42 protein-coding genes, 1 tRNA gene, 4 pseudogenes and 1 riboswitch (1 of these 48 running past the window's edge) are annotated in these 57,671 nt (G+C 70.8%); of the genes and pseudogenes, 22 read left to right on the top strand and 25 right to left on the bottom strand.

Annotated elements, in window-relative coordinates:
• A protein-coding gene (locus AAW13_RS30885; RefSeq protein ID WP_079179034.1) for a cytochrome P450 crosses the window boundary here: on the top strand, positions 1-396 show its end. It extends 945 nt beyond the left edge of the window; only the last 396 of its 1,341 coding nucleotides appear in the window; its start codon lies off the left edge, out of view; the stop codon is at positions 394-396.
• Between the two features lie 57 nt (positions 397-453).
• On the opposite strand, the gene AAW13_RS30880 is transcribed toward AAW13_RS30885, so the two are convergent.
• From AAW13_RS30880 to AAW13_RS30870, 3 genes are read right to left on the bottom strand one after another with little or no spacing between them, the layout of a single operon-like run.
• On the bottom strand, positions 454-999 hold the full coding sequence (locus tag AAW13_RS30880) for a hypothetical protein (RefSeq protein ID WP_240528786.1): 546 nt from the start codon (positions 997-999) through the stop codon (positions 454-456).
• Positions 996-1,595 carry an RNA polymerase sigma factor gene (locus tag AAW13_RS30875; protein ID WP_071659736.1) on the bottom strand — a complete coding sequence of 200 codons (600 nt, stop codon included), beginning with the start codon at positions 1,593-1,595 and terminating at the stop codon, positions 996-998. Before AAW13_RS30875 ends, AAW13_RS30880 begins: the two co-directional genes overlap by 4 nt.
• A 35-nt stretch (positions 1,596-1,630) precedes the next feature.
• Positions 1,631-3,070 carry a S8/S53 family peptidase gene (locus AAW13_RS30870; RefSeq protein ID WP_046728192.1) on the bottom strand — a complete coding sequence of 480 codons (1,440 nt, stop codon included), beginning with the start codon at positions 3,068-3,070 and terminating at the stop codon, positions 1,631-1,633.
• Between the two features lie 149 nt (positions 3,071-3,219).
• On the opposite strand from AAW13_RS30870, the gene AAW13_RS30865 reads away from it, so the two are divergent.
• Entirely contained in the window at positions 3,220-5,784 is a 2,565-nt protein-coding gene (locus AAW13_RS30865; protein ID WP_046728191.1) for a CHAT domain-containing protein, read from the top strand.
• A gap of 340 nt (positions 5,785-6,124) precedes the next feature.
• Here AAW13_RS30865 and AAW13_RS30860 read toward each other — a convergent pair whose 3' ends face one another.
• Entirely contained in the window at positions 6,125-7,852 is a 1,728-nt protein-coding gene (locus AAW13_RS30860; protein ID WP_046728190.1) for a LuxR family transcriptional regulator AbsR2, read from the bottom strand.
• 94 nt (positions 7,853-7,946) lie between these two features.
• On the opposite strand from AAW13_RS30860, the gene absR1 reads away from it, so the two are divergent.
• Complete coding sequence (gene absR1 / locus AAW13_RS30855; protein ID WP_046728189.1) at positions 7,947-9,026, top strand: beta-glucuronidase AbsR1; 1,080 nt, start codon at positions 7,947-7,949, stop codon at positions 9,024-9,026.
• A 268-nt stretch (positions 9,027-9,294) separates the two neighbouring features.
• Here absR1 and AAW13_RS30850 read toward each other — a convergent pair whose 3' ends face one another.
• On the bottom strand, positions 9,295-10,167 hold the full coding sequence (locus tag AAW13_RS30850; RefSeq protein ID WP_046728188.1) for a sulfurtransferase: 873 nt from the start codon (positions 10,165-10,167) through the stop codon (positions 9,295-9,297).
• A 377-nt stretch (positions 10,168-10,544) separates the two neighbouring features.
• Between AAW13_RS30850 and AAW13_RS30845 the strand changes: the two genes are divergently transcribed.
• The 5 genes from AAW13_RS30845 to AAW13_RS30825 all read left to right on the top strand — a co-directional run bounded on the left by AAW13_RS30845 (position 10,545) and on the right by AAW13_RS30825 (position 15,190).
• Entirely contained in the window at positions 10,545-11,465 is a 921-nt protein-coding gene (locus AAW13_RS30845) for an ABC transporter substrate-binding protein (protein WP_046728187.1), read from the top strand.
• Positions 11,466-11,572: 107 nt separating this feature from the next.
• Complete coding sequence (locus tag AAW13_RS30840; protein ID WP_046728186.1) at positions 11,573-12,610, top strand: ABC transporter substrate-binding protein; 1,038 nt, start codon at positions 11,573-11,575, stop codon at positions 12,608-12,610.
• Complete coding sequence (locus tag AAW13_RS30835) at positions 12,607-13,371, top strand: ABC transporter permease (RefSeq protein WP_046728185.1); 765 nt, start codon at positions 12,607-12,609, stop codon at positions 13,369-13,371. The genes AAW13_RS30840 and AAW13_RS30835 overlap by 4 nt, the downstream gene beginning before the upstream one ends.
• Positions 13,368-14,123 (top strand): ABC transporter ATP-binding protein, encoded by a 756-nt coding sequence (locus tag AAW13_RS30830; protein ID WP_079179033.1) that lies wholly within the window; start codon positions 13,368-13,370, stop codon positions 14,121-14,123. Before AAW13_RS30835 ends, AAW13_RS30830 begins: the two co-directional genes overlap by 4 nt.
• A complete protein-coding gene (locus tag AAW13_RS30825; RefSeq protein ID WP_046728183.1) occupies positions 14,120-15,190 on the top strand; it encodes a phosphotransferase enzyme family protein in 1,071 nt (356 codons plus the stop codon). Before AAW13_RS30830 ends, AAW13_RS30825 begins: the two co-directional genes overlap by 4 nt.
• A gap of 7 nt (positions 15,191-15,197) precedes the next feature.
• On the opposite strand, the gene AAW13_RS30820 is transcribed toward AAW13_RS30825, so the two are convergent.
• The 11 genes from AAW13_RS30820 to AAW13_RS46090 all read right to left on the bottom strand — a co-directional run bounded on the left by AAW13_RS30820 (position 15,198) and on the right by AAW13_RS46090 (position 25,651).
• Positions 15,198-16,325: an LLM class flavin-dependent oxidoreductase gene (locus tag AAW13_RS30820; RefSeq protein WP_046728182.1), complete on the bottom strand. Its 1,128-nt coding sequence runs from the start codon at positions 16,323-16,325 to the stop codon at positions 15,198-15,200.
• Complete coding sequence (locus tag AAW13_RS30815; RefSeq protein WP_046728181.1) at positions 16,318-17,400, bottom strand: LLM class flavin-dependent oxidoreductase; 1,083 nt, start codon at positions 17,398-17,400, stop codon at positions 16,318-16,320. The genes AAW13_RS30820 and AAW13_RS30815 overlap by 8 nt, the downstream gene beginning before the upstream one ends.
• Positions 17,397-18,770, bottom strand: a complete 1,374-nt coding sequence (locus AAW13_RS30810) for an NtaA/DmoA family FMN-dependent monooxygenase (protein ID WP_046728180.1) — start codon at positions 18,768-18,770, stop codon at positions 17,397-17,399. The genes AAW13_RS30815 and AAW13_RS30810 overlap by 4 nt, the downstream gene beginning before the upstream one ends.
• 21 nt (positions 18,771-18,791) lie before the next feature.
• Positions 18,792-20,000, bottom strand: coding sequence for an LLM class flavin-dependent oxidoreductase (locus AAW13_RS30805; RefSeq protein WP_046728179.1), 1,209 nt, complete (start codon positions 19,998-20,000; stop codon positions 18,792-18,794).
• 62 nt (positions 20,001-20,062) lie between these two features.
• Entirely contained in the window at positions 20,063-20,158 is a 96-nt protein-coding gene (locus AAW13_RS47680; RefSeq protein WP_338059067.1) for a putative leader peptide, read from the bottom strand.
• Positions 20,159-20,202: 44 nt separating this feature from the next.
• Complete coding sequence (locus AAW13_RS30800) at positions 20,203-20,949, bottom strand: GNAT family N-acetyltransferase (RefSeq protein WP_046728178.1); 747 nt, start codon at positions 20,947-20,949, stop codon at positions 20,203-20,205.
• A gap of 49 nt (positions 20,950-20,998) precedes the next feature.
• Entirely contained in the window at positions 20,999-22,024 is a 1,026-nt protein-coding gene (locus tag AAW13_RS30795) for a transporter substrate-binding domain-containing protein (protein ID WP_046728177.1), read from the bottom strand.
• 65 nt (positions 22,025-22,089) lie between these two features.
• The gene (locus AAW13_RS30790; protein ID WP_046728176.1) at positions 22,090-22,878 is read right to left on the bottom strand and encodes an amino acid ABC transporter ATP-binding protein; all 789 of its coding nucleotides are present in this window, start codon (positions 22,876-22,878) and stop codon (positions 22,090-22,092) included.
• Positions 22,875-23,855, bottom strand: coding sequence for an amino acid ABC transporter permease (locus AAW13_RS30785; RefSeq protein WP_046728175.1), 981 nt, complete (start codon positions 23,853-23,855; stop codon positions 22,875-22,877). Before AAW13_RS30785 ends, AAW13_RS30790 begins: the two co-directional genes overlap by 4 nt.
• A gap of 384 nt (positions 23,856-24,239) precedes the next feature.
• Positions 24,240-24,351, bottom strand: a riboswitch (SAM riboswitch).
• 77 nt (positions 24,352-24,428) lie between these two features.
• Positions 24,429-25,292 (bottom strand): glutathione S-transferase C-terminal domain-containing protein, encoded by an 864-nt coding sequence (locus AAW13_RS30780; RefSeq protein ID WP_046728174.1) that lies wholly within the window; start codon positions 25,290-25,292, stop codon positions 24,429-24,431.
• A gap of 212 nt (positions 25,293-25,504) precedes the next feature.
• On the bottom strand, positions 25,505-25,651 hold the full coding sequence (locus AAW13_RS46090) for a putative leader peptide (protein ID WP_167391747.1): 147 nt from the start codon (positions 25,649-25,651) through the stop codon (positions 25,505-25,507).
• Positions 25,652-25,925: 274 nt separating this feature from the next.
• On the opposite strand from AAW13_RS46090, the gene AAW13_RS30775 reads away from it, so the two are divergent.
• Positions 25,926-26,732, top strand: coding sequence for a hypothetical protein (locus tag AAW13_RS30775; RefSeq protein ID WP_046728173.1), 807 nt, complete (start codon positions 25,926-25,928; stop codon positions 26,730-26,732).
• 32 nt (positions 26,733-26,764) lie between these two features.
• On the opposite strand, the gene AAW13_RS46085 is transcribed toward AAW13_RS30775, so the two are convergent.
• Complete coding sequence (locus tag AAW13_RS46085) at positions 26,765-27,274, bottom strand: hypothetical protein (RefSeq protein WP_052768492.1); 510 nt, start codon at positions 27,272-27,274, stop codon at positions 26,765-26,767.
• Between the two features lie 313 nt (positions 27,275-27,587).
• Between AAW13_RS46085 and AAW13_RS30765 the strand changes: the two genes are divergently transcribed.
• Together AAW13_RS30765 and AAW13_RS30760 are read left to right on the top strand one after the other, a co-directional pair.
• Positions 27,588-28,460: an alpha/beta fold hydrolase gene (locus AAW13_RS30765; RefSeq protein ID WP_046728172.1), complete on the top strand. Its 873-nt coding sequence runs from the start codon at positions 27,588-27,590 to the stop codon at positions 28,458-28,460.
• Positions 28,457-29,490 (top strand): annotated as a pseudogene (locus AAW13_RS30760) (VOC family protein). Before AAW13_RS30765 ends, AAW13_RS30760 begins: the two are co-directional and overlap by 4 nt.
• 18 nt (positions 29,491-29,508) lie before the next feature.
• On the opposite strand, the gene AAW13_RS30755 reads toward AAW13_RS30760, so the two are convergent.
• Positions 29,509-29,889, bottom strand: coding sequence for a winged helix-turn-helix transcriptional regulator (locus AAW13_RS30755; RefSeq protein WP_046728171.1), 381 nt, complete (start codon positions 29,887-29,889; stop codon positions 29,509-29,511).
• A gap of 97 nt (positions 29,890-29,986) precedes the next feature.
• Between AAW13_RS30755 and AAW13_RS30750 the strand changes: the two genes are divergently transcribed.
• The 5 genes and pseudogenes from AAW13_RS30750 (at position 29,987) to AAW13_RS30735 (ending at position 32,730) form a co-directional block, all read left to right on the top strand.
• On the top strand, positions 29,987-30,394 hold the full coding sequence (locus AAW13_RS30750) for a RidA family protein (RefSeq protein WP_046728170.1): 408 nt from the start codon (positions 29,987-29,989) through the stop codon (positions 30,392-30,394).
• A 178-nt stretch (positions 30,395-30,572) separates the two neighbouring features.
• Positions 30,573-30,917 carry an IS110 family transposase gene (locus AAW13_RS47860; protein WP_052768491.1) on the top strand — a complete coding sequence of 115 codons (345 nt, stop codon included), beginning with the start codon at positions 30,573-30,575 and terminating at the stop codon, positions 30,915-30,917.
• A 159-nt stretch (positions 30,918-31,076) separates the two neighbouring features.
• Positions 31,077-31,307: pseudogene (locus AAW13_RS47855) on the top strand (IS110 family transposase); the annotation flags it as partial.
• Between the two features lie 72 nt (positions 31,308-31,379).
• Positions 31,380-31,475: pseudogene (locus AAW13_RS47095) on the top strand (GNAT family N-acetyltransferase); the annotation flags it as partial.
• Positions 31,430-32,730, top strand: a pseudogene (locus AAW13_RS30735) (tyrosine-type recombinase/integrase). The pseudogenes AAW13_RS47095 and AAW13_RS30735, both read left to right, overlap by 46 nt.
• 645 nt (positions 32,731-33,375) lie before the next feature.
• On the opposite strand, the gene AAW13_RS30730 reads toward AAW13_RS30735, so the two are convergent.
• Positions 33,376-40,158 carry a polymorphic toxin-type HINT domain-containing protein gene (locus tag AAW13_RS30730; protein WP_167391748.1) on the bottom strand — a complete coding sequence of 2,261 codons (6,783 nt, stop codon included), beginning with the start codon at positions 40,156-40,158 and terminating at the stop codon, positions 33,376-33,378.
• A gap of 1,014 nt (positions 40,159-41,172) precedes the next feature.
• On the opposite strand from AAW13_RS30730, the gene AAW13_RS47090 reads away from it, so the two are divergent.
• Positions 41,173-47,082: a LamG-like jellyroll fold domain-containing protein gene (locus tag AAW13_RS47090; RefSeq protein ID WP_046728168.1), complete on the top strand. Its 5,910-nt coding sequence runs from the start codon at positions 41,173-41,175 to the stop codon at positions 47,080-47,082.
• A gap of 630 nt (positions 47,083-47,712) precedes the next feature.
• Here the strand turns inward: AAW13_RS47090 and AAW13_RS30720 are convergent.
• A tRNA-Pro gene (locus tag AAW13_RS30720) sits at positions 47,713-47,786 on the bottom strand.
• A 45-nt stretch (positions 47,787-47,831) separates the two neighbouring features.
• Positions 47,832-49,259, bottom strand: a complete 1,428-nt coding sequence (locus AAW13_RS30715) for an MFS transporter (protein ID WP_046728167.1) — start codon at positions 49,257-49,259, stop codon at positions 47,832-47,834.
• Positions 49,260-49,464: 205 nt separating this feature from the next.
• Between AAW13_RS30715 and AAW13_RS30710 the strand changes: the two genes are divergently transcribed.
• The gene (locus AAW13_RS30710) at positions 49,465-50,043 is read left to right on the top strand and encodes a TetR/AcrR family transcriptional regulator (protein ID WP_046728166.1); all 579 of its coding nucleotides are present in this window, start codon (positions 49,465-49,467) and stop codon (positions 50,041-50,043) included.
• Positions 50,044-50,131: 88 nt separating this feature from the next.
• Here the strand turns inward: AAW13_RS30710 and AAW13_RS30705 are convergent, their stop codons facing one another.
• The 3 genes from AAW13_RS30705 to AAW13_RS30695 all read right to left on the bottom strand — a co-directional run bounded on the left by AAW13_RS30705 (position 50,132) and on the right by AAW13_RS30695 (position 52,817).
• Positions 50,132-51,196 carry a maleylacetate reductase gene (locus tag AAW13_RS30705; RefSeq protein ID WP_046728165.1) on the bottom strand — a complete coding sequence of 355 codons (1,065 nt, stop codon included), beginning with the start codon at positions 51,194-51,196 and terminating at the stop codon, positions 50,132-50,134.
• A 167-nt stretch (positions 51,197-51,363) separates the two neighbouring features.
• Positions 51,364-52,221: an intradiol ring-cleavage dioxygenase gene (locus AAW13_RS30700; protein WP_046728163.1), complete on the bottom strand. Its 858-nt coding sequence runs from the start codon at positions 52,219-52,221 to the stop codon at positions 51,364-51,366.
• 83 nt (positions 52,222-52,304) lie between these two features.
• Positions 52,305-52,817: a hypothetical protein gene (locus AAW13_RS30695; RefSeq protein ID WP_046728221.1), complete on the bottom strand. Its 513-nt coding sequence runs from the start codon at positions 52,815-52,817 to the stop codon at positions 52,305-52,307.
• Positions 52,818-53,057: 240 nt separating this feature from the next.
• Here AAW13_RS30695 and AAW13_RS30690 point away from each other — a divergent pair, with 240 nt between their 5' ends.
• Entirely contained in the window at positions 53,058-53,405 is a 348-nt protein-coding gene (locus AAW13_RS30690; protein ID WP_046728162.1) for a cupin domain-containing protein, read from the top strand.
• A 5-nt stretch (positions 53,406-53,410) separates the two neighbouring features.
• Here AAW13_RS30690 and AAW13_RS30685 read toward each other — a convergent pair whose 3' ends face one another.
• Positions 53,411-54,442, bottom strand: a complete 1,032-nt coding sequence (locus AAW13_RS30685; RefSeq protein ID WP_046728161.1) for a LacI family DNA-binding transcriptional regulator — start codon at positions 54,440-54,442, stop codon at positions 53,411-53,413.
• Between the two features lie 146 nt (positions 54,443-54,588).
• On the opposite strand from AAW13_RS30685, the gene AAW13_RS30680 reads away from it, so the two are divergent.
• From AAW13_RS30680 to AAW13_RS30670, 3 genes are all read left to right on the top strand, one after another.
• Positions 54,589-55,755 (top strand): phytanoyl-CoA dioxygenase family protein, encoded by a 1,167-nt coding sequence (locus tag AAW13_RS30680; protein WP_046728160.1) that lies wholly within the window; start codon positions 54,589-54,591, stop codon positions 55,753-55,755.
• A 13-nt stretch (positions 55,756-55,768) separates the two neighbouring features.
• Positions 55,769-56,545 carry an SDR family oxidoreductase gene (locus AAW13_RS30675; RefSeq protein ID WP_046728159.1) on the top strand — a complete coding sequence of 259 codons (777 nt, stop codon included), beginning with the start codon at positions 55,769-55,771 and terminating at the stop codon, positions 56,543-56,545.
• 105 nt (positions 56,546-56,650) lie between these two features.
• Positions 56,651-57,655, top strand: coding sequence for a Gfo/Idh/MocA family protein (locus tag AAW13_RS30670; protein WP_046728158.1), 1,005 nt, complete (start codon positions 56,651-56,653; stop codon positions 57,653-57,655).
• Positions 57,656-57,671 lie beyond the last annotated feature (16 nt).

The following is a 57,671-nucleotide window of genomic DNA, read 5'->3' as shown; positions in this document are numbered from 1 at the left end:
GGACCGGTCCTGGACGAGCTGCTGCGCTGGATCCCGCACCGCAGCACGGTCGGGCTCGCCCGGATCGCCCTGGAGGACATCGAGCTGGGCGACGGCACCCGGATCGCGGCCGGCGACCCGGTGTACGTCTCCTATCTGGCCGCCAACCGCGACCCGGACGTCTTCCCCGACCCGGACCGCATCGTGCCGGACCGTGAGCCCAACCCGCACCTCGCCTTCGGCCACGGCCCGCACTACTGCACGGGCGCGGTCCTCGCCCGGCTCCAGACCGAGCTGCTGGTCGGCACCCTGCTCGACCGGCTGCCGGAGCTGCGGCTCGCGCTGCCGGCCGAGGACGTGCCGTGGCGCCGCCGGACGATGATCCGCGGGCCGCTGGCGCTGCCGGTGGCATGGTGACAGCGCTGTGTCACCGCACACTTGGGGAGGCACGTGACACAGCGCCGCCCGCGGGGTTCAGGCCCGCAGCCACTCCGTGACGATCACCTCGCCGCCGGTCCGCAGCCGCAGCGCGAACGGACCGGCGGGCGGGGTGTCACCGGCGAAGCGGCCCATGCCGTCGGCGGAGAGCGGGCGTACCGCCCCCGGACCGCCGAGCACCTCGATGTGCGCGGGCTGCGGGGGCAGCACCTGGCCGAGCAGTCCGTCGCCGTTCACCTCGACGTCCACGGTGAGCCCGCCCGCCTGGAAGGTCAGCATCCGGGGCGGGTCGTCGACTCCCCTGACCGGGACGGCGTCGACGAGCGAGTCGAAGGTCAGCTCGGCGATCCGGGCGTCCAGGTCGTGCAGCGCGTAGGCGTCCATGGCCAGTTGGAGCAGCCCGGCCGGGAGCGGGTCGAGGACGGCGGCCGTCTGGCGCAGCTCCTCCTCCAGGGCGTCCAGGGCTTCCGCGTCCGCCCCGGCATCGGCATCGGAATCGGTGCCGGACCCAATACCGGACCCGGTGCCGGACCCGGTGTCGTCGAAGCCGTCCTCCGCCGTCGGGAACCCGTCCTCGCTCATGCCGCACCCCTCGCGTCGAGCCGGGCCCGCAGCCGGCGCAGGCAGCGCTGGCGCAGCGGGCCGATGCTGCCCACCGCGATGCCCAGCGCCACCGAAACCTCGACGTAGCTGGGCGGTGGTGAGGCCATCAGGACCCGCAGCAACTGCCTGCACCGGTCGCCGAGTTCCTCCAGCTCCTGCCAGAGCAGGCGGATCCGCTCGGCCTCGGCCGCCTGCTCCTCGGCGTCGATCAGGGACTGCTCGGGCGTGCGGTCCTCGCTGACCCGGTCCAGTACCTGCGGGTCGTCGGTCGGCAGCAGCCGGGTGAGGCCTCTGATCACCTTGAGACACTCGTTGCGGGCCGTACTGGCCAGCCAGGAACCGGCCTTGTCGGGTTCCCGGATGCGGCCCAGGTGCTGGGCGAACCGGAACCACACCGTCTGGTACACCTCGTGCCCGTCGGCGTCGGAGAGCCGGTGCGCGCGCACCACGGACCACACCAGCGGGCTCAGCCCCTCCACGAGCGCTTTCCAGGCCGCCGCGTCGCCGTCGACGGCGGACTGGACCAGCGCGCCGACCTCTGCTCGGTCCACGGTCCCACCCCTCGTGTACGGCAAGTCATCGTACGCCGTGGAGGGGAGTGTTCCGGAACTCAGGCCGTGCCGGCCAGTTGGACGACCGGAACCGGCTGCCAGGTGGCCGGGCGGAGCGCCGGGACGGGTGTCCCGCGCACCTCGGCGTACTCCGTGCCGCTCGCCAGCAGCCGGGTCCGCGCGGCGCGCGGGTCGGGCTCCTGATGGGTGGTCATCCAGTCGGCGACGAGTCCGGCGACGATGGGGGTGGCGAACGATGTTCCACTCCACTGTGCGAATCCTTCGAACATCACTTGGTCGGGTTTGCCGGGGCCGGGCGCCCCGGTGTCGGTCAGCACGCCGGTGTGGCGCGGGTACTGGCAGGTGCAGGCGTAGGTGAAGCCGAACCGGCAGGCGTCGTAGGTGGTGTGCTGGTACACGTACGGCACGGGTGTGTCGAAGCCCGCCAGCGGGCCGGTGAGCTGCTCGCCGGGGGCGTAGACCTTGACCCAGCCGCCGTGGTTGGTGAAGCAGGCGCCGTACTCGCCGTCGCTGCGCAGCGCGCCCACCGAGAGGACGGTGTCCTCGTAGCCGGAGACGTCGGCGCAGGCGGCGGGCCAGAAGGAGGTGGCGCTGCCGTTGTTGCCCGCGGCGGCGACGAGCAGGGTGGGCTGGTCGCGCAGGGCCTGCATGAAGGCCTCGACACCGAGCAGTCCGTCGGCGCTGCCGTTCGACGTGCCGGCGGAGAGGCTGATGATGTCCGGCCAGCCGTGCCGGTCGACCGCCTCGAAGAGCTTGCCGCCGAACTCGGACTCCAGGATGGCACCCACGTCGTTCATGGTGTTGGTGACGGTGATGTCCGTGTTGGGGGCGAGCGCGGCGATGAGGCCGGCGATGAACGTGCCGTGGCCGACGTACTGCTGGAGCACTCCCGCCGCGTCGGTCTCGGCGATCTGCGGGTCGCCCTGGGCGTGGGCGAGCAGCGGGTAGGAGCGGTAGTCGTGCACCAGGCCGGTGTCGATCACCATGACGCGGACCGCGGTGTCGGGGTCGTGACCTCCCTGTGCGGCCTGCGGGTTGGGCGTCTGCGCGAGCAGGGCCGGCAGCGGCTCGCAGGGGTTGCAGGAGTTGGCGTTCGTGGTGGCGACCACGTGGTTGCGGCTGACCAGCCGGCGTCCGGTGCGGCCCTCCGCCTCCCGCAGGGCGCGCAGCGCGTGGCCGACCGCGTGGTCCCGGGTGTGGTCGCCGTGGGCCGGGTCGCCGACCCGGATGCGGGTGACCCCGGTGCGGTTGCTCTCGGGACCCGTCCTGCCGACGTGGTCGGGCACCAGTCCGGCGGTCGCGGTGAAGTGGGCGCGCACGGTGTCCTCGACGACCCGGGCCTCCTCCCCGTCGCGGGCCAGCACGACCCCCCTCTCGTACAGGAACTCGGCGGAGTCGTCGGGCCCCATCGCCAGTGGAACGTCCGGCATGGAGCGCTGGATGTGATCGAACTGCTCCTGGAATCGCTGAGGTGCCATGGCCTGTCCTCCCCCGGAAACGGCGTTCTTCAGTCAGAGTCGCCGTGCCGCCGCTTGATACAGCGTCAAACCTGTGGGGCATGTCTGCCCAGGCCACTACCATCCGAGAGGTGACTGCGCGAAGCGATTCGGTTACGGAATTGCTGCCCATGGTGTTCGCCGCCCCGGGCGAGGCCCTGGCGCGGGCCGAACGCGTGCTCCGGTCCGGTCCGCCGCCGTTCGACGCGTCCGTCGCGCACCAGGTCATCGGCATCTGGCAACGGGACTTCGGGGATCTGGGCGTGGCCCTCGACCATCTGCGGCGCGCCCGGGACTTCGCGGCCCGCGCGGACTCGGCGGAGCGGGAGGCGGACGTCCTCGGTACCCTCGGGGTCGCGTTGGTGCACGCGGGGCGCACTCGGCAGGGGCTGGCCGCGATCGAGCGCGGGGTGGCCCGGAGCAACGGGCACACCCGGGCGCGGGTGCTGTACCGGCGGGCGTACGCGTGCTGGGTGCTCGGCCGGCACAAGGAGGCCCTGGAGGACGTACGGCGGGCGATACCGGCACTGCGGCAGGCCGGCGACGTCATCTGGACCGCGCGGGCGCTGAGCGTGCGCGCCACGGTGCACCTGGCCCTGGGGGCGGTGGACCGGGCGGACGCGGACTTCACGGCGGCCGAGCTGCTGTGGGAGACGACGGGCCAGGAGCACGACAAGGCGGTCGCGGTGGAGAGCCGGGGCCTGGCCGCGTTCCGCTCCGGGGACGTCCCGGCGGCGCTGCGGCTGCTCGCCGAGGCCGAGCAGCGGTACACCGAACTCGGCACTCCGCCGTTCATGCTGTACATCGCGCGCTGCGAGGTGCTGATGGCGGCCGGTCTCGCGCCCGAGGCGCTGGCCGAGGCGGACGCGGCGATCGCGACCCTGGACCGGCTCGGCGGGCAGTCCACCCGCAAGGCCGAGCTGCTGCTGGCCGCCGCCCGGGCCGCCCGCTCGGCGGGGGACGCGGGGACCGCGACCGCCCGTGCGGCCGTCGCGGTGCGGCTGTTCTCGGGGCAGCGGCGGAGCTGGTGGGAGACGCATGCCCGGCTGGAGCTGATCGAGGCCCGGGTGGCGGGCGGGGCCGCCTCGGGGCGGCTGGTGCAGGAGGCGGCCGGGGTGGCGGACCGGCTGGCGTCCTTCGGTGCCCCGGCGGCGCCGGAGGCCTCGTTGCTCGCGGGGCGGATCGCGCTGGAGCTGGGCTGGACGGCGGACGCGGAGCGGCATCTCGCGGTGGCCGCGCGCAGCAGGCACGGCGGCCCGCCGCTGGCCCGGATGACCGGCTGGGCGGCCCAGGCGCTGAGCGCCCGCGCGGCGGGTTCACGGCGGGGCGTGCTGGAGGCGTGCCGGCGCGGCCTCGACGTCCTCGACGACCACCGGATGACACTGGGCGCCTCGGAGCTGCGGGCCCGGGCCACCGCGCAGGGCGCCGAACTGGCGGCGCTGGCGCAGCAGGCGAGCCTCGCGCACGGCGGTCCGCGCCGGCTGCTGGAGTGGAGCGAGCGCTGGCGGGCCACGGTCCTGTCCGCTCCCCCGACCCGGCCGCCCGCCGACCCTGCGCTGCTCTCCTCGCTCACCGCGTTCCGGGAGATCGCCTCCCGCGCCGAGCGGGCCCGCCGGGACCGCCGTCCGGTGCCCGCGCTGGAGCGTGAACAGCGGCGCCTGGAACGGGAGATCCGCTCCCGCACCCATCACATCCGCGGTGCGGCACCCGGCGAGGGCGCCCGGTTCGATCCGGCCCGGCTGCTCGACCGGCTCGGCGCCGCCCGGCTGGTCGAACTCGCCGTTCTGGACGGCCGGGTGCAGGTGCTGCTGTGCGGCCGCGGCCGGGTACGGCGCTTCGCGGGGGGCCTGCTGGCGGAGGCGGTCGCCGAGGCGGAGCACGTCCAGGCGGGGCTGCGACGGCTGGCGCATCCGGGGGCGGAGGGGCGGCTGGCGATGGTCGAGGCGTCCGGTCGGCGTCTTCAGGAACTGCTGCTGGGCGCGGCGGCGGACCAGCTCGGCTCCGGTCCCGTGGTGGTCGTCCCGCCGGGCGCCCTGCACCGGGTGCCGTGGGCGCTGCTGCCCGCCCTGCGGGAACGGGTGCTCAGTGTGTCGCCGTCGGCGGGGAGCTGGCTGCGGGCCCGGGAGACCGAGCCGCCGCCGGGTGGCCGGCATGTGCTGGTGCGCGGGCCGGAGCTGGCGACCGGGGGCGCGGAGGTGCCCGAGGTGGCGGGCCGGTACCCGTCGGCTACGGTCCTGGAACACGATGACGCCCAGGTGCCGCGCGTTCTGGCGGAGCTGGACGGGGCCGCGCTCGCGCACATCGCGGCGCACGGCACCTTCCGGGCGGACAGCCCGCTGTTCTCGTCGCTGCTGATGGCCGACGGTCCGCTGATCGTGCACGACTTCGAGCGGCTCCGCCGCAGCCCCTACCGGATCATCCTCTCCAGCTGTGACACGGCCCGGCTCGCCTCGGTCGGCGCCGACGAACTCCTGGGCCTGGTCACGGCGTTGCTGCCGCTCGGCACGGCCGGGGTGGTGGCGAGCAGCGCGCCCGTCAACGACTCGGCGGTGGTGCCCCTGATGCTGGCCCTGCACAAGGGCCTGGGCGCCGGCCTGTCGCTGGCGGAGGCACTGCGGGACGCCCGGGCGGCCCTGCCGTCCGACGCGGTCCACCAGGCGACGGGCTGGGCCTTCGCGGCGTTCGGAGCGGCCTGAGCGGCCCGAGGGGCCTGAGGGGCCTGAAGGGCCTGAAGGGCCTGAAGGGCCTGAAGGGCCTGAGGGGCCTGAGGGGCCTGAGGGGCCTGAGGGGCCTGAGGGGCCTGAAGGGCCTGAGGGGCCTGAGCGGGACCGGCTCGGGGAGGGCCCGCGGGAAACGGCCCGCCACATGACCTTGGCCGCCCGCGACCGCCGGCGACCGCCCAGGACGGCCCGGGACGGCCCGGGACCGCCCGCGACTGCCCCGGACCGCCCGGGACGGCCCGACGATTCGCTCACGCCGATCACCCGTCTTGCCGCTCCGGCGGCCACGGCGGGGCCGCAGGCGCCGGGGATCCGCTCACGCCGACTGGGCGTCCGGCTGCTCCAGGAGCCAGGGCAGGTCCGTGCGGTCGGTGGCACCGAGGCGGGTGTACGCGCTGTAGAGGTGGTTGCCCACCGTCCTTACGGACAGGGCCAGTTGCTCGGCGATCTGCCGGTTGCTGAGGCCGGTGGCGGCAAGGGTGACGATCTGCCGCTGGCGGGCGGTGAGTTCGCCGAGGAACAGGCCGGACAGGGCCGGCGTGCGGGCGCCCTGGCAGCGGCGGGCGAGGGCGACCGCGCGGGCGCGTGACGTCCGCGCGGCGCGCGGGTCGCGGTGGGCGCGCACGGCCTGCGCGTGCGCCTCCGCGGCGAACAGCAGCAGGCCGCGCTCCGCCAGCGCCGCGGCGGCCCGGTCGAGGCCGGGTCCGTCACCGCGGGCGAGGGCGTCGGCGTGCAGCCCGAGCACGCCCGCCGGCCGCCCCGCGGCCCGCTCGGGCTCCCCCAGCCGTACGGCGCCGTAGTGCGCGAGACCCCCGTCCCCGCGCACTACGGCAGCTTCTCCCGACTCGGCGGTGGCGCGGGCGAGTTCGGTACGGCAGGAGGCGTCGCCCGGCGCCCCGCGCAGCCCCTCCCTCGCCCACGCCGCCGCCTCTCGCAGCTCCCCCCGAAGCCACGAGTACCGGGCACGCGCCGCCGCGTACCCGGCCGGTACGGGCCGGTCTCCCGACGCCGGCCACTCCCCCACCGGGGCCGGCACCTCCCGTACGTCCAACTGCTCGATGCGTTCCTCCAGTCGGTCCTGTTCGGCCCTGAGGGCGGGTCCGCCCAGGCCGGCGGTACGGGCCAGCCGCCGGACCCGCAGCCGGCCCGCCGAAGCGCGCAGCGCGGGACCGTACAGCGGGTGGGCGAGACGGATCGCGCCTTGCTCGTCGACCTGCACCAGGCCGTCGGCTTCCAGGCGTTCGAGGATCGTGAGGTCGAGACCCTCGTCGAGGTGCGGCGGCAGGGGCTCGGCGAACGCGAGGCGTTCCAGGGTGTCGCGCTCGCCGTGGCCGCGCCGCTCCAGCAGGGGCCTGATCCGGTCCCGGACGGTGGCGGTGAGCGGCAGCGGGCCGCGCCAGGCCAGCTCAGCGGTGTCCGGCACCGGGGTCAGCGACCCGGACTCGCGCAGCGCGCCCAGCAGTTCGCGCAGCAGCCGCAGATCTCCCCGGCACACCCGGTGCAGCCGGCGCACGGTGAGCGGCTCCAGACGGCTCCCGGCGAGCAGTTGGGCGGTCTCGTCGTACGGTAGCGGTTCCAGGACGACGTGGGTGAGGAGTTCCCCGGTCCACAGCCGGGAGACCGCGTCGCGGACCGGAGCCGGGTCGGCGGCGGCCACCAGCAGCCGGGTACGGCCGTGCACGGCGAGCTGGTGCACCAGGGCGGCCGAGGCCTCGTCGAGGAGGTGGGCGTCGTCGACGACCAGCAGCCGCACCTCGTTCAGCCGGCGCACCGCGCCCGGCAGCGAGACCCGGTCGGGGAGCAGGTGCGCGAACGCGGCGAACGGGAGGGCGCTGGTCTCGGGGGTGCCGGTCACCCGGGTGCAGTCGGTGCCCCGTACCGCCTCGGTGATCAGCCGGGTCTTGCCGACGCCGGCCGGGCCGGTCACCACGACACCCCGCCGGCCGGCCGGCGACGACCGCCTGACCAGCTCCAGTTCACCGTCCCGGCCGGTGAACGGCCAGGGCAGTTCGAGGGTGCGCGCGCCCTGTTCGTAAGTCGTCACACGAGTATGAGTCGCGTTACTCAGCTCTGATACAGGGAGACTTGAGTAGCTGCCGACTCAGGCGTCCGGCGGGACGGCACGGCACTCTGGGCGCATGACCCGACGCTACTGCTCGCTACCGCGGCAGCCGGTCCCGGCGTTCGCCCCGGGACTGGCCGCCGAACGGCTCGGCGCGCTCGTCGGCGGGCGGCCGATGTGGGTCAACGGCACGGTTCTGCACTACTGCTTCTTCGACGCCGACACCGACGCCTCGGTGATCCCGGTCCCCGGGACCGGGGAGACCCGCCGGGTGCCCTGGGCCGGTGCGGAGGACCAGCGGGACGTGGTGCGCGAGTGCTTCCGGCAGTGGCAGGGCCTCGGCATCGGGTTGACGTTCGCCGAGGTCCGGGACCGGTGCGAGGCCGAGCTGCGGATCGGCTTCCAGCGGGGTGACGGCTCCTGGTCGGCGATCGGCCGGGACGCGCTGTCGGTCGGTCTGGGCGAGCGCACCATGAACCTGGGCTGGGACCTGACGGAGCCGGACGGCCACTGGACGGCCCTGCACACGATCGGGCACGCGCTCGGGATGCGGCACGAGCACCAGAGCCCGTTCGCGGGTGTCCACTGGGACGACGAGGCGGTCTACGCCGACCTCGCCGGACCGCCGAACCACTGGAGCCGGGACCGCACGGACGCCAACATCCTGCGCAGGCTGGACGCGGCCGAGGCGAACGGCTCGGTGTGGGATCCGCAGTCGGTGATGCAGTACCCCTTCGGCCCGGGGCTGATCCTGGAGCCGGAGCAGTACCACCGCGGGCTGTACCCGCCCGGCTCGCTGTCCCCGGCGGACAAGGAGTTCGCGCTCCGCTGGTACCCGCCCGCGGCGGCCCCGGCCCCGCTGGTGCCGTTCCGCTCGGCACCCCTGGGTCTCGGGCCGGGCGGGCAGGCCGACTTCGCCGTGGAGCCGCCGGAGACCCGCGTCTACACCGTGGGCACCTTCGGGGAGAGCGACTCCGTCGTCGTGGTGTTCGAGGAGCGCGACGGGGAACCGCGCTACCTGGCCGGCCACGACGACGGGGGCACCCCGGGCAACGCGAGGATCAGGGTCCGGCTCGTCAAGGGCCGGCGCTACGCCGTCCGTGTCCGTCTCCATTCCACGTGGGGGTCGGGGGAGACAGCCGTCATGTGCTGGTGACACCGGCACCGGGCGGCGACACTGAGCCCGGACCACGGTCCGGCGCCGGGGGGAAGCGGTCGAGGCACGTAGCCTTCGGGGGAGGGATACGTGCCTCGACCGGTCACCGACGGGGGCGCAGTCGGCCGAGGGGCGGCGCGAGGAACCGCGCGACCGGCCCCCGCGCACGCGCACCCGGTGACGCGCCGCCTCGCCCCACCCCTCACCCGGTGACGCGTCGACCCACCCTTGCCCTCACCCGCACCCGGTGGACGCGCCGCCCCACCCCTCACCCGTCGGACTCCAGCGGCCGTTCCGGGTCCTTGGACCACTCCTCCAGCGACCCGTCGTACACCGAGACGTCCGTCCGGCCGAGCACGGTCAGCGCGAGTGCCGCCCCCGCCGCCGAGATCCCCCCGCCACAGTAGAGAACAACAGGTGAGGCGCCCGCCAGCACCCTTACCCGGTCGGCGAGTTCGCTCGTCGGCCGCATCCGCCCCGTGGCGTCCAGCAACCCCCGCCCGGGAACGCTGACGCTCCCCGGAATGTGCCCCCGACGGCTGTACCGCGTCGGCACGGAGCCGTCGTAGCCGCCCGTCGGCAGCGCGCACACCAGCACCCCCGGCCGCTCGCCCCGGACGATCGCCGCCACCTCCTCGATGCCCGTCCAGAGCTCGGGCCGGGGCACCGGCGTCACCGGTACCGCGGCGGGCTCCGCCTCGGTGTCGCCGGTGGCCAGCGGCCGGCCGGCCGCCTCCCACACCGCCAGTCCCCCGTCCAACACCGCTGCCGGTATCGAGACCGCCCGCAGCATCCACCACAGCCGGGCCGCCCAGATACCGCCCCCGGTGTCGTAGACGACGACTTCGCTGCCCTCCCCCACACCCAGCCGGGCCAGCGCCGCGGCCAGCGCCCGGGGTGCCGGAACGGCGAAGTGGTAGGGCGCGTCGGGGTCGGAGAGGTCCCCGGTCAGGTCGGCGTGGTGCGAGCCGGGGACATGACGCTCGGCCCAGCCGGCACGCCCGCCGGCCGAGCGGTGGTCGCCGTCGTGGCGGGGCGAGGGCAGCAGCGCGGTGGCGTCGAGGACGACCAGCCGGGGGTCGTCCAGGTGGGCGGCGAGCCAGGCGTCGTCGACCAGAGGGCCGGGCAGCAGGGAGGTCATGGCGCCCGATCGTACGCTCGTGACCTGGGCGTCTCAGTTCCCGGTCAGTCACGTCCCATATTCCGGACGCGGCTTGCACAGCATCCGGGAGTTGCGGTTATGGTTTCGGCCATCTACGCGGGAGCCCCTCCCCGACCGGGCTGAGAGGGCGTCTGGGATCCGTCCGCCACGTCGCGGACGCGGTCCCCATGGGGACGCCGACCGCACCAGCAGCGCTTTGCGCCCCGCGTAGGAGTTCACGTGTCCGCAGCAGTCGAGCCGCAGCCCCCGGTGCCCAACCGAGCTGCCCGCTCCTGTTGTTGTCGCCTCGCGCACTGACACGGCCGCCTCCCTTCCGCCTCCCTCGCACTCTCGTGCGCCGCTCACGGAGTACCCCCATGCCACACATACGGGTCATGCTCGACTATTTCCATCCTTGGCCGAATTCGGCCGGTCTGTATCTCTCTCGTGCCCGTGGGTGGTTCGACGCGGCCGGACTCGACGTCGAACTGGTGGTGCAGGATCCGGGGCGGGGCGACACGCTGGAGTACCTGGCCCGCGGCGAGGTGGACTTCGGGATCTTCCCGCCGAACCGGCTGCTCGCCCGGCGGGCGCTGCACGGCCAGCCGCTGATCGCCGTCGCCGCGGTCAACCACCGGGGGCTGGAGGCGGTGCAGACCACGAGGACCACGGGCATCACGAGGCCGCGTGACCTCAGCGGCCGGCGGCTCGCCTACAACCCGACCCCACGCGGGCGGGCCATGGTCCGTCACCTGGTCGCGGCCGACGGCGGCGATCCGGACGCGGTGATCACCGTCGACGCCGGCACCCGGGAACTCACCGTGGACGACATCGAGGCGGGCGAGGCGGACGCGACCTTCGGCAACTACTGGTCCTGGGACGCCCTACGCGGCGACCTGCCGGAGGACCTGCGGGTGACCTGGCCGGTGGACGAGATCGGCGCGCCCCGGTACCACAGCTACCTGCTCGGCACGAGTGAGCGGATGCTGGACGAACACCCTGCCCTGGTACGGGACTTCCTGACCGCCACCGCCCGTGGCTACCGTTCCGCCGCCGAGGAGCCCGAGGGGACGCTGGAGTTGCTGGAGCGGGTCATCCCGTACTTCCCGCGGCCGCTCATCGCCCGCTCGCTCGCTCTGGTCGCCCCCACCTGGACGGACGTCCAGGGCCGCTGGGGCGTGATCGACGCGGACCGGATGGGTCCGTACGCGCACTGGCTCGCCGAGCACGGCGCCATCGCGCACGGCCACGACTGGGACCGGTCCTTCACCAACGGCCTGCTGGCCGTGCCGGCATGACCCTGCTCACCCGGCGGCTCGCCGTGGACTTCAAACGGGTGGCGAGCGCGCTGTGTCGGGCCTGACCGCCCCGCAGCCCGACTCCCCTCCGTACGAAGGACCTCCGCATGCTCCGCCGCACCGCGCTGCCGGCCCTGGCCGCCACCACCCTCCTCGCCGTCACCACCGGCTGCTCGGCCGGGGCCGAGTCCACGGCCGCCGCCAAGGACGGCACCACCACCGTCACCCTGGCCCTGGACTGGACCCCGAACACCAACCACACCGGCATCTACGTCGCCCAGGCCAAGGGCTGGTTCAAGGACGCCGGCATCGACCTGAAGATCGTCCCGTACGGTTCGACCGCGCCCGAGACCCTGATCGCCGCCCACAAGGCCGACTTCGGCATCTCCTACCAGGAGGGCGTCACCACCGCCCGCGCCGCCGGCCAGGACATCACCTCCGTGTACGCGGTCACCCAGAAGACCGACGTGACCGTCTCCGTGCGCGCCGACCGCACCGACATCACCTCGCCCAAGGACCTGGACGGCAGAACGTACGCCGGATTCGGCGCGGCCTACGAGAAGCCGCTGCTCCGGAAGGTGATCCGGAACGCGGGCGGCAAGGGCGACTTCAAGCAGGTCACCCTCAACACCTCGGCGTACACCGCGCTCTACGCCGGCAAGGCCGACTTCGCGATGCCGATGCCGACCTGGGAGGGTCTGGAGGCGAAGCTCAGCGGGAAGCCGCTCAAGGACTTCCAGCTCTCCGACTACGGCTTCCCGGCGATCTACTCGACGCTGATCGCGTCCTCCGACCAGTACCTGAAGAAGAACCCGGCGGTGGCGAGGAAGTTCCTCGCGGCCGTCGACAAGGGGTACCGCTACGCGGCCGACCACCCCGATCAGGCCGCCGGTCTCCTCATCGCCGCCAACAAGAGCGTCCTGACCGACACCGAGCTGGTGAAGGAGAGTTCACGGCTGCTGGCCAAGGAGTACTACCGGAGCGCGGACGGCTCGACCGGCACCCAGAGCGCCGCCCGCTGGAAGGCCTTCGCCGACTTCGAGTACGGTGCCGGGCTGCTCGTCGACGCGAACGGCAAGAAGCTGACGAAGGCTCCCGACACCACCGCGTTCTTCACCGACGCCTACCTCCCGGACGCCAAGTGAGGCCCCTGCTGCGGTCGTTGTGGCCGCCTGTGCTGGTGCTCGCCGTACTGGTCGGCGGCTGGCAGCTGTACGTCACGACGGCCGGCGTCGATCCGACCACGCTGCCCTCCCCCGCCCGGGTTCTGGAGCAGGGCTGGGCCAACCGCGCGGACCTCTGGTCGCAGACCCTGCCCACCCTCCAGGAGACGCTGCTCGGCTTCGCGCTGTCGTTCGCGGCGGCCTGGCTGGTGGCGACGCTGCTGGACTTCTCGGCCGCCGCCCGCCGGGGCCTGTATCCGCTGCTGGTCGCCTCGCAGACCGTCCCGATCGTCGCCGTGGCACCCCTGCTGATCATCTGGTTCGGCTTCGGACTGCTGCCGAAGATGCTGGTGGTGACACTGACCACGTTCTTCCCACTGGCCGCCAACCTGGCCGCCGGGTTCGCGGCGACCGACCGGGAGGCCATGCGGCTGCTGCGCTCCCTGGGCGCGGGCCGGTGGCGGGCCTTCCGCCTGGTACGGGTGCCGGGCGCGATGCCGTACTTCTTCGCCGGGCTGCGGGTGAGCATCACCTACGCCGTGGTCGGCGCGGTCTTCGCCGAGTACGCGGGCGCCGAGTCGGGGCTCGGGATCTACATGCAGGCACAGAAGAGCGCGTTCCGCACCGACCTGGTGTTCGCGGCGGTCACGGTGACCGCCGCGCTGAGCGTCGCGCTGTTCGCGGCGACGTATCTGGTGGAGCGGCTGGTGCTGCCGTGGCAGCGGAAGGAGCGCCGGTCGTGAGCGGTCTGCGTGTACAGCGGGTCAGCAAGTCGTTCGGGGCGCTCGACGTGCTCCGCGAACTGGAACTGGACGTGGAACCGGGCGAGTTCGCGGCCGTGATCGGGCCCAGCGGGAGCGGCAAGAGCACCCTGTTCAACCTGGTGTCCGGGCTGGACCGGCCGGACTCCGGACAGGTCCTGGTGGAGGAGGAGCCGGCCGGGGTGGCGTCCGGCAAGGTCGCCTACATGCCGCAGAAGGACCTGCTGTTCCCGTGGCGGACGGTGCTGGACAACACGGCGCTCGGCCTGGAGGCACAGGGCGTACGGAAGAAGACCGCGCGGGCCCGGGCCGGGGCGCTGTTCGCCGACTTCGGACTGGACGGCTTCCAGCGGGCGTACCCCTCCGAGCTCAGCGGCGGCATGCGGCAGCGGGCCGCGCTGTTGCGCACGGTGGTCCTGGAGCGGCCGGTGCTGCTCCTGGACGAACCGTTCGGCGCGCTGGACTCGCTGACCCGTACCGAGATGCAGCTGTGGCTGGCCGGGATGTGGCAGCACCACCGCTGGACGGTCGTCCTCGTGACGCACGACATCCGGGAGGCGGTGCTGCTCGCCGACACCGTCCACGTGCTGTCCGCGCGCCCGGCGACGGTGGTCGAGCGGGTGCCGGTCCCGCTGCCGCACGGCGAGCGGGACGTCACCGCACCGGAGTTCACGGCGGTGGAACGCCGGGTCCTGGGCGCCCTGCGCGGTACGACGGCGGTGCCGGCGCCATGAGCACGCATCTCGCCCATGGCCTGGGCACCGACCTGGTCGAGCCGGACTGGCCGCCGCTGACCGACGCGGAGGTCACGGACGTGGTCGGTGCGGCCCGGGTCCGCTGGCGCAGCCCGCGCCCGCTGTCGGCGGCGGCCGTCGTGGAGCGCGACGGACGGCGCCTGTTCGTGAAACGGCACCACGTCTCCGTCCGCTCCCTGCCCGGCCTCGCCGAAGAGCACGCCTTCCTGCGCCACCTGCGCGAACGGGGGGCGCCGGTGGTGACGGTGCTGGACGCGGTGGCACGCGGCGAGTGGACGTACGAGGTGCACTCGGCCGGTGTCGGCACGGACCTGTACCGGGACGCCCTGTCCTGGTCGCCCTTCGCGAGTACGGCCCATGCCCGGGCGGCGGGCGCGGCGCTGGCCCGGCTGCACCTGGCGGCGGAGGGGTTCACCGTTCCCCGCCGTGCGCCGCGCCCGCTGATCGCCTCCTTCACGGTGTTCGCCGCCCCGGACCCGCGCGCGGCGCTGGCGGCCTACGTGGCCGAACGCCCCGCTCTGGCAGGGGCGTTGTCGGACCTCCCCTGGCGCGAGGACACCGAACGCGTGCTGCTTCCGCTGCACGAGCGGCTGGCTCCCCACCTGGCGGGACTGGAGCCTTTGTGGACCCACAACGACTGGCACGCCTCCAATCTCCTGTGGGGCGGGGACGGTTCGGTGTCCACGGTCCTGGACTTCGGCATGAGCGACCGCACGACCGCCGTGCACGACCTGGCGACGGCCCTGGAGCGCAACACCGTGCAGTGGCTGAGCCCGGACCGGCCGGTGCGGGAGCGGGACGCGGTCGCACTGCTGCGCGGCTACCAGGCCGTCCGCCCGCTCTCACCGGCCGAGTCGGCCGCGCTGCCGGCCCTGCTCCCGCTGGTGCACGCCGAGTTCGCCCTCTCCGAACTGGACTACTTCCACGGTGTCACCCGGTCACCGGGCAACACCCGCCTCGCGTACGAGTACTACGTCGGCCACGCCGAGTGGTTCACCGGACCGGCCGGCCGCGGACTCCTCGGCCTGGTCGCGGCGGAGGTGTGACCGGAGGTCAGCGTCGGGCCCATTCCGCCGCGAGGAGTTCGTACGAACGGACGCGGTCCCGTTGGCCGTGGGTGATCGTCGTGATGAGCAGTTCGTCGGCCCCGGTGGCCTCCCGCAGCTGCTCCAGCAGGTCGGCGACCCGCTGCGGGCTGCCGACGAACTGGGTGTCGAGGCGGTCCTGGACCAGCGCGCGGTCCTCGTCCGTCCAGACGTGGGCCCGGGCCTCCTCCGGGGTGGGGAAGGGGATGGCGCCCTCGGCCGTACGGATGCTGCGGACCCAGGTGCCGTACCCGGTGGCGAGTTCGCGCGCGGTGCTGTCGTCCTCGGCGACCACGACGTCGGCGGAGACGCTGACGTACGGCTTGTCGAGGTGGTCGGAGGGCTGGAAGAAGGACCGGTAGCCGTCCACCGCCTCCAGCACCGTGGCCGGGCTGACGTGGTAGTTGGCGGCGAAGGGCAGCCCCCGGGCGCCGGCGACCTCGGCGCTCTCGCCGCCGCTGCTGCCGAGGATCCACACCTTGATGCCGGCCCCCTCCCCGGGCACGACATGGGCCTCCAGGCCGTCCGCGGTGCGGTAGGTGCCGGCGAGCAGCGCGAGGACGTCGTCGACCTGCTCGGCGTACTCCTGGGACTCGGCGTTCGGGAGCAGGAGCAGCTTGCGCTGGAGCGCGACGCGCGGGGAGCCGAGCAGGTGCGCGAAGGAGAAGCGGGGCGGGATCAGCAGTCCGTTCGGGGCCCGGCCGTCGACCACGGGGGTCGCCGTCGCCGACGGGGCCGCCTGCGCCGCGGGCGGGCGGCCGCCGGAGCGGCCGAGGCCCAGGTCGAGGCGGCCCGGGTGCAGGGCGTCGACCAGGCCGAACTCCTCGACCGTGGACAGCGCGGTGCGGTGGCCCAGCTGTACGGCGCCGGAGCCCAGCCGGATGGTGGAGGTCGCGGCGGCGGTCAGCGCGAGGACGACCGCGGGGGACGTGCCGGCGACGCCCGGGTTGAGGTGGTGCTCGGCGAACCAGTACCTGGAGTAGCCGAACTCCTCGGCGCGCCGGGCGAGTTCGATGGAGTTGCGGAGGGCGTCGGCGGCGGTGGCGCCGCTCGGTATCGGCACCAGGTCGAGGATGCCGAGGGGGGTGTCAGACATGCGCGGGCTCCTCGGTGGCCGGCCGTACCGGCGCCCAGTCGAACGGGGGGTCGGGGATGTCCCTGCGGAGCACGGGTGCCACCGCCGACTGGAACAGCTCCAGCGAGTCCCGGTGCCGGGTGTCCGTCAGTCCGCTCGCGTCGGCGTGCAGGTGCAGGACGGTGTGCCCGAACTGCTCGTGGTAGCGGTGGACCTTGTCGATCACCTGCTGGGGGCTGCCGATCAGGGCCGAGCTGCGGTCGACGAAGTCCTCCACGGTCTCGAAGACCACGGGCAGCCCGGCCTTCTTCTGGAACGCGAGGTTGCTCTCGAACAGGGGCCGGTACACCTCCACCGCCTGCTGGGAGGTGGGCGCCACGTACAGGCCGGCGCTGCCCGCGCCGACGGCGATGTCCGCCGGGTCGTGGCCGTGGTGCTCCCAGCGTTCGCGGTAGTACCGGATCAGCTCGGCATACGGCTCGATGGGGTTGGTGACGTTGGCGGAGAACAGCGGGTCGCCGTAGCGGGCGGCGAGGTCCACGGACTCCCTGCTGGTCGCGCTGCCGTGCCAGACCCGCACCGGCCGCTGGTACGGGCGCGGCCAGACCTCGGCGTCGGTCAGCTCCGGCCGGAACCGGGTCCGGGCCGTCACCCTGTCCTCGCGCCAGAGCCGCCGGAACACCTCGTAGCTCTCGGCGTTGCGGTCCCACTGGTCCTCGGGGGTGACGTGGAACAGCTCGCGCTGGGCTGCGCCGTTGCCCTTGCCGATGATCAGGTCCAGGCGGCCCTCGGAGAGGTGGTCGAGGGTGGCGTAGTCCTCGTAGGCCCGGACCGGGTCGAGCAGGCTGAGCGTGGTGACGGCCGTGAAGAGCCGGATCCGGCGGGTGAGCGCGGCGACATGGCTGAGCACGACCGTCGGCGAGGAGGAGATGAACGGCCGCTCGTGCCGCTCCCCCACCCCGAACCCGTCGAAGCCGAGTTCCTCGGCGAGCACGGCGTTGTCCAGCACTTCCCGGAACCGGTCGTGGGTCGGCTTCAGGATGCCGGTGACCGGGTCCGGGCGGTGCACGATCAGGGTGATCGCGAGGAACTTCACGACGCGGCCCGCTCGGCGCGCCGCTGGTCGGGGTGGGCGAGACCGAGGTGGTCGCGCAGGGTGGTGCCCTCGTACTCGGTGCGGTACACGCCCTGTTCCTGGAGGAGCGGGACGACCGTGTCGGCGAAGACGTCCAGGCCGCCCGGGGTGATGTGCGGGACCAGGATGAAGCCGTCGGAGACGTCCGCCTGCACGAACTCGTTGATGGTCCGGGCGACCGTGGCCGGGGAGCCGACGAAGGACTGCCGGTTGCCGGTGTTGATCACGAGGTCGCGGATGGACCACTTGTTGGCCTCGGCCAGCTCTCGCCACTCACGGGCGACGGCGACCGGGTCGCGGTACATCCGGACCTGCGCGCGGCCCCGCGAGATGTGCTCCTCGCTCACCAGCGGGTCGACCTCCGGCAGCGGCCCCTCCGGGTCGTACGACGACAGGTCCCGGTTCCAGACGAACTCCAGGTGCTTGAGGGCCGTCGCCCCGCTGACCTGCTGGCGGCGCACCTGGTGGGCGATCTCCTCCGCCTCCTCGTCGGTGTCGCCTATGACGAAGCTGGCGGCGGGCAGGATCAGCAGGTCGCCGGGGTGCCGGCCGTACTTGGCGAGGCGGGACTTGACGTCGGTGTAGAAGGCCTGCCCGGCTTCGAGGGTGGCGTACCGGCTGAAGATCGCGTCGGCGGCGGAGGCGGCGAACTCGCGGCCCTCGTCGGACTCGCCGGCCTGGAAGACCACCGGGCGGCCCTGCGGGGAGCGCGGCACGTTGAACTGGCCGTGGATGTCGAACTGCGGGCCCTGGTGGACGAAGGAGCCGGCCTTGGCGTCGCTGAGGAAGGTGCCGGTGGCCTGGTCGGCGAGGATCTCGTCGCCGTGCCAGGAGTCGAAGAGCTCGTTCGCGGTGGCGAGGAACTCCTTGGCGCGGGAGTAGCGCTCCTCCTGCGGCAGGAAGCCGCCGCGCCGGAAGTTCTCGCCGGTGAAGGCGTCCCAGGAGGTGACGACGTTCCACGCGGCCCGGCCGCCGGAGAGGTGGTCGAGGCTGGCGAACTGGCGGGCCACCTCGTAGGGCTCGTTGAAGGTGGAGTTGATGGTGCCGGTCAGGCCGAGGTGTTCGGTGACGGCGGCGAGGGCGGCGAGGATCGTGAAGGTGTCGGGGCGGCCGACGACGTCCAGGTCGTAGATCTTGCCGCCCTGTTCGCGCAGCCTGAGGCCCTCGGCGAGGAACAGGAAGTCGAACTTGGCGCGTTCGGCGGCCTTCGCGAAGTGCGCGAAGGAGCTGAACTCGATGTGGCTGCCGGCGGCCGGGTCGCTCCACACGGTGGTGTTGTTGACGCCCGGGAAGTGGGCGGCCAGGTGGATCTGCTTCAGCGGCTTGCTCATGACGGGGCGGGTCCTTCCGGCTCAGGCAGCGGCGTAGCGGTTGGCGGGGCGGGCGAGGCCGAGGTGGCCGCGCAGGGTGGCTGCCTGGTAGGCGGTCCGGAAGCGGTCGCGGCGCTGGAGTTCGGGGACCAGGTCCCGGCTGATGCGGGGCAGGTCGTGGCCGAGGACCGCGGGCCGCAGCCGGAAACCGGTCAGCCCTTCGGCCGCGAACTCCTCGAGGAGGTCCGCGAGTTGCGCGGCCGTCCCGGCGAAGATCCGGGCGTCGCTGGTGTATGCGCCCCCGTCGAGGGCGTCGAGGCGGTCCTTGCGGGCCTCGGCCGCGGCCTGGTCGTCGTCCAGCAGGACCACGAGGTCGGCGAAGACGTGCACGGTGTCGTCGGCCCGGCCGGCGGCCTCCTGCTCGGCGCGGATCTCGGCGACGATCGCGCGGGCCTCGGCGGCGTCCTGCGGGGTGACATAGCCGACGTCGGTCCCCCGGGCGATCAGCCGGTAGGGGATCGTCTGGTGGCCGAGGGAGGTGACGAGCGGCTGTCCCTGCGGCGGGCGCGGGGTGATGGAGGGGCCCTTGACGCTGAATCTGCCGCCCTCGAAGTCGATGTAGTGCAGCTTGTCCCGGTCGATGAAGCGGCCGGTGGCGGCGTCCCGGATCTCGGCGTCGTCCTCCCAGCTGTCCCAGAGCCGGCGTAGGGCCTCGATGTAGTCGGCGGCCTCGTCGAAGTGCTCGGCGAGCCGCTCCTGACCGGCCGGGGAGGCCAGATCCGCCAGGTCGAACGGCGGGAAGGTACGGCGGCCGAAGTGGTCCGCCTCGTTCGGGCGGGCGGAGATCTGCACCCGCACTCCGGCGCGGCCGGTGCTGACGTAGTCCAGGGTGGCGATCGCCTTGGAGATGTGGAACGGCTCGGTGTGGGTGGCGATCACCGTCGGCACCAGGCCGATGTGCCGGCTGAGCGGTGCGATCCGGGCCGCGACGAGCACGGCGTCGAGGCGGCCGCGGACCTGGTCGGTGCGCCCGTCCGGCGCGCCGTGGTGGGAGGACTGGAGGCCGAGGCCGTCCTCGATGGTGACGAAGTCGATCAGGCCGCGCTCGGCCTCGGCGACCTGGTCGGCCCAGTAGCCGGCGGTGAGCAGCTCACGGGGACGGGCGACCGGCTCGCGCCAGGAGGCGGGGTGCCATCCGGTGCCGTCGAGGGCGACGGCGAGGTGCAGGTGGGAATGGGGAGATGAGGACACAGTGGTGCCTTCCTGAGGTCCGTACGAGGGCGCGCCTGGTGCTGGGGCGCGGCGGAGGAAAGTCAGGAACAACAGAGCGCGCCGGCCACGCGCAGCAGGTCGATGTGCGGCCGGGTGTGCAGGACGGTACGGCGGCTGGGACTGACCACACGTGTCATGTCCCGCACCTCCTCGGCCTGCTTCGCGTACATCTCGTCCTGAGTCACAACAGCCGGGCGTCCGCGGTTGTTCCCGGGCTGCGCACCAGCAGGGTGCGGCCGCGCAGGCGCTCGGTGAAGCCGATCGACTCGTAGAGCCGGATCGCTGTCGCGTTGTCCGGGGCCGCGTGCAGGAACGGTGTCTCCCCGCGCTCCCGGACGCCGGCGGCGACCGCGCGGACCAGACGGGTGGCCAGGCCCCGGCCGCGGTGGTCCGGGTCGGTGCAGACGGCGCTGATCTCGGTCCAGCCGGGCAGCCGCAGCCGCTCCCCGGCCATGGCGATCAGCCTGCCCCGGTGCCGGATGCCGAGATAGCCGCCCATCTCGACGGTCCGGGTGCGGAACGGGCCCGGCCGGGTGCGCTCGACCAGGTCGAGCATCTCGGGCACGTCGGCCGGTCCGAGCGGTACCGCCTCCGGGTCGGGCTCGGCCCGCAGCGCGGTGTCCACGAACTGGACGCCCCGCCCGCCGCCGACCACCTCCCAGCCGGGCGGTGCCTGCTCGACGGGCTTGATCTTCACGGTCGTTCCGGGGCCGACGAGCGCGTGCAGGTCGGCCCAGGCGGCCGGGTCGGCGGCGTCGGCGAGCGCCGCGTAGGCGTAGACGTCGTCGGGGTAGCGGGCGGCCCTGCCGAACCGCTCCGCGAGGTGGGCGTGCGGGCCGGTGAGGGCGGCCCAGACGGCGTTGTCGAGCGGTGTGGTGTCGGGGGTGAGGGGGGCTCCGCCTCCGCGGAGGTCGGTCCGGACGGTCACGGAGGCGAAGTCCTTCCTGGTAAGCCGACGGGCGTGCCGGTGCGGGGCGTCACGAGTTGTCGAGCGGCAGTCCGGGCGGGTTGACCTCGGACTTGGCGACGGCCTCGTCGGAGAGGTTGTAGGCCTTGAGCCACTGGGCGTACTGACCATGCTCGATCAGGTAGTTGATCGCGTCCGCGAGGGGCTTGGCGAGGCCGCTGTCCTTCTTGGCGGTGGCCGCGATCAGGCCTTGGAGGCTGGCGCCGGCGCCGGAGTAGGTGCCCGCGGTGCGGGTGGCGTTGGGCGTGTTCGCCGTCTGCTTGTTGTGGTAGGCGAAGCCGGGGTTGGGGCCGAACGAGGCGTCGATCTTCCCGCTGTTCAGGGCCAGGAAGGTGCTGGTGCTGTCCTGGAAGTACTTGACGGTGAGCTTCTTGCCCTCCTTGGCGAGCTTCGACTGCCACTCCAGGAGGATCTTCTCCTGGTTGGTGCCGGAGCCGACGGCGACCGTCTTGCCGGCGAGGTTCTCGTAGTTGCCGTCGAAGTTCCAGGTGCTCTTCTTCGGCACGATGAAGGCGAGGTTGTCCTGCCGGTAGGAGGCGAACTCGTACTTCTTCTTGCGTTCCTCGGTGTCGGTGATGTTGGAGAGGGCCACGTCGACCTTGCCGCTGTCGATGCCGACGAACATGTTCTCCCAGGTGAAGTTCTTGATCTCCGGCTGGAGTCCGAGGACCGCGGCGACCAGGCGGCCGAGGTCGGGTTCGGAGCCGGTGAGGGTCTTCTGGTCGCTGCCGACGTACGCCAGCGGCGGGAACCCGGCGGGCAGGGCGCCCTCGCCGATCACCAGCTTGCCGCTCTTGCGGACGGCGGCGGGCAGTTCCGCGCTGATGGACTTGACCTCGGAGACCTTGACGGCGGTCTGGGTGGCCGCGCCGTTGGAGACCCGTCCGACGACGACCTCCCCGGACTTGGCGCTGTCGGTGGTGGTGGCCGCGTCGCTGTCGCCCCCGCAGGCGGCGAGCCCGGTGGCGAGGGAGGCGACGGCGGTGGCCGCGGTGATGCCTCTGATCAGGCTGCGTCGGGTGAAGTGGGTAGACATGGCCGTTCCTTGTCGGTGCCGGTGATGAGGGTGAGGGCGTGGGGGGAGGTCTGGGGTGCGGCGGTTCAGAGGACCTTGCTGAGGAAGTCCCTGGTGCGCTCGTGCCGCGGCTTGTCGAGGACCTCGGAGGGCGGGCCCTGCTCGACGATCCTGCCTTCGTCGATGAAGACGACCCGGTCGGCGATCTCGCGGGCGAAGCCGATCTCGTGGGTGACGATGACGAGCGTGGTGCCGCTGGTGGCCAGGTCCTTGATGACGGAGAGGACTTCCCCGACGAGTTCGGGGTCGAGGGCGGAGGTGGGCTCGTCGAAGAGGATGACGCCGGGGCGCAGGGCGAGGGCGCGGGCGATGGCGACGCGCTGCTGCTGGCCGCCGGACAGCTGCCGCGGGTAGGCGCCGACGCGTTCGCCGAGGCCGACGCGTTCGAGGAGTTCCTTGGCCAGTGCCTGGGCTTCGGGCTTGGTCAGCTTCCCGGTGGCGACGGGGGCGGCGGCCACGTTGTCCAGCACGGTCAGGTGCGGGAAGAGGTTGAAGTTCTGGAAGACGAAGCCGATCCGGCCGCGCTGGGCCAGGATGGCGCGCTCGCTCAGCTCCTTGAGCCTCTCGCCCTGGCGCTTCACGCCGATCAGTTCGTCGTTGACGCTGACGTAGCCGATCTCGGGCTTCTCCAGGTGGTTGATGACCCTGAGGAGCGTGGACTTGCCGGAGCCGGACGGGCCGAGGATGACGGTGACCTCGCCGGGCCGGATGGTCAGGTCGACGCCGTCGAGGACGCGGTGGGCGCCGTACCACTTGTGGACGTCGTGGATCTCCAGGGCGGCGGGGGCCGTCTCCAGGGTGTCGGTGATGCTCATACGGCGGCCTCCCGGCGGACGCGGGCGCGCAGGTCGGTGAGGCCGGCCCGCAGTCTCTGCCAGGGGGTCGGCGGCAACGAGCGGGTGGCGCCCCGGGCGTAGTACCGCTCGACGTAGAACTGGATCACGGAGACGACGCTGGTGAGGATCAGGTACCAGACGGTGACCACCAGCAGCAGCGGCACGATGTCGCCGGGGTAGGTGGAGCCCATGCTCTGCGCGGTGCCGAAGAGGTCGAGCAGCGACACGTAGAAGACCAGCGAGGTGCTCTTGACGAGACCGATGAGCTGGTTGACGTAGTTCGGGATGATCGACCGGAGCGCCTGCGGGAAGACGATCCTGCGGAACTGGTAGCCCTTGGGCAGTCCGAGTGCGGCGGCCGCCTCGTGCTGGCCCTGGTCCACGGAGAGGATGCCGCCGCGGACCACCTCGGCCGCGTAGGCCGCCTCGTTGAGGCTGAGGCCGACGACGGCGATCACCATGTCGGTGGCGAGCTTCGACTCGTCGAAGGAGAAGAAGGCCGGCCCGAAGGGGACGCCGACACTCAACGTCCTGTACAGGGCACTGAAGTTGTAGAGGAAGAGCAGGACCACGATGAGCGGTATGGAGCGCAGCGCCCAGACGTAGGTCCAGCTGACCGCGCGCAGCACCGGGCTCTTCGAGAGCCGGGCCAGCGCGAGCAGGATGCCGCCTATGAGTCCCAACACCGCGCTGTAGGCGGTTACTTCGAGGGTGATGACCAGCCCGTCGAGGATGCTCGGCCGCAGGAACCAGTAGCCCCAGCGGTCCCACTGGTAGAAGGGGTTGGTCACCAGTCCGTGCGCGAACTGGGCGACCAGGACCAGGACGGCGGCGGTGGCCATCCAGCGTCCGGGCCTGCGCAGCGGCAGAACGCGCTGGGCGGCGAGGGGTTTTGACGGTTCGTCGGCGGCGGACGGCGCCTCGGGGGCGAGGGTGGCGCCTGGGGGTTCACTCATGGCGGGCTCCGGCGGAGTCGGACACCTCGGGTCCCGCGGCCGGGCACGCGGCACCGCGCCGTGTTCGGGCACGGCACGGGGCGCGGGGGCGCGCGGGACACTGAGGCTGGGCGGACGGCGTCACACCGGACGGCCGGTGCTTTCGTCAGGAACGCTGAGGCGCGATGCTGCGGGTACGGGGCGAGAAAGCCTGGTCAGACCCGACAGCGGGCACAGCCCGGTGCGGTACACGCGCTACACAGGGCGCTGTTGACACGGAGCAGGTCGACGGCACGGTCGGCGACGAGCGGGCTCGGGTACGGCTGTACGCAGCCCGCGGCGCGGCGCGGGGCCGTGCTGGAAGCTGCGTACATGTCCGTCACCTGTCACTTGGTGGCCCGGTGGGCCGCGCGCTTACCGAACGTCGTCATTCGGTCGGGTCGTCACCTGGGGCACCCCACCGCGGTGCGAGGGTTGCCGGTCAGCAAGCCAGGGCTCGATGCTGACGCTCTTGACCGTTCTGGTCCGTAAGTTAGGCAGCCGCCCGAACAAATGTCAACGCCTGTCCAGTTGGCGGAACGGCTGGACCGGCTCTCACCTGCGGGAAGCGTCCGCGGCATGCCCGGCCCAGTCCAGGATCTGGACGGCCGCGCCGGCGGCTTCCAGGCCCTGGCAGCGGCCGTGGTGGCGGCGGGCGATGCCGTCGAGGTCGAGGTGGGCGCCGAAGGCGGGGTGCGCGGCCAGCCGCCGGGCGTAGGCCCACAGCACCGGGTGGTCGGCGACGCGGTGCACGGCGGAGGCGTCCAGGTGGTTGCGGTGCACGGTGTCGAGCTGCACCAGGGTCACCCACAACTCGACGTCGGCGGCGGTCAGTCGACCGCCGGCCAGGAACTCGACGCCGGTGAGCCGGTGTTCCAGCTCGTCCAGCGCGGCGAGCAGGGTCTCCAGCGCCCGCGGGTCGCCGCCCTCCCGGCCGGCACGCTGCGCGGCCTGTTCGACGTCCTGGGCACACAGCCGCTCGACCGCCTCGATCTCGGCCTCGGCACCGCACGGGTACAGGCGCGTGACGCCGTCGCCGAAGTGCCGGTCGAGGTCGCGCAGGATGTCCCGGCCGTGGGTGGAGACGATCCGGCCCGACCAGTCGTCGCTGAGCACCGGCGCGAGGGCCGGTCCCGAGTAGCGGTGGGCGCTGGCCTCGTACAGCGGGCGCAGCGCCGTGTGGCTGCCGTCGGGATGGTCCGGGACGGCGGGCAGGAAGGTCACCGGACAACAGTCGTCCAGGGCGAGCAGGCTGTGGCCGACGGCGATGCGGAGGCCGTCGGGACAGGCGGTGGCGAGGTGGAGCCGGTAGCGGCCCGGCACGGCGTAGTGACCGCTGCGCGCGTCCCGTCCGATCCGGCCGCGGAAGGCGGGCGCGGTGCGGACGGACGGAAGGGCGGCGAGTGGAGTGATGGACATGCGTCTCCCCGGGTACGGGCGCGTGGACGTACGCGCGGCGGAAGCGTTCGTCGGAGGGCGGGCGCCGGCCCGGGCGACGGTGCGCGGGCGGCGGAGCGCGGGCGGTGGTGCCCGGTGCTGGGCGCGGACGGCCGTACCGTGCGACGGGGCGCGGACGGCCGTACCGGGCCACGGGGCGCGGACGGCCGTACCGGGCCACGGGGCGCCGGCGGTCAACCCGTACGGCTGATGGCGCTGCACACCCGCAGCAGGTCGATGTGCCGGCGGGAGGTGAGCAGCGGGGACGTGAGCAGGGAAGCCGGCCAGGGCGTACGGCACTCTCGGCGCTCCGTGCCGGTGACCACGCGCAGCCGATCCATCTTTCCCTACCTTTTCACTAGGATTCCCATCTGGAGTGTCGATCCGGCTCCGCCCGGCGTCAAGAGGGCGTCCACGCCTGGGACACCGGCTTCGCCCCGTCGGCGGGGTGGTACACGGCACCCCCCGGGACCGCGGCGCTCACCCGAACGGCGCGCGCGGGTGGTCGGTGGCCGGAACGGATGGTGGCGTGGAGGAACGTACCCGCGTTCCCCGCGAGGGCGCAGCGGCGCCTCCCGCGGAGTGACGTACCGCGTTCCCGAGGAGGCAGCCGCCATGACCCGTCCGTCCCGACCCGCGCGTACGGTCGCCGCGGCCCTGGCGGCGGGGGCCCTGCTCGCCACCGCCGCCTGTTCGGGCGGGAGCGACGGCTCCGGAGCCTCGGCCGTCTCGCCCGCCGCCGAGCGCTCTCCCGCGCCGTCGTCGACCCCCGCCCTCACCGGGGCGGGCGCGCAGGCGGCGCTGATCACGCCGGCCGACATCGAGGACAACTGGCAGCTGGCCACGGACGCCGCGACCTGGCGCAACACCATGCTGGTCGGCAAGGTCGACGTGGCCGGGTTCCTCACCGCCAAGGCCGACGCGGCCGACTGCCAGCGGCTGCTCGACGGCCTGTACTCCGACAGTCTGCTCGGCCGCGCCTCGGGCGCCTCCGGGCTGCGCGGCTTCACCTCGGACACCGCCCGGATGCTGTACCAGGTCGGCGACTACGGTTCGGACAGCCTCAACTCCACACTGACCTGGCTGAAGAGCCTGCCGGAGAAGTGCAACCAGTTCACGGCCACCGGCAAGAACGGTGACAAGCGCACGATCCAGGTCGTCTCGGCGCAGATCCCGGACGTGGGCGACGGCCGGGCGGCCCTGACGGTGACCGTGCAGGGCACCAGCGACGGGCAGCCCGTCACCTACGTCACGGATGTCGCGGTGCTGCGGATCGGCGCGTCCGGGGCGGCCGTCACCAACGGCGCCCTGGACGCCGTCGACCACGACAGCACCACGCTGGCGGTGCAGAACGGCGCCCAGCGCCTCAAGGACGTGCTCGCCGGCAAGACCCCGGCACCGATGCCGAGCCAGTTCGACTAGCGGTTCAGGGCCGCCGGTTCAGGATCGCCGGTTCAGGGCCGGCCCGCGATGTTGTTCGCCCAGACCGCGACATGGCCGGGTGCGTAGACGACCAGGTTCCGGTCGTTCTGGAGTTCCAGGTCCGAGCCCGGACGGCCGGCGGTGCCGGACGCCCAGACCGGGCGGTTGCCGGGCGCGACCACGACCAGGTTGCCGTCGTTCTGCATGAACAGCACGGAGTACGGGTCGTGGGTGCCGCTCTGCCAGACGATGCGGCCACGCGGGATGGTCTCGACCAGGTTGCCGTCCTGCTGCATCACGAGGACGTTGAGCCGGTTCGGACTGACGAGCCGGTCCCCGGGGTTGAGGCGGCCGCCGGGCAGCAGCCGGCCCCGGTACCGGGTGGCGGCCGGCGCCCCGAGGGCCGGGGCGACCGCGGACGGTTCGAGGCGGTGGACGGTCGTCACGCCGGCGGCCTGCGCGGCCGCGGCGGGGAGTAAGGACGATCCCAGTGCGGCGGCGAACACCGCGGTGAACGAGATGGCACGGCGAAGGTACGGCACATTCCCCCCTTGGATTCCGGCCCGTTGCCGAGGGCCGACCCGGGTAAGCATCCTCTTCCCCCGACGGCCCGGACAGGCGGCGGCCACCGCGCCCGGGCGCACGGCATGGCGTGCGCGCCCGGCCGCGGTGCGCCGCCGCGGGCCTGCGCCCCCCGACGCCCGGCGGCTTCGGCGGTCCTTGCCGCCACCGCCCTCCTTGACCACCCCGGACACCCTGGCTAGCGTAGCGTTCATTCCAATTGGAGTGAACGCTACGGTACAGCTGGAGCGACACGGCACGAGACGTGCGCCCGAGTCCCGAGTGAGGAACGACATGACCACATCGACCGGCCTGCCGGTGATGCAGGAGACGACGTACGACGTCGGCGGGACGCGGGTTTTCGTCGCCGAGGCGGGCAGCGGGCCGCCGGTGCTGCTGTTGCACGGCGGCGGCCCCGGCGCCACCGGCGTCTCCAACTACGCGCGCAACATCGCCGAGTTGGCCGAGGAGTACCGGGTCATCGTGCCCGACCTGCCCGGCTACGGCCGCAGCACCAAGGGCGTCGACCGCGCCGACCCCTTCGGACATCTCGCCGGCCGCGTCCGCGGTCTGCTGGACCGGCTCGCCCTGGACAGGGCCCACCTGGTCGGCAACTCCTACGGCGGCGCCTGCGCCCTGCGGCTCGCCCTGGACACCCCCGACCGGGTCGACCGCATGGTCCTGATGGGTCCCGGCGGCGTCGGCACCACCCGTGCCCTGCCCACCCGCGGCCTCAACAGCCTCCTCGACTACTACTCCGGCGACGGCCCTTCACGGCTGAAGCTGGAGAAGTTCATCCGCCACCATCTGGTCTTCAACGCCGCCGGTGTCCCGGAGTCGGTCATCGACGAGCGCTACCGGGCCAGCATCGACCCCGAGGTGGTCGCCGCTCCGCCTCTCAGGCGTCCGGCCGGACCGGGCGCTCTGCGCACCCTGTGGCGGACCGACTTCACCCGCGACCCGCGTCTGCGCCGGCTGCCCGTGCCCACCCTCGTGCTGTGGGGCGCCGAGGACCGGGTCAACCGCCCGTCCGGCGCGCGGATGCTGGCCGACCGCATGCCCGACTGCGACCTCTACCTGGTGGCGAACACCGGGCACTGGGTGCAGTTCGAACGGGCCGGCCTGTTCAACCGCCTCTGCGCGGACTTCCTGGCGGGCCGCCGGTGACCGGGGACGACGGGCACGCCGCCCGGTCCGGTCGCGCGGAGGTCTTCGGCGCCGTCCACCTCGGCCACCTCGTCATCGAGACCGACCGCCTCGCCGACTGGCCCGCTTCGGCACCGACGCCATCGGCATGCACCATGACGCGCTCTCCCGCGACCTGATGCGCTTCCGCCTCGATGACCGGGAGTGCCGCTTCCTGCTGCGGCGCGGTCCGGCCGAAGACGTCGTGGCCACCGGCTGGCACGTCGACGACCACACCACCTTCGAGCGGATCGAGGCCCGCGTCCGCGCCCACGGCGTGCCCCTGGTCGCCGGAACCGAGGAGGAGGCGGCCCTGCGCGGCGTCGAACGCCTGCTGCGGTTCCCCGGGCCCAAAGGCATCACGCAGGAGCTGTGCACCACCCCGGCGAAGTCCGCCGAGCCCCTGCGCATGCTCGCCTCCGGTTTCGTCACCGGGGATTCCGGCCTGGGCCACATCGCCCTGACCTCCACCAGGCCGTCGCGGATCCGGGGGTACTTCGACACGGTCTTCGACGCCCGTCTGACCGACGTCATCGAGGAGACCATCAGCGGCGTCCGGCTCAGGATCCGCTTCCTGCGCGTCAACGAACGCCACCACTCCATCGCGGTGGCCAACGTCCGCGGCCTGCCGGTCGACCCGATCCGCACCCGTGTCCAGCACCTCAACGTCCAGGCCGCCACCCTCGACGACGTCGCCCGCAGCTACCAGCGCGTCCACGAACTCGGCTTCGACATGGCGCTGTCCGTCGGCCGGCACACCAACGACCGCGAACTGTCCTACTACGCCCGCACCCCCTCCGGCTTCGAATGGGAAGTCGGCTGGAATCCCGTCGTCATCGACGAGACCACCTGGGAGCCCAGCACCCACCAGGGCATCAGCGTGTGGGGGCATCTCCCGGTCGGCCGGACGATCGTGGACACGCTCGCCCAGTTCCGCCTCGGCGCCCGCTCCCTGACCCGCCCGGAGGACACCGTGCCCGCCCTCAGCGGCGCCGGCATCGCCGACGACTGAGCGGCGGCTCCGGGGCCGTCAGGCGTCGAAGCGGCGGCGGGCGGTCTCGATGTGACCGAGGTGGGTACGGGTCCAGTCGCACATGCCGTCGACCGTCGCGCGCAGGCCCTGGCCGGGCTCGGTGAGGGTGTACTCGACCCGGGGCGGCACCGTGGGGTGCACGGTGCGCTCGACCAGGCCGTTGCGCTCCAGCATGCGCAGGTTCTGGGTGAGCATCTTGTGGCTGATGCCCTCGATCCCGTCGCGCAGTTCGCTGAAGCGCAGGGTGCGTCCGCCGAGGGTCTCGATGATCAGGAACGCCCACTTGTTCGCGACGTCGGAGAAGATCTCCCGTGCCAGGGAGTCCGCGCGCCCGAGATCCGCGTCGTCGGGCGAGCCCCTGAACTGCTTGGTCACCATCGGGTTCCCCAGTCACTGAAAAGTGCGTTCTTCCACGTCAGCGTCCACTCTCCTACGGTTCCCAGGTAACCACAAGAGAGTCAAGGAGACGGACGGTATGGCCATCACCCTGGTGAACCCCGACGGACTGCCCGAGATCGACGTCTACCGGCAGGTGGCGATCGCGTCCGGATCGAGGCTGGTCCTCGTCGCCGGACAGGTCGCCTGGGACGCCGAGGGGCGCACGATCGGCGAGGGCGACCTCGCCGCCCAGGTCGAGCAGTGCTACCTCAACATCGGCGCCGCCCTGGCCGGGGCCGGCGGCTCCTTCGGCGACGTCGCGAAACTGACCTTCTACGTCGTCGACTGGACCCCCGACAGGATGCCCGCCCTCCTGGACGGCATCTCCCGGGCGGCGGCGAAGCTCGGGATCACCCCGGTCCCGCCGGCCACGCTGATCGGCGTCGCGGCCCTGGACGTCCCGGAGCACCTGGTCGAGATCGAGGCCACCGCGGTCCTCGACTGAACGCGAACGGCCGAGGGCCGGTTCCGGATGTCTCCCGAACCGGCTCTCGGCCTGCGACTGTCTCCAGTCGGGACGACAGGATTTGAACCGGCGACCCCTTGCCCCCCAGAAGTGAGGGCCACAGAAACTACCCGCACATATCAGGCATAACTAGGACGCAGAACGCGCGCCTCCGTGCGTGCCGTTCAGGGTCGTGAGTACCGCGTGGTCCCCCACTGGTCCCCACGGCATCAAGACCACGAGGGCGCCCCCCGATCCCATCCGGGTGGCGATCGAGACCTCCCTAGGACTCCTGGTCGCCTGCCTACGGGCCGGCTCGCCGTCTCCCCGAAGAAGCCGGAACACCAAGGACGCGGTTGCCCTGGCGAACATCCTGCGCACGGACACCGAGTTCCACCGCCCGCTGCCGACCGGCTCGGACCTGATCAGGGCAATCGCCGTCCTCGCCAGGGCTCAGCAGGATTCGGTCTGGGGCCCTACCCGAGCTCACAACCGGCCCCGATCGCACCTGCGCGAGTACTAACCCGCGATCCTTGAGGCGTTCGCAGCGAAGCGCAAGCAGCTGCTGACCCGGGAAGCCCGCACGGTCCTGTCGATCGCGCCCACTGTAGCCGAGGACGCCCGACTGCTTCAGGCATTCCGCCGGAGCCGGCTTCGCCGCCCGGCTCTGGTCGAGAAGCCGATGAAACGGCAGACACTCGCCCTCCTAGCCCAGCTCGACGCCGCCTGCCAGGCATGCAACAACCTGGCAGCCGACACAGAAGAGCTGTTTCTGCAGCATCCCGACGCCAAGATCATCACGAGCTTCCTCCGCCTGGCCGCTCTCACCGGCGCACGGGTTCTCGCCGAGATCGGCGACGACCACACCCGGTCCACCCACGCTGGCAATCTGAAGGCTCATGCCGGAAACGCGCCCGTGACCCGTCAGCCCGGCATGAGTCGCCACGTCACCCACCGCCGGATCAAGAACAACAGATCGGCCGCGACGGTCAACCCAGCCGCCAGCCATGGAAAGGTCCACGCGCTCTACAAGTCGTGGGGGTACGAGGGCATCGGACAGAGCCAGCCGGCGCCAACGGCGACGGAACCGTCTACCAGCGGAAAGACAACCGCTGGGAAGCCGCCGGATACGTCCTCGCCCCCGGCAATACCCGCAAGTGCATCCGCGTCTACGGCAGTTCGCGGAAGGAAGCACTGGCCAAACTCAGCGAGAAGATCGCCGCCAGCAACCGCGGCCTCCCCGCGCCGCCCGCACAGGGCAGCCTGGCCGCCTACCTGACGTACTGGCTCGACGCTGTCGCCGTCCACCAGCTCCGCGAAAACACCCCACACCCGCTACACCGCTGTCACCCGCCTCTACCTCATCCCCGGCCTCGGACGGAAGAAGCTCGCCAAACTCACCGCCAAGGACGTCCGCACCTGGCTCAACCAGCTCCGCACCACCTGCCAATGCTGCGCGCGGTCTCGACGCCGCCCGTGTCGAGCCCCTCTGCTGCGCTGCCGGAAAGTGCTGCGCAAGACGGCTCTCACCGCTGACCCTGACCTACGTGCACTCCGTGCTCAAGCCCGCCCTGGAGCACGCCGTGCGCGAGGGGGAGATCCCACACAATGTAGCCCGCAACGTCCGCACCGGCGCACCATGGCCGCGCCGCTTCGAACCCCTCACCACCGAAGAAGCGCGCGAGTTTCTGGCCGCCGCCAGCGGACACCGGTTGCAGCCGCTGTTCGAACTCGCTCTGCACACCGGCCTCCGCAAGGGCGAACTCCTCGGCCTGCGCTGGGAAGACCTCGACCTGGCCGGCGGAACCGCCAGCATCCGACGCACCCTCCAGCGCACCAACTCCAGCGGCCTGACCGCCCTCCCGACGAAGACCCAGAACTCGGAGCGACGGATCGCACTGCCCACCGCGTGCCTGCGCTCCCTCGAACAGCACCGCGACCGGCAGCGCAAAGAACGCGAAGCGGCCGGGACGGACTGGAAGGACAGCGGCTACGTCTTCACCCGCCCCGACGGCTCCCCAATCGAAGGAGCCACCCTCACCCGCCACTTCAACACCCTGCTCCACCGGGCCCGTCTCCGCCGCATTCGTTTCCATGATCTGCGGCACTCGGCCGCGACCCTCCTCCTGGAACAGGGCGTCGAACTCGTCGTGATCAAGGAGCTGTTGGGGCACGCCCACATCGGCGTCACCGCCGCCGTGTACGCCCACGTCCGACTCCGCCTCCAGCGCGACGCCATCGACCTCCTCGGTCACGCCCTCCGCGAGCCCACCTGGAACACCAGCAAGCCCGACGACGGCGACGAACCTCCCCTCTGCGTAGCCCCCGTCCCCTGACGTTGCCGTCAACTACTGCCGTCAAGCTACGTGAAGAGCCCCGCCGCGATCTCCCGGCGGGGCTCTTCACGTAGATCTCGATCAATCACCAGAAGGTAACCGACCGCCATCAGTCCGGCACGGTCACCCAATTCCAATCCGCCGTCTGGATGTTCACCAGATCCACGCTACAGAATTCTCGCGAGAGTGAAACCAGACGAGACATTTGCAGGCACAGCCTATTCACCAGCACACCGCGCCTGATCTCGAACCTCTACGGGCAACACCTCAGAGGTTTCCATTTCACGGAGAATCCCTCGAACGACATCTTGATCGAAATCCTCTCGGTGAGACATTTCAATCACCCACGGAGCGGCCAGTTGCATCCAGTACGAACGGCCAGACTTCCACGCCGACTCGACCGTCAACTCAATTAGCCTCTCAGGAGTTGATACACCACCCTGACGGAGTTGTACCCACGAGCCGGAAAATTCAGTCAAGGATTCAGAGAGATCACGTTCCATGTAGGGCCACATAGGAACGAACCCGGAGCTCACAAGCGCAGCGCGCCCTTCCGATTCCACCCCGACCCCAATACGGCCGTCAGGCATGATCCCGATCCATGCCCCATCTCCTCGGTACACCACCGGAGTCCAATTGCCCATCTCAACCCCATGGCCTGTAGTCGAAGTCAATGCCTTGATCACTCATGAATTTCTGGAACTGCTGGCGCGTGGAGTCTGTCCATCTGTGGCCGTAGTGACCGCTATTTTCCGTGAACACCAGGCGCCCATTATCTCGGAAGAGCGTGCCGCCCAGGACTGTCCCTCTATCCATGCCCGCCTTTTCCGCAAGCTGTTCATGCGGGCTGAGACCCCCGGGAATGCGCTCACGATCACCTGCCAGGAATCTCCCCGAGCTCGAATCGAAGACAAATTCCGTCTCCGGCTTCGTCGATGTGAAGGATTTCAGGGCGTCAGCAGTTCCTTCACCCGCCCCCAGCGCGACGTCGCCGCAGGTGTTATGCACCAGGACCGGCGTCGACCCAGCCAGTACATAGTACGTGTGGAGCTGCTCGACAGTGAGGTTGTAGCGGTTGGCGGCGCCAGGTGTGCCGTGGACCCTTACGACGGTGGTGGGCTGGTCATGGACGCTGGCGAGGTGGTCGCCGGGTTTGAGGCTGCCGGCGGGTACCCAGGTGCGGGTGGTGGCGTCGTAGAAGGGATGGTTGGAGGTGGTGTGGATGATCTCCGTACGGCCGTGACCGGTATTGATGATGACGTCGAGGAGGTCGTTGTCGTGATTGATCCAGACGTGCTGGACGGTTCGGGCACCCTTGTCCTTGGCGGTCGTGGGGTCGGCGGATTCGACCTTGTCACCCGGCTTGATCTTGCCGATGGGCTTGGTTCTGCCCTTGGCCATGAGGACAGGGGTGTCGGGCGAGAAGCTGCACTTCCCACCGCCAAGGCCTTTGCCTCTGAAGCCGCCGCCGGGACCTTCCCCGCCGCCTCCTGTGAGGGCAAATATGGCAGCCGCGGCTACCCCGATGGAGGTGCCGGTCTTGCCCAGGCAGCCGGTTCCGTGGCCGAGTGCCATGCAGGTGAGGAATTTCAGGTGGGTAATGATGTGCTGGTCGGCCTCGGCCTCTGCAGCGTCCTGCGGGTCCGCCAGGCAGTCCCAGCCGAAGTCTCGGCACGCGGTGTCAGTCTCTTCGTTGAAGATCTTGGCGAACTGGTTGGCGTATTTCCAGTTGCGAGGAATGAAGACCTGCGGGTAGATCTCCATGTACTTCTTGTGGAAGGCCGCACTGGCAGCGCGGCGCTTACTTGCGTCCACTTCCCCCTGGTTGTTCGGGTCGCTATTGGAGCTGTTGACGACGTCACAGCCGTTGCAACCCCAGGAAGCGTCGTTGAGCGCCTTGCCGCCGCTGTTCCGGGTCGGCGTGTTGTTGCCGTACTGGGCACCGCCGCCACACTCGTCAGGAGTCTGGCAGGCCATGAGGCCGCTCGGGTCGCTGTTGGTGACGGGGTTGTCACTGGCGTAGGTGTAGCCTCCGAGTGACTGTGGGCTGGTCGGCTGGAGGAGCGGGTCGGCGCTGATGAAGCGGCCGAGGGTGGGGTCGTATTTCCGGGCGCCGACGTCTGTGTAGCCGGTGGTGGTGTCCTGGGGTTTGCCGAGGTAGGTGTGGGTGGGGTCGGGCCAGGTAGTGGTGTTGGCGCTGGCTCGGGGCTGGCCGTAGGGGGTGTACTGCTGGCGGGCGACCTGCTGGGTGGTGGTGTCCATCGACAGGGTCGCGGTGCCGTTGGGGGCGCTGAAGAGGTACTTCACGCCCCCGCCGACAAGGCTGGAGTGGAGGGCTACGGGGGTCCCGGTGCCGCCGTGGGTGTAGGTGCGAAGGGCGCCGAGGAGGACATTGGGGGTGACGCCGGTGTTGACGACGATCTCTGTGTCGCCGACGAAGAGGGTGGTTTGGCCGGGGTCGCGGCGGATGAGCTGGTTGCCGTCGGCGTCGTACAGGTACTTGGTGGTGGCGGGGCTGGAGCCGCTGGTGTCGACTTGGGCCAGGTGGCCTTCGTCGTCCCAGGTCAGGGTCTGGCCGGGTCCGGTAGTGGGGGTGCGGGTGTGTAGGTTGCCGTTTTCGTCGTAGCCGAAGGTCGTGGGGTTGGTGCCGCCGGTGGTGGAGGTGAGGGTGTGTGGCTGGGCGCCGGTGGCATTGCAGTTGGCGGTGCACCCATTGACGTAGGCCGTGGTGACGTTGGTACCGGAGCTGCCGATGGCATGGTCGATGCTCTGGCGGCGGTCGCCTATGGCGTCGTAGCTGAAGGACTGCCAATAGGAGCCGGGCGTTGTGGTGAGAGTGCTGGCCGTGGGTGGGTTGACGGTGCAGTTGGTGGCGGTCCAGGCATCCGTGAGCCGGTCCAGGGCGTCGTAGCCGTAGCACTGCTGGTCGGTGACGGTGTTGCCGGTTTCCGACTGCAGGTCGGTGGTGGAGATCGGGTTACCGAAGGCGTCGTAGGTGTACTTCGTGTCATCGACTGTCGGGCCGGGGGCCTGGGTCCGGTCGATGGTCCGTTCCGTCAGTCGGCGGGTCTGGTCGTTGTAGTGATAGGTGGTCGTGGCCGGGTTGGTCGATGCGCCCTGGACGACGCGCGACGGGGCGCCGAAGTCCGTGTAGACGGTCGAGCTGACATAGCTGCTGACGCTGCCGCTGCTGCTGGCCGTCGGGTTGCCCAGCGCGTCGTGGTCGTAGTCGATGACCTCGCTGCTCAGCCCCTTGGTGGACGGATCGGTCTGGGTGGCCAGCAACTGGTCGTTGATGGTGTACGTGTAAGTCGTCGTGTAGGTCGACGGCAGCGGTGTCTCGGAGGCCGGCAGGGAGATCGTCGTGCCGGTCGGCTGGCCGAGGGCGGTGTAGCCGGTGGTGGCGATCGTGTAGCCGCCAGTGGTGCCCTGGACGTAGCGGGTCGATGAGGTCGGCAGGCCGATGCGCTTGGTGTCGTACAGCCAGGAGGCGAACTGGAAGTTGGACTTCGACTTGTCACTGGCGGTGAGTTTGCGGCCCAAGAGGTCGTAGGTGTAGTCGAGTTCGATCTGTTTCGCCTCGTCGGTGGTGGACACGAGGTTGCCGGCATCGTCGTAGCCGTAGCTGCTCTTGCCCACATCAGGGTCGTTCTGGGTCTTCTTGCGTCCGAGGAGGTCGTAGTCGAACGTCCATACGGTGTGATCGGGGCCGGTGACCTGGTGCTGCTGTCCGGCGGCGTCGTAGCCGTAGGTGGTGGGTGAGGTGGTGCCGTCGGTGGCGGTGAACCCGTTGGCCGCGTTGCCGGAGACGGTGGGTGCGACGGTGTACTGGTCGAGTTCAGTGTTCTGGCCGCGTGCGTTGACGACTGCAGTGGTGGCGACGCCACCCTTCGGGGGCAGGACGGTGGTCTTGTCTCCCGTGTAGGCGGTGGTCGTGGTCCAGGTCTTGAGGCCGTTGTGCTCCTCGGTGACCAGGTCTGCGCGGCCCATTGCGTCGTGGTCGGTGACGGTGGTGTCGGGGATGCTCACCTGGGACACGGGGATCTGGGTGTTGCGGGGGCTGCCCGCCACGTTGTAGGCGTTGTTGGTGACGACGGTCCAGCCGTGCGAGTCGTACTGGGTGTCGCTGACCGCCGTGCTCGCGTTCTCTGCGGTCGCCTGAGTCTGCACGGGGCGCAGCATGGCGTCGTACAGCGTTTCGCTGGCCGCGTAGCTGCCGTTGTCCAGGAGGGAGTTGGCGGCGACGATCGAGGGTCCTGTCTGGGACAGGCTGTAGGTGTAGGTCGTGTTCGCGGGGGCGCCGTTGGTCTTGCTCTCGTTGGGCAGCCATACCCCGTTGAGGCGGCCGAGGGCGTCGTAGGTGAGTGAGGTGAGTCGGCCGGCCGCATTGGTCTGGGCGGTGGGCTGGCCGCGGGACGGGTCCATGGTGCTGTGGGAGACCTGGCAGTCTTTGGAGCTGGTTGTGGCGGTGGTGCAGGTGGCCCCGGGGGTGACCTGGATGGCTGTGACGATGTCTGTCGGGAGCTCTCCCGTGGCCGGCGTGTAGCTGGTGGCGGTGTTCTGGGAGAGGCTGGCGCCGTTGGGAGCGGTGGAGTGGGGCGTGCGTGTGGTCAGTGTGACGCGTCCGTAGCCGTCGTAGGCGACGGAGGATTCGTCGACGAACGCGGTCGCGGTGGCGCCGGTGGATGCGGACGCTTTCTGGACCAGGGTGACGTCACCGGTCTTGGGAAGCATCGGGTTCTGCTGGCCGTCCCCGTCGTAGGTGAAGGGGTTGCCGTCGTAGGACGTGCGGACGTCTGAGATCAGCGTGCCGCCAGGCGTGGCCCCGGCTGCGGAACAGTCCTGGTCGGTGGCGATGGTCTCGGCGGGCAGTACGAGGGTGTCCACGCTGCCGGTGATGTAGCGGTTGTACGTGCAGTTGGTGACGTTGTCGCTGGCTGCGGTCTCGCCGCGGTCGTCGACCTGTACGGGCATGCCGGTCGTCGGCTTGCCCAGGGTGGTGTTGTAGAAGGTGTCGGTCTCGGTCTTGCGCCAGCCGTAGGAGACCGCCTGCCGGGTGAGGCTTTTGACGGTGCGGACCATCTGCCCGGTGAGGTCCGGTAGGCCGCTGCGGGAGCGGGAGGCCGTGGGTCCGATGATGGTGGGCACGGTGACGGTGGCCGAGTTCAGGCTTCCGGTGGCACCGGTGTAGGTGTCGGACTCGAAGACCTGCCCGGCCAGCGCATTGCTGTCCGCCACGCTGACGGCGCCGTCCTGGCTGGTCAGCGCCGGCACCGAGCGGGTCTTGCCGCCGGGCAGGGTGTCACCGTTCATGCCTAGGAAGTAATAGGTCTTGCTCAGGGTTTTCTGGTCGTAGACGTTGGAGCCGTTGGTCAGATGGAACACGGTGGGGTCACCGGTGGTGACGTCTACCTCCGGGTAGCCCCGGAACTGCCCCCAGGTGCGGTTTTTGGCCTTGACGAGCTCGTTGTCGTCGTAGTGCCAGCCGGGGTTGCCCTTGTAGGCATAGTCCGTCTCCAGCTTGGGCTCGGTGCCGTCCTGATAGGAGTTGTGCGTGTCCTCGGTGACGACCGCGGTGACCTTGTACTTGTAGAACCAGTCCATCCACGGGGCCGGCTGCCCGTCGGGGGTCCAGTACACGGGGAAGCACGACAGTGTGTTGGTCGACGCGAAGGTCTTGGCGGCTGCGTCCGTGGGGTCGTTGGGGTCACTGGCCGGGGCGCTGGAGCAGTTGGGCCGGTCGTAGGTGACGGTGGTCTGGGCGCCGGTCTCGCTGGTGACCGTCTGGATGCGGTCGTGGTACATCAGCGGCATCTGCGGGATCGTGCCGACCCGGTTGGGCAGCTGCAGCGGCGGGTCGAAGTTCACTGCCGGTGTGGAGGTGCTGCCCGATGCGCCGCCCAGGGTGTCCAGGCCGGTGTGCTGGATGGAGTCCAGCCACAGGGTGGGGGCGTGGTCGCCGCCGTCGGGGAAGGACTGGGTGAAGCTGTACTTGTCGACCTGCTTGGTCACGCCGCCCGTCTGGATCTGGGTGGTGATCGACGTCAGGCGCTTGCGAGACCAGAAGCTCGGACCGTGGCTGGTGCAGCTCGACGAGCCCGAGGTGCAGTTGAGGTCGACCGGCACATCCGGCCAGTACGCGGCGTTGGCAGGGGTGAACTGGCTGTCCGCGCAGGTATTGCCGGAGGGCGCGCCGGCGATGCAGCGTTCGGCGGAGGCGTCGAACACGATCTGCTCTGGCGCCGTGCCGGAGTAGATCGTCGTGGCGGTCATGCCGTAGTCGATGCGGGACAGGGTGCCCCCGCGGGTGTAGGCCACCGCGGTGTCCTTCAGGTCCGCGCCGTAGTAACCGGTCTCCGGCGTGTAGTACCAGGCGGTGGCGTTGCCATGGGTGTCGACCGCGTAGTCCAGGTTGAAGCGGTAGCCCAGCGTGCAGGAGGTGGAGGCGAAGTCGGTGCTGTCCGGGCAGTCGGACACGCCGCTGTGCGCGTGGTACACCGGCACCGTCCACACGGACTTGGTCTCGTCCTTGCCGCTGGACCAGCCCGGCAGGCGGTTGAGGCCGAAGAAGTACTGCACCCCGCCCTCGGTGACCTTGAAGTACTCCCCGTTCTTGGTGCCGTTCGTGCCGTTGCTCAGGTCCTCGATCTTGGTGGTGGAGTTGTCGTCGCCGGGACGGAAGGTCTTGGTCGCGTCGTCGTAGACGATGTCGGTGGACGTGCCGTTCAGCGACAGGGTCAGGATCTGGCCCGCCCAGCACTCGTCGCCGTCGTTCTTCGGCGCGCCGGACGAGGAGTCGTCGTCGCACGACTTGTAGGTGCGTTCGACATAGTTCTCCGTCGAGGCCCAGCCGTCGCCCAACCACGAGGACTGGTTGTTCGTCCCCTCGGTGCGCGCGTCCTGGCCGGCGGAATTGTACGACAGGTCCACATTCGGGGCCACTCCGCCAAGAGCCGGCGGTACGGCAATTGGGTAGCTGTAGGTGAACGAGCCGGTGTTCCCCGAGGTCGACCAGGAACCGCCCGGCGCCAGACTGGTCGCCGAGTAGTCACCAGCCGAGCCTGAGGTGCCAGCGGTCGCGGCCAGAACAACCATGGCGCCGGACGACGCCGTCACCGACCGGGCGGAGCCGGTGGCACCCGACGACGCCACACTCGGTCCCGGAACTGCGACCTGCGCGGACAGCGGCGATCCAGGGGCGGTGCGCACCGGGGTCTGAGCCTGGCACTTGGCCAGCTCCGGCGTGGTCAGCGCACAGGCGGGCAGCTGAACCAGGTGGAGGCGCGAGGCGAAGTCACCGCCGAAGGCATAGCGGAACGACGAGTCGTCCACGCGAAGCGCGACCTTCCCGCTTCCCGGGCTGGTGCGTTGCAGCGTCAAGAGCACGCCATGAACACCGGCCGTGCGCGCGGACTTCTGGGCCAGCATTGTCACGCGTATCCGCTGTGACCCGGTGACGGCTGCCGACCGGGGCTGCGGACCTGCGGCAGCACCGAGCAGGACGGGCAGACTTCCGGCCCGTACCTGAGTCGCCTTGGCGCTCAGGCTCGCGGAGGCAGCCTCGTTGGGCAGGGTCACCATGGCGCTGCCCGGCGCAGGGAGCTTCGTGTGCCCGCTGGGGTCGAAGTGCTTGAAGGACTTGGGAGTTGAACTGCGTTTGGGCCATGGCCGGGATAGAGGGACCCGTCTGTTCTGCGGTGCGGCGGGAAGTGCCACCTGGGGCTTGGCTGGAGACGCCGCGGCCGCGCCCGCGGGTAGCAGGCCCACCACCAAGGCGCCGACCATCACCACCGCCGTGCGGCGAACTCTCCGGGCAGCCCAGGCCGCCTGACCGCGTCTCCACCCCGAAATCCACGCCATGCCGTGCGTCCCCTCCCCCAGCCCCGAATCGCCTAAGTCCCTCTCGACTTGGGTGATTTGAGTGCACGTGAAACGGAGGCACACGTCGGTCTAGTCCCCCCGCGGGGGATCACGCTACGGCCCGAGATCGACTCGATACGTAAAGTATTTCCATAGGAAACACAAATGAATCACCCAGAACGGAACGCAGGTTGACGTCAATGCGTCAAAATCGGGCTACGGACGGTCACTTGGCGATTCATTGACGATGGACCCCGCGCACACCGGCCACACAGAATGCACAGCGGCGCGGGGCCCACGGGGGGAACCGCATGAAATCCGCGAAGGACCCCAACCGCGATGTCCGCTTCTCGCAAAACCGTGCGCGCGTCCAGGCTCCCCACGTCGAGACCGATCGCCATCGTTGTCGCCGGTGCCCTGGCTGCCGGGTCACTGGCGGCCACGGCACCGGCCTACGCCACAACCAGCGCGCCGACGCCATCACGCCAGGCTGCGTCGCCGAGCGACCGCCCCGAGTCCTCCGCCACGCGGCTCAATCCCACGGAGTCGGCGTCCGCGCAGGCGAAGGCGACCGGCCAATCGGTGACCATCGGTCAGCTCACCGGCACCGGGACCCAGGTGGTGGCCAACCCGGACGGCACCTTCACCCGGACCGATACGTCTATGCCCCAGCGTGTGCAGCAGCAAGGGAAATGGGTCCCCATCGATACCACTCTGCTGCGGCAGTCGGACGGGACCTGGGCCCCCAAAGCCGCCATCACGCACGTGACCTTCTCCGACGGTGGCTCCAGCACGCTGGTCACCATGCACGATGGCGCGGACAAACTAGGCTTCTCCTGGCCGGGCACACTCCCGAAGCCAATTGTCTCCAAGGACACGGCCACCTATCCCGAGGTACTGCCCGGCGTCGACCTGCAGCTGACCGCAGACGCCTCCGGCTACTCCTCGATCCTGGTGATCAAGACTTCCAAGGCCGCAGCTGATCCGCGACTGCAAAGACTCGCGCTCAACACCACCTCGGCCAACCTCAAGCTGGCCGCCACCTCGAACGGCGGCGCCCGGGCCACCGACGAGCACACCGGCAAGACAGTGTTCCACAGCGACACCGCGCTGATGTGGGACAGCACAGGCCAGAAGACAGGGGCCACGGCCCGCGCCCGCACCGCGACCGTCTCAGCGGCACGTGCCGAGCACACCGCGGCGGCCAAGGTCGGCAGGCATCGCGCGCAGGTCCATGTGACCCTCAAGTCCGGCAGGCAGCTGCTCGGCCTGAACACGTCCCTGCTCACCGCCAAGACCACGACTTACCCGGTTTATGTCGACCCGGAGTGGAGCGGCAGGCCCTCCCAACTGGACTGGGCCCGGATCTCCGACAACGGTTGGAACGTCTACAACTCGACGTCCACCACAGGCGCGACCAACGCCCGCGAGGGATGGGACAACAACACCCCCGGCAACGGCGAGCGCGCCCGCACCTACTACCAGATCAACACCAGTGGCATCAAAGGCGCCGTAGTCAGCCACGCCTCGCTGTACGTCAAGCAGCTCTCCGCTGCTTCCTGTTCGGACACCCCGGCCGCCGTCTACGGCACCGACCGACCCGCCGGCTGGGGATCATCCTCGCTCTACTGGGGCCACGAGCCGACCGTGCGCACGGATTCACTGGGCACCACCAATCCCAAGAGCCATGAGGCAGGCACTTGCCCGGTCACCGACGGTGCCAACTCCTGGGTCAGCCCACCAGCGCTGGACTTCGATGTCACCTCCCGGGCACAGAGCGCGGCGGGCGGCAGCTGGAGCAGCATGACGCTGATGGTCCAGTCGCCCGACATGAACGACCCCTACCAGTGGAAGCAGCTCGCCTACGGCGGCGGCGCCACCCTGTCGGTCACCTACAGCTACCGGCCCAAACTCAAGAACGGCACGGGAACGCCCACGATCAAGCCATCCATCGTCAGCTCGGGCAAGACGATGACGACCACCCACACCCCGACCCTGTCCGCCCGCGCGGTCAACCCCGACCTGGCAGGCGGCAGCGAACTGGTACGCGTCGACTACCAGGTCTTCAACTCCTCAGGCACCCTCGTGGGGCAGGGCTACGGACCCAACCTGGACTCCAAGAAACGTGCACGCTACAACACCAACGGCAGTGACTGGACGACACCACGCCTGCCTGACGGCACGTACACCTGGAAAGCCACGGCACAGAACGCCGCGGGCTACTGGGCCGGCACCGGCTCCGGAATCTGGACCAAGACTCAGACCTTCACCGTGGACACCAGCGCACCGCCCGCGCCCGCGGTGACCTCAAGCCAGTTCCCCGCCAAGCAGATCGGCGCCGCCTTCGGCGACCAGGGGACCTTCGTCCTGGGCAACAACCACACCAACAACGTCACCGGTTACCTGTTTTCTCTGGACGCCACCCTCAGCAACACGGTGTACACCAGCAGCGGAGTCATCCACCTGGCGGCGGGCACGAAAATCACGAAGGGCAACATCTACTACGCCACATCCGACAACGGCCCCGGCACCGGCACCTCTGCCATCAACGGCAGCGCCTCACCCTCGTTCGCCCCGGGTTCGACCGGACCCCACACCCTCTACGCCAAGGCAGTGGACCAGGCCGGCTCGACGTCCATCTCCCAGACGGCCTACGCCTTCTACGCCGGGACCAGCACCCCGACGTACGCCTACGGCGACAAGATGATCAGTGGCTGGACCGCGACCAACACCGACGGCACCGCCACCGTCGTGCCCAAGGCCACGAGCACGAGTGCCGGTGGCCAGGTGGTCAGCCAACCCGCCTTCAGCGGCTACGAGTTCGCCGACGGCTACCAGGCCATGCTCGGCAACAAGAGCACCACGTCGAAGGTTGTCAGTGGTGACAGTGCCACCTTCAGCTTTGACATCCCCAAGGATGGCCCCTGGAGCTTCGGCGCCAACCTCACCAAGGGCAAGGACTACGGCATCTACCACCTGGTCCTGGACGCGGGCCAGAGTACCCAGTCCACCCTGATCAGCGGCTTCGACGCCTACAACTCCTACACCACCACCCAGTTCCTCAACCTGGGCATTCCCAAGGACACGAACGGCCAACTGCTCACCCTCCGACAGGGCGTGCACACGCTGACCCTCACCTTGACCGGCAAGAATCCCAGTTCGGCTGGATACCAGGCCGGCATCGACGTACTGCGCCTCGGCCCAGCACTGACCTGCGCGATCAACGACGCGACCAGCTGTCTGAACAACACCGCCACCAGCACCTTCACCACCACGACCAGTACGGCCGACGCCGACGGCTCCGGCAACAGCATCAACTCCGCCGACCTGACGAGCACTTCGGGCTGGCAGAGCAACAAGACGGTCACCGTGGACGGCGCCACCATCACACTGCCGAAGTTCGGCACCGGCACGTACGACAACATGCTGGCCTCCGGCCAGACCATCACCCTGCCGGGCAGCGGAGTCGTGAACACCGGCGACGCCCTGGTCTTCCTCGCCTTCGCCACCGGCGGCGCCGCCAAGGGCACCGGCGGCACCATCACCTACGCCAAGAACAACTGCGTGGACCAGAACAACCCATTCGATCAGCCCTACCAACTCGACACCGTGCCCGACTGGCTCTCCGGCCCAGGCTCCGCGGCATCGCTCAGCCTGGTCCACGAAAACCACAGCAACAACACGCAGACCAGCCCGAGTTCCGGCCCGAAAATCTACGCCGTCAGCGTCCCGCTGCAATGCCCCGGCTCGGTCATCAGCAGCATCACCCTGCCGCTGTTCACCAACGGCGTCCAAGCAGGCCAGCCCACCCTGCACGTCCTCGGGCTCGGCCTGCGGCCGATGGCCCTCACCGGCGGCGGAACAGCGGCCCAGCACTGGGTCGGAACGTGGGCCTCGGTCCAGGACACCGCCAAGGTCCAGCTGTCCAACGGCAGTGCCGCCGGCCTCAACGGGGGACAGACGCTCCGCATCCCGGCGCACGTCAGTGTCGGTACCGACGACGGCAACGGCGTACGCATCCACCTGTCCAACGCCATGGGCACCACACCGGTGACCTTCGACGCGGCCTCTGTCGCACTCCAGGACACCACCGCGGGAGGCGCGACGGCCGCCACGGACCCGACCCCGCTGGTCTTCGGCACCTCCTCCCCCTCGGTCACCATCCCGGCAGGTGGTGACGTCACCAGCAACCCGGTGACCCTGCCCGTCACACAGCAGGCGACCATCCTGGTCAGCCTGCAGGTGCACGGTTCCATGTCCGCGCTCCCCGGCCACGCCGTGGCCCAGACCCCCGTCTGGACCAGCACCGACACCGCCAACCACACCCGTGACACCGCCGCCACCAGCTACACACAGACCACCTACACCGGTCTGCCCTACCTCGCGGGCATCGACGTCACCACCCCCACCTCCGCCCCCACCGGCTCGGTCGTCCTCTACGGCGACCAGAGCGTCAACGGCGATACCGCAGCCGGCAGCAACAGCCCGTACCATCTCAGCGATGCGATCACCGATGCCCTGGTCAACGACACCAACGGGGACAACTCCGTCGACTACGGCGTCCTCAACGCGGGCACCAACAGCTCCAGCCTGAGCAACAACTTGCTGCCCCAGAACACCAACAGCACCACCCCGGAAAACGCACTCAACCCCGTGGACCGCAACGTGCTGGCCCAGGCCAACGTGCGCACCGTCCTCGTCTCCACCGGCGCCGCCGACCTCCTCAACTGCACCAGCAACGCCAACACCTGCGCCACCAACGTGGAGAACGGACTGGCCTCCCTCAACAGCCAGCTGTCCTGGTACAACACCGACGACAGCCAGACCGGAGTCACCCAGTACTCCAACATCACCGTCTACCTCGCCACCATCCCGCCCTTCACCGCCGCCCACCCGGGCACAGCAACCCAGGAATCCGCGCGCGAGCTGGTCAACGGCTACCTGCTCGACAACTCCACTCAGGTCATCGACTTCGCCGCCGCCGTGTCCACGGACGGCAACGCCACCTCCCCGACCGTCAAAGCGGCCGACCTCTCAGGCGGCAATCCGTCCAACGCCTACTACACCGACCTCGCCGGCCAGTACCTCAACGACACCAACACCGTGGTCGGCATCCCGCCGAACCTGATCGTCCCGCTCACCACCGGCAGCGACACCCCCGAGGACGACTGGGAACTGGCCACCGACGGCACCGACAGCAACACGGACAACCCGCTCACCACGATCGGCGGCGCGACCTTCAGTTCCAGCGGCCCCAACGCGGTCAACGCCGGCGCCGGCTCAGCGTCCTTCGACGGCAGCACCGGAATGCTGGAAAGCGACCACACCGCCGTCGACACCTCCGGTGACTACACCATCTCCGCCTGGGTCAAGATCAACTCAGATGTCGGCGCCACCGCCATCTGCCAGGGAACCAGCCAGCACCAGGCCCTCTACATCGGCTACGACAGCGGCAACAAGGGCTGGATGTTCCAAACCACCACGACCAATGACGCCGACGCCGACTTCCCCACCGCGGAAGGAGACAGCAACACCGGCGCCATCGGCACCTGGGCCCACCTGCTCGTCACCTACACGGCCCCCGTCGACGGCGACACCGGTACGGGCGTGATGTCGCTCTACCAGAACGGCACCCTGATGGGGACCGCCACCAACCTCACCCCGCAGTACGACTCCTCCATGCCCCTGACCATCGGCGGCTGCGTCAACAGCCCCGATGCCACCACGCCCTACGCCGCCTTCCCCGGCTCCGTGGCAGACGTCCACACCTACCCGTACGCCATGGCATCGAGCCAAGCGAGCGCCACCAGCGTGATCGTGCCAACAGGTTGGGAGAACGGCATGCCCGAGGACGAATGGAAGCTCGCCGCCAACGGCACTGACACCGCCACCCTCAACCCGCTCACGGCCTCCGGCAGCGCCACCTACGGCACAGACACACCGAGCGGGATGGCCGGCAGCGTCGCCTTCGACGGGAACACGGGCTTCCTCAAGAGCAAGCAGAGCGCCGTGAACACCCTCGGCGACTACACCGTCTCGGCATGGGTGAAGATCAACTCAGCTCTCGGCACCACCGCCGTCTGCCAAGGCACCACCCAACACCAGGCGTTCTACCTTTCCTACGACAAGGCAAGCAGCGCCTGGATGTTCCAGACGACCACCACCAACGACGAGAACGCCGACTTCCCCACCGCGGAAGGAGACAACAACTCCGCACCGATCGGTACCTGGACCCATCTCGTCGCCGCCTTCCGCGCACCGGTCGCAGGAAGGTCCAACACCGGCAACATGGCCCTCTACCAGAACGGCACCCTGGTGGGAACAGCCACCAACCTCAGCCCCCAATACGACTCCTCCATGCCTCTGACCATCGGCGGCTGCGTCAACAGCGCCTCGGCCACGACGCCATACCTGGCCTTCCCGGGCTCCGTGGCAGACGTCCACGTCTATCCGCGCACGCTGTCGTCAACGGAGGTCGGCGCGCTGCACTGACCCCACCGGCCATGAGCCCCGCCGCTCCCACCAGGAGCAGCGGGGCTCACCCGTCGTAACCACTATGGACTGTCGGACGTGTACAGACACCAAGTCGCCCGCGCTCGCAAGCAGGGTCTCCCTTGGGAGGATCGCGGGAGTACGGACAGCGCTTGGGACCGCCTGGGGAGAATCGCCTGCGTAACGCGGGACGCTTCTGAAAGACACCGAAAGGCTCGTGTGTACAGGCGAGAGACGGAAGTTACCGTATCGCCTCAGGTCAGCGCCCCCAGGTAGACAACTTCAAGGAGATGTCTACCCTCCTGCCCTGCCAGAGCTCAGCCCGTTCGTCGAAGAAGCCCCGTTGAACAGCATCACTGCAGCACACCTGGCGCCCCATGAGCAGGAGTTCTCGCCGTCGATTTCAAGGATGGCAACGCACTCCACATGATGAATCACCGGAAACAGGGAGGCAACTCCACGAACCGCCTGCTCTACGCCTTACCGACCTGCTCCATAGCGCACCTTGACCGGGTCAAGGTGCGCCACAGCCCCCGTCAAGCACCCTGGTCCCCAAATGGTCCCCAGGAATGATCAAAGGGCCACTTCAGATCCCCTCTGAAACGGCCCCTGACCTGCGACTTCGTAAAGTCGGGACGACAGGATTTGAACCTGCGACCCCTTGACCCCCAGTCAAGTGCGCTACCAAGCTGCGCCACGTCCCGCTGCGGAGTCACGCGGGAGGTTCCGCGTGATCACGCAGGTCAACACTACCGCACACGTACGGGTGCTGCCGCCGTCCGGTCCGTCACCGGACCGGCGACCCGGCCGGTGCGGCGGACCGGGACGAGGAGTGCGGCCCCGGCGGCCGTGAGGCAGAACAGGGTGAGCAGGGCCCAGGCGTGGGTGTACCCGGAGGCGTACGGCAGTCCGGAGGACTGGAGCCGGCCGGTGACCAGGACGCTGGTGAGCGCGGCGCCGATGGAGCCGCCGATGGTGCGGATGTTGGCGTTCATCCCGGTCGCGGCGCCGGTCTGCTCGGGCGGCACGCTGCCGACGATGAGGTTGGCCATGGAGGCGAAGGCCAGCCCGATACCGAGGCCGAAGAGCCCCGCGACGACACCGATCTGCCACCGCTCGTCATGCCACAGGGTGAGGAACCCGCAGGCCAGCGCGCCCAGCGCGGCACCCGCGGTGAGCTGTGCCTTGGCGCCGACGCGGGGTTCGAGACGGCCGCCGACCACGCCGGAGAGGAACATGGCGATCAGCATCGGCAGCAGGAGCAGACCGGACTCGGTGACGGTGGCGCCGAAGCCGTAGCCGGCCGTGCCCGGGGTCTGGACGAAGCCGGGCAGGAAGGACCAGATCGCGTACATCCCCGCACCGAACAGCAGGGCCGCCGCGTTGGTGGTCCGGACGGCCGGCAGCCGCATCACGCGCAGGTCGATCAGCGGGGTCGCGGACCGGGACTCGGTCAGCAGCCAGACCGTGAACAGCACCACGGCCGTGCCGAACAGGCCGAGCACCCTGGCCGAGCCCCATCCCCACTGCCCGGCCTGGCTGAGCGGCAGCAGCAGCGCCACCAGCCACGCGGAGAGCAGCCCGGCGCCGAGCCAACTGACGCTGCCCACGGCCCTCTTGGGCGACTCGGGGACGTAGCGGGCGGCGATCAGGACGGTCACGGCGACGACGGCGACCGGGATCCAGAACAGCCACCGGTAGTCCAGCGCCGAGACGATCGGGCCGGCGGCCACGATGCCGACGCCACCGCCGGCCGCGATCACCGCGGACAGGTTGCTGATGCTGCCGCTGACCTCGGCCGGGCTGAACTCGTCCCGGATGATGCCGAAGGAGAGCGGGAACAGGGCGCCGCCGACACCCTGGACGACCCGGGCGATGATCAGCACACCGATGTTCGGGGCGAGGGCGGCGAGCAGACAGCCCGCCAGGACGGCGACCAGGACGGCGACCAGGCTGCGCTTCTTGCCGGTCAGGTCGCCGACCCGGCCGAGTATGGGGGTGAAGACCGAGGCCGACAGCAGGTACGCCGTCATGACCCAGGTCGCGGTGGACTGCGAGGTGTGCATCGCGTGCTGGACGGTCGGGAGGGCCGGCGCGACCAGTGACTGGAGCATGGAGAACACGCCCGCACCGGTCGCGAGGACCGCGAAGGTGAGGCGGGTGGACTTCCGGGGCATGAAGGAGCCTCTCCGAAATCGGAAGGAGACGGGAGAGATGTCGAGGAGCGTGCGCGAGGGCGGGCACAGGTCGCGTCCGGCCATGGCCCTGCCGCTCCGCACTGCTAAAGTGGAGGTACCCCTCCACTCTAGCGGAGGTACCCCTCCGCTTCAACCGAAGTCGAGGAACCCCTCCGGTTCACCCCTGTCGCACGGGAGGCAAGCAATGACGGACAGCCCGTTCCCGGTCGGTGAGATCGTCGCGTCCCGCAGACCTCACCGGAAGGACGCGGCCCGCAACTACGACGCGCTGATCACGGCCGCCAGGGAGGCGTTCGCCGAGCACGGCGCGGACGTCTCCCTGGAGGACGTGGCGCGCCGCGCGGGGGTCGGGATCGGCACCCTGTACCGGAACTTCCCCACCCGTCGCGACCTCTTCGAGAGCGTCTACGCGGACGAGGTCAACACTCTGTGCCGGGCCGCCGTGGAACTGGCCGGACAGGAGCCGTGGGAGGCGCTGACGTCCTGGCTGGACCGCTTCACGGGCTACATGGTCACCAAACGGGCGGTGCGCGAGGCGCTCAACGACGAGTCGGAGATCTTCTCGGCCTGCCGGGACTCGATGTACGCGGCGGGCGGCCCGCTGCTGGAACGGGCCCAGAAGGCGGGCGTGGTCCGCACCGACATGGAGATCGGCGACCTGCTGCGGATGGTCTCGGGGATCACGGCGACGGCTTTCGAGGACGAAGCCCAGCGCGACCGTGTCATGTCCATCGCCCTGGACGGAGTACGGGCGGTGCGCTGAACGCCCCGTCAGGGGCGCAGGGGCCGCTGCCGGCGTGCGGCTCCGCCGCGTGGGCGCGGCCGGCCCCCGCCGATCCGCGGATCCCCGCTCACCCGATCCCACCGCGCCGCACGGGCCTGCCCTCGTAAGCCGCCCGCAACACACCCCACGCGTCATCGGTCGTGACGGCCCTCGGGTTCGCGTAGGCCTGCCCCGCGACCTGCTCGGCCGCGACCGTCAAGTCTGCTTCCCTCAGGCCGAGTCCGGCCAGTGACCGAGGCGCGCCGAGCCCACCGGCCAGCTCCTGGAGGGCGGCCGGGGCGTCTTCCGCACCCAGCGCCCGCCCCACCGCGGCCGCCGCCTCCGGCACGGCCGGCGCGTTGAAGGCGAGCACGTACGGCAGCACGACCGTGTGGGTCTCGGCGTGCGGGAGCCCGAACGTGCCGCCGAGGACATGGCAGAGCTTGTGATGCAGGCCCATGGTGGTGGCCCCGAGGCAACTCCCGCAGAGCCAGGCGCCGTACAGGGCGCGGGAGCGGGCCGGTACGGAGTCGGGGGCGGCGGCGATGCCGGGCAGCGCGTCCGCCATCGCCCGTACGCCCTCCTGGGCCATCAGCGCGACCAGCGGCGAGCCGTCCGGCGCGTACAGCGCCTCCACCGCGTGCGCGAGGGCGTTGATCCCGCTGGTCACCGAGAGCGGGACGGGCAGGGAGAGGGTGAGCTCGGGGTCGTACACGACACTGCGCGGCAGGACGACGGGGTCGCGGCCGGTGCGTTTGACGCCGTGCTCGGTCAGGCCCCACACCGGGGTCATCTCGGAGCCGGCGTAGGTGGAGGGCACGGCGATCAGCGGCAGGCCGGTACGCAGGGCGATGGCCTTGCCGAGGCCGATGGCCGATCCGCCGCCGACCGCCACGCAGCCGTCGGCGCCCGCGGCCCGGGCCGCCGCCACGCCCTGGTCGGCCACCTCCGCGGGGACGTGCATCCGGGCCCCGGTGTGCAGTCCCGCGCACGTCGGTCCGAGCGAGTCGGCGACGGCCCGCGCGATGTCCGCGCCCCGCTCGCCGCTGAGCACCAGCAGCCGCCGCAGGCCCAGGTGCCGGGCCTCCTCGGCGGTCGCGGTGAGCGCGGCGCCGGGCCGGAAGACGACCCTGGCGGGCCGGGCCTCGTACACGAAGTCGAAGGAACCGGAGGAGCCGGAAGAACCGGAGGAGCCGGAGGAGCCGGAAGAACCGGAAGAGCCGGAAGAGCCGGAAGAGCCGAAGGAGCCGGAGGAGCCGGAAGAGCCGGAGGAGCCGGAAGAGCCGGAGGAGCCGGAGGAGCCCGGGGGGCCGGAGGGGTTCACGGGCGTTCCAGTACCAGGTCGAAGCGGGCGTGCCGGAAGGGGTTCGCCACCCCGAACTCCTTCGCCAGGGCCGGGTCGTCGGTCGGGGTGAAGTCCTTGACCAGGCTCTCCTTCACCGCGAACACCGCGTCCGAGTCCAGGTACTCGCCGCCGGCGACGAAGATGTGCGTGGTGACCGGTTCGTGCCCCTCCGCGGAGACGATGAAGTGGATGTGCGCGGGCCGGTACGGATGCCGCCCGGTGGCCTTGAGGAGGGCGCCCACCGGGCCGTCGGTGGGGATCGGGTAGGCGCTGGGCACACAGGTGCGGAACCAGAAGCGGCCCTCGTCGTCCGCTGTGAACAGGCCGCGGCCGTTGCCGGCCGGCTGCACACCGGGCTGCTGCACGTCGTAGAAGCCGTGCGGGTCGGCCTGCCACACGTCCAGGGCCGCGCCGGGCAACGGGGTGCCGTCGGCGGCCCGGACGACACCGCTGACCACACAGGGCTCGCCGGTGCCGACGAGGTCGATGTCGGCGCCGAGTTCCCGGACCGGGGACTCGGTCATGTGGAAGGGCCCGAGCACGGTCGACTCGGTGCTGCCCGGGGCACTGTGCCCGTTGACCGTCTCGACCAGCATGGACAGGCCGAGCACGTCGGAGAGGAGGATGAACTCCTGCCGGGTGTCCGTGCACGTCTGACCGGTCGCCGTGAGGAACGCGACCGCCGCCTCCCACTCGTGCCGGGTCAGCCGGGTCTCGCTCGCGAAGGCGTGCAGATGGCGGATCAGCGCGCCGAGCAGCTCGCGCAGCCGGGGGTCCGCGGTGCCCCGCAAACTCGCGACGGCCTCCGCGGTGACCGCGTCCTCGGTTGTCATGCCGGCTCCTTGCCCGGAGGAACAGTGACCTTCGGTGATCGTAAACCCGTTTACCGTTCAATGAACCGGATCCGGTCCCGGGTCTACTTGATGAACGCGTTGGCGACCACCACGATCACCCCGAGCAACGCGTCGACCATGCCGATGAACACGGCCGCGAACCAACTCCGCCGGGACCAGCGGGCGGTGACGAGCCCGAGGCCGAACAGGATCGCGATGTTCAGGTAGAACGCCGGGTACTCGACGCCCTTGGCCGGCCACCAGCCCCAGCCGGCGCCCGCGAGCAGGAAGACCGTCGGCAGCACTGCGACGACCAGCGGCCACTCCTCCGCCAGACTGTGCAACAGGTCCCAGCGCCGGTACGGGACGCGTTCGGCGATGTGGTGGGCATAGCCGTGGGCCAGCGCGGAGGCGCAGGCGGTGACCAGCAGCCACACGGCGTCGTAACTGCGGCTGGCGGCGGAGGTGTGGCCGTACTGGGTGAGCGCGGCGACCATCGAGCAGGCCAGCACGGCGCCGTAGACCCCGCCGAACAGCACGGCCTCGCGGGTGTCGTGCGCACGCGGCCGGGCCGCGGCCGGCGTCGGGTCAGCCATGTTCACCACGATCACCCGGCCGGATCGCCCCCGCCAGTCCGCACGAAGGCCCCGCCGGCCGAACCGCCGCCCCCGCCGTACGAACGGATCACCCGCGCCATGCGGACGGATCACCCTCGCCATGCGGACGGATCGTCCCCGCCGGTCCGGGCGCAGCCCGACGAAGTGTCCTTCCACCAGGTCCGATGTCCCACACCCTGTCCACGGCCGGGCGCCCGGCCGGCTCGCTAGGGTCGGCACATGACGACCCACAGCTTCGCCCTGCACATCCCGGACGCCGACCTCGAACCCGACCCGCTCGACCCGGCGCAGATCGTGTCCGGCACGCCCGAGGTGTCCGGGAAGGTGGTCTGGGAGTCGGCCGACGGCAGGCAGGTCCGCGGCATCTGGCAGATCACCCCGGGGGTGGTCACCGACACCGAGGCGGACGAGCTGTTCGTGGTGGTCAGCGGCTCGGCGACGATCGAGGTCGAGGGCGGGGAGACCTTCCGGGTGGGCCCCGGGGACATGGCCGTGCTGCGCGCGGGCGACCGTACGACGTGGACGGTGCACGAGACGCTGCGCAAGGCCTACGCGATCAACCTCTGAGCGTCTCAGCGGGCCGTGGAGGCGGGCATGTTGTACGGCGTGACCACCTGGATCGCAGACGGCAGGCTCGGGCCCGCCGGGGGCAGCGCGCCCTGGGCGCGCATCACCAGGTGACAGGCCTCGCGCATGTCCTGGCGCAGGTCGTGGTGGAGGACCGCGGACAGCCGGTGCTCGCGCAGCAGCCGGGTGTTGTCGTGGTCGAGGTCGTGGGCGACGAACACCGCGCATTCGCGCCCCAGTTCGGCGAAGGCCCGCAGGGTGGCGATGTTGCCGCCGCCGATCGAGTAGACGGCGCGGATCTCCGGGTCGCGTTCCAGGGCGGCGCGGACCAGCTCGTACTGGGTGGCGTCCAGCCCCTGTCCCTCCGCGATCTCCACCAGGGCGCGCTCGGGGTGGGTGGCCCGCATGACGCTGCGGAAGCCCATCTCCCGCTCCTCCTCGTTGCGGAAGAAACCGCTGCTGAGGCTGGTGAGGACGTTGCCGGGCCGGTCGCCGAGCCACTGGCCCATCAGGTAGGCGGCGGTGGCACCCGCGGCGCGGTTGTCGCTGCCGACGTAGGCGAGCCGGCCGCTGGCGGGCAGGTCGGTGACCAGGGTGACGACCGGGATCCCCGCCGACCGCAGCCGTCCGACGGCTGCGGTCACGTCGGGGACGTCCGGCGCCTTGAGGATCACCCCCTGGGAGCCGCGTCTGGCGATCCGGTCCAGCGTCTGCACCAGGTCCCCGACCGGTCCGGTCTCCCGGAAGTGGAACCGGGAGCGCACCACCGCGGGATGCAGTGACGGCAGTTCCGCCTCCAGCGCGGAGCGCACGGCCGTGGTGAACCGCTCGGGCGCGTGCATCACGATGTCGACCATGAAGGTACGGCCGACCAGCCGGACCTGGGTGCGCTGCCGGTCCAGATCGGCGATCGCCTGCCGCACCTCCCGCTCGGTGCTCTCCCGCACCCCGCCCCGGCCGTTCAGCACCCGGTCCACGGTGGCCTCGCTGAGCCCGGCCTGACGTGCGATCTCACGGATCGGGAAGGGATGGCCCACGGCCTGACTCCTTGAGGGGTTTTTGATGGCCTGCTGCTGATTGTTCGACGGGTTTGTAATGACAACAATGACAGAGCCCCGCCGCTCCCGTGGCCGTACCCCCGGCTCGGGCCGTGGCCGTGACCGTGACCGAAAGCAGGACGCCGATGTCCCTCGCAGCCGAACCGGGCCGCTCCTGGCTGTCGTCGCAGGACTGCGACCTCGACACCTTCCGCGAGCTGGTCGAGCGGACCACCGACCCGGCCGGCTACCCGCACGCGTCGGCCGTGGTGGAGAACGTCCTCGTCTACGACAGCGAGCGGCTGCGCGGCGCGCGGTCACCCCGCGAGGTGCAGGCCGAACTGGTCCGCGCCCTGACGGACGGCCCCGGTGTGGTCGTCTTCAAGGGCGCGTTCCCCGACCCGCTGGTGGTCGACCGGGCCACGGCGGTGTTCGAGGCGCTGATCTCCGAGCAGAACGAGTCGGGCGCGGGCGCCGGCGACCACTTCGCGAAACCGGGTGCCAACGAACGGGTGTGGAACGCCCTGGAGAAGGCGGCGCTGTACGACCCGGAGGTGTTCGCCGACTACTACGCCAACGACATCGTGGCCCTGGTCTCCCGGGCCTGGCTCGGCCCCGGCTACCAGATCACCTCGCAGGTCAACGTGGTCAACCCCGGTGGCGCGGCGCAGACCGCGCACCGCGACTACCACCTCGGGTTCCTCTCCGACGAGCAGGCCGCGGCCTATCCGGCGCACGTGCACCGCCTCTCCCCCGTGCTCACCCTCCAGGGCGCGGTCGCGCACTGCGACATGCCGGTGGAGTCGGGGCCGACGCTGTACCTGCCTTACTCCCAGACCTACGAGCCGGGCTATCTGGCCTGGCGGCGGCCCGAGTTCCTGGCCTACTTCAAGGCCCGGCACGTGCAGCTGCCCCTCGCCAAGGGGGACGCGGCGTTCTTCAACCCGGCGGTGTTCCACGCGGCCGGCACCAACCGGACCCTCGACGTGCGCCGGACGGCCAACCTGCTCCAGGTGTCCTCGGCCTTCGGCCGGGCCATGGAGACCGTGGACCGGGAGGCGGTGGCCAACGCGGTCTACCCGGTGCTGCGCCGGCGCCGCTCGGAGGGCGCGGGCGAGGCATGGCTGGAGAACGTCGTCGCCGCGAGCGCCGAGGGCTACCCGTTCCCGACCAACCTCGACAGCGACCCGCCGGTCGACGGGATGGCCCCGCCCTCACAGGCGGACCTGGTGCGGCGGGCGCTGCGCGAGGACTGGGTGCCGCGGGTGCTGCGGGACGAACTGCGGGCCGCCGCGGCCCGGCGTGAGAGCTGAGAGGACAGCGGACATGGGACTTCTCGACGACAAGGTCGTCCTCGTCAACGGCGGCAGCCAGGGAGTCGGCGCGGCCGTCGCGCGGGCGGCGGTACGGGCGGGCGCGAAGGTCGCCGTGACCGGCCGCCGTCCGGAGCCCGGCGAAGCCCTGGTGGCCGAGCTGACCGCCGCGGGCGGCGAGGCCCGGTACGTGCGGGCCGACCTCGCCGACGCCGAGCAGGCCAGGTCCTCGGTGGCCGAGGTGGTCGACGCGTACGGCCGGATCGACTGCCTGGTCAACGCGGCGGGGCTCACCTCCCGGGGCACCCTCCTGGACACCACGCCGGAACTGTTCGACCAGCACGTCGCGGTCAACCTCAAGGGGCCGTTCTTCGCCATGCAGGCGGCGGTGGCCGACATGGTCGGCCGCAAGGCGCCCGGCACGGTCGTCAACATCATCACGTCGTCCGCGCACGGCGGCCAGCCGTTCCTCGCGCCGTATGTCGCCGCGAAGGCCGGTCTGATCGGCCTGACCCGCAACGCGGCGCACGCGCACCGCTGGGACCGGGTGCGGATCAACGGGCTGAACATCGGCTGGACCGCGACGGAGGGCGAGGACGCCACCCAGCGGGAGTTCCACGGGGCGGGGGACGACTGGCTGGAGGAGGCGGCGGCCCGGCTCCCGATGGGCAAGCTGGGCCAGCCGGACGAGATCGCCGACTTCGTGGTGTTCCTGCTGTCGGAGCGGTCGGGGGTGGTCACCGGGTCGGTGATCGACTGGGACCAGAACGTCCTGGGCGGTCTCGACTGAGGGGTTGCCGCCCGTCCCGCCGGTCGTCTGCCGCCGTGCCGTGGCCGACCGCGCAGTTCCTCGCCCCCCTGTCGGGGCGCGTACACATCAAGGAGTAGAACGCCCATGCGTATTGGAATTCTTGGTCTCGGGCGCATCGGCGCTTTCCATGCCGAGACCCTGGCCGGGCTCGACGCCGTCGAGTCGCTCGTGTTCACCGATCCGTTCGCGGACGCCGCCAAGGCCGCCGCCGAGAAGTTCGGGGCCGAGGTCGTGGACTCGCCGGAGGCACTGCTCGCGGCCGGCGTGGACGGCATCGTGGTGGCCGCCGCCACCGACGCCCACCCGGCCCTGATCCTGGCCGGTGTCGAGGCGGGCATCCCGGTCTTCTGCGAGAAGCCCGTCGCCAAGCACATGAGCGACGGTGTCGAGGTCCTCAAGGCCGTCCAGGGCAAGGGCGTGCCGATCCAGATCGGGTACAACCGCCGCTTCGACGCCGGGTTCGTGGCCGCCCGTGCCGCCGTCCAGGCCGGCGAGCTGGGCAAGCTGCACACCGTGCGCTCCACCACCCTGGACCCGGCCCCGCCCCCGGCCGCCTACGTGGCCGTGTCCGGTGGCATCTTCCGGGACTGTTCGGTGCACGACTTCGACATCATCCGCTGGGTGACCGGCCGTGAGGTCACCGAGGTGTACGCGGTCGGCGGCAACCGGGGCGCCGACTACATCAAGGAGGCGGGTGACGCCGACACCACCGGCGCCATCCTCACGCTGGACGACGGCACCATCGCGGTGGTGTCCAACTCCCGTCACAACGCCCGGGGTTACGACGTCCGGATGGAGCTGCACGGCTTCCAGGACTCGATCGCCGTGGGCCTGGAGGACAAGCTCCCGCTGCGCTCGGTCGAGCCCGGTGTGACCTTCCCCGCGGGCACTCCGCACGACTTCTTCATGGACCGCTTCACGGCCGCCTACCGCGCCGAGCTGACCGCGTTCACCGAGGTCGTGGCCGGCACCCGGCCCTCCCCCTGCACGGTCGAGGACGCCCTGGAGGCCGGCTGGATCGCCGAGGCCTGCACCCTGTCTCTGCACGAGCACCGTCCGGTGACGATCGCAGAGGTGCGCGGAGCCTGACACCGCGCACGGCGGC

The sequence above is a fragment of the Streptomyces humi genome, assembly GCF_001005085.2.
Classification (GTDB): Bacteria; Actinomycetota; Actinomycetes; order Streptomycetales; family Streptomycetaceae; genus Streptomyces; species Streptomyces humi.
Note: the sequence above shows the minus strand (reverse complement) of the source record. Positions and strands in the feature narration are given on the sequence as shown.

What these genes read in the sequence shown, in the direction of transcription:
- AAW13_RS30780 (WP_046728174.1), bottom strand. Translation starts at nt 25,292, where the DNA reads ATGTCCATCACTCCACTCGCCGCCCTTCCGTCCGTCCGCACCGCGCCC.
- AAW13_RS30680 (WP_046728160.1), top strand. Translation starts at nt 54,589, where the DNA reads ATGTCCCTCGCAGCCGAACCGGGCCGCTCCTGGCTGTCGTCGCAGGAC.
- AAW13_RS30810 (WP_046728180.1), bottom strand. Translation starts at nt 18,770, where the DNA reads ATGAGCAAGCCGCTGAAGCAGATCCACCTGGCCGCCCACTTCCCGGGC.
- AAW13_RS30820 (WP_046728182.1), bottom strand. Translation starts at nt 16,325, where the DNA reads ATGTCTGACACCCCCCTCGGCATCCTCGACCTGGTGCCGATACCGAGC.
- AAW13_RS30730 (WP_167391748.1), bottom strand. Translation starts at nt 40,158, where the DNA reads ATGCTGGCCCAGAAGTCCGCGCGCACGGCCGGTGTTCATGGCGTGCTC.
- AAW13_RS30840 (WP_046728186.1), top strand. Translation starts at nt 11,573, where the DNA reads ATGCTCCGCCGCACCGCGCTGCCGGCCCTGGCCGCCACCACCCTCCTC.
- AAW13_RS30750 (WP_046728170.1), top strand. Translation starts at nt 29,987, where the DNA reads ATGGCCATCACCCTGGTGAACCCCGACGGACTGCCCGAGATCGACGTC.
- AAW13_RS30865 (WP_046728191.1), top strand. Translation starts at nt 3,220, where the DNA reads ATGGTGTTCGCCGCCCCGGGCGAGGCCCTGGCGCGGGCCGAACGCGTG.
- AAW13_RS30755 (WP_046728171.1), bottom strand. Translation starts at nt 29,889, where the DNA reads ATGGTGACCAAGCAGTTCAGGGGCTCGCCCGACGACGCGGATCTCGGG.
- AAW13_RS30880 (WP_240528786.1), bottom strand. Translation starts at nt 999, where the DNA reads ATGAGCGAGGACGGGTTCCCGACGGCGGAGGACGGCTTCGACGACACC.
- AAW13_RS46090 (WP_167391747.1), bottom strand. Translation starts at nt 25,651, where the DNA reads ATGGATCGGCTGCGCGTGGTCACCGGCACGGAGCGCCGAGAGTGCCGT.
- AAW13_RS30690 (WP_046728162.1), top strand. Translation starts at nt 53,058, where the DNA reads ATGACGACCCACAGCTTCGCCCTGCACATCCCGGACGCCGACCTCGAA.
- AAW13_RS30795 (WP_046728177.1), bottom strand. Translation starts at nt 22,024, where the DNA reads ATGTCTACCCACTTCACCCGACGCAGCCTGATCAGAGGCATCACCGCG.
- AAW13_RS30695 (WP_046728221.1), bottom strand. Translation starts at nt 52,817, where the DNA reads ATGGCTGACCCGACGCCGGCCGCGGCCCGGCCGCGTGCGCACGACACC.
- AAW13_RS30845 (WP_046728187.1), top strand. Translation starts at nt 10,545, where the DNA reads ATGCCACACATACGGGTCATGCTCGACTATTTCCATCCTTGGCCGAAT.
- AAW13_RS30785 (WP_046728175.1), bottom strand. Translation starts at nt 23,855, where the DNA reads ATGAGTGAACCCCCAGGCGCCACCCTCGCCCCCGAGGCGCCGTCCGCC.
- AAW13_RS47680 (WP_338059067.1), bottom strand. Translation starts at nt 20,158, where the DNA reads ATGACACGTGTGGTCAGTCCCAGCCGCCGTACCGTCCTGCACACCCGG.
- AAW13_RS30765 (WP_046728172.1), top strand. Translation starts at nt 27,588, where the DNA reads ATGACCACATCGACCGGCCTGCCGGTGATGCAGGAGACGACGTACGAC.
- AAW13_RS30670 (WP_046728158.1), top strand. Translation starts at nt 56,651, where the DNA reads ATGCGTATTGGAATTCTTGGTCTCGGGCGCATCGGCGCTTTCCATGCC.
- AAW13_RS30870 (WP_046728192.1), bottom strand. Translation starts at nt 3,070, where the DNA reads ATGGCACCTCAGCGATTCCAGGAGCAGTTCGATCACATCCAGCGCTCC.
- AAW13_RS30825 (WP_046728183.1), top strand. Translation starts at nt 14,120, where the DNA reads ATGAGCACGCATCTCGCCCATGGCCTGGGCACCGACCTGGTCGAGCCG.
- absR1 (WP_046728189.1), top strand. Translation starts at nt 7,947, where the DNA reads ATGACCCGACGCTACTGCTCGCTACCGCGGCAGCCGGTCCCGGCGTTC.
- AAW13_RS30710 (WP_046728166.1), top strand. Translation starts at nt 49,465, where the DNA reads ATGACGGACAGCCCGTTCCCGGTCGGTGAGATCGTCGCGTCCCGCAGA.
- AAW13_RS30775 (WP_046728173.1), top strand. Translation starts at nt 25,926, where the DNA reads ATGACCCGTCCGTCCCGACCCGCGCGTACGGTCGCCGCGGCCCTGGCG.
- AAW13_RS30850 (WP_046728188.1), bottom strand. Translation starts at nt 10,167, where the DNA reads ATGACCTCCCTGCTGCCCGGCCCTCTGGTCGACGACGCCTGGCTCGCC.
- AAW13_RS30700 (WP_046728163.1), bottom strand. Translation starts at nt 52,221, where the DNA reads ATGACAACCGAGGACGCGGTCACCGCGGAGGCCGTCGCGAGTTTGCGG.
- AAW13_RS30715 (WP_046728167.1), bottom strand. Translation starts at nt 49,259, where the DNA reads ATGCCCCGGAAGTCCACCCGCCTCACCTTCGCGGTCCTCGCGACCGGT.
- AAW13_RS30675 (WP_046728159.1), top strand. Translation starts at nt 55,769, where the DNA reads ATGGGACTTCTCGACGACAAGGTCGTCCTCGTCAACGGCGGCAGCCAG.
- AAW13_RS30790 (WP_046728176.1), bottom strand. Translation starts at nt 22,878, where the DNA reads ATGAGCATCACCGACACCCTGGAGACGGCCCCCGCCGCCCTGGAGATC.